Source organism: Ruminococcus turbiniformis, from assembly GCF_020687545.1.
GTDB classification, from domain to species: Bacteria; Bacillota; Clostridia; order Lachnospirales; family Lachnospiraceae; genus Mediterraneibacter; species Mediterraneibacter turbiniformis.
The window spans coordinates 57,672-115,342 of sequence record NZ_JAJEQX010000005.1 but is presented as its reverse complement, the minus strand read 5'-3'; the positions used below and the strand labels follow the sequence as shown (position 1 = coordinate 115,342).

At 51.1% G+C, this 57,671-nt stretch carries 52 protein-coding genes and 2 pseudogenes (2 of these 54 cut by a window edge); 11 read left to right on the top strand and 43 right to left on the bottom strand.

Translation table 11 applies throughout. The annotated features are described in order from the left end of the window. The 7 genes from ppk1 to vanG form a co-directional block, all read right to left on the bottom strand. On the bottom strand, positions 1-1,823 hold the 5' portion of the coding sequence (gene ppk1, locus LKD70_RS04435) for a polyphosphate kinase 1 (RefSeq protein ID WP_227706873.1). 346 nt of this gene lie to the left of the window's left edge; 1,823 of the gene's 2,169 nt are visible here — the first part of the coding sequence; it begins with the start codon at positions 1,821-1,823; its stop codon lies beyond the left edge, outside the window. 39 nt (positions 1,824-1,862) lie between these two features. After that, complete coding sequence (locus LKD70_RS04430) at positions 1,863-2,525, bottom strand: HD domain-containing protein (protein ID WP_227706828.1); 663 nt, start codon at positions 2,523-2,525, stop codon at positions 1,863-1,865. After that, on the bottom strand, positions 2,525-3,898 hold the full coding sequence (locus tag LKD70_RS04425; protein WP_227706827.1) for a PhoH family protein: 1,374 nt from the start codon (positions 3,896-3,898) through the stop codon (positions 2,525-2,527). Before LKD70_RS04425 ends, LKD70_RS04430 begins: the two co-directional genes overlap by 1 nt. Before the next feature lie 104 nt (positions 3,899-4,002). Then, positions 4,003-5,133, bottom strand: a complete 1,131-nt coding sequence (gene vanT, locus LKD70_RS04420) for a serine racemase VanT catalytic subunit (protein WP_227706826.1) — start codon at positions 5,131-5,133, stop codon at positions 4,003-4,005. Between the two features lie 19 nt (positions 5,134-5,152). Beyond that, the gene (locus LKD70_RS04415) at positions 5,153-6,256 is read right to left on the bottom strand and encodes an acyltransferase family protein (protein WP_227706825.1); all 1,104 of its coding nucleotides are present in this window, start codon (positions 6,254-6,256) and stop codon (positions 5,153-5,155) included. Continuing rightward, on the bottom strand, positions 6,253-6,909 hold the full coding sequence (locus tag LKD70_RS04410) for a M15 family metallopeptidase (protein WP_227706824.1): 657 nt from the start codon (positions 6,907-6,909) through the stop codon (positions 6,253-6,255). Before LKD70_RS04410 ends, LKD70_RS04415 begins: the two co-directional genes overlap by 4 nt. Continuing rightward, positions 6,906-7,973, bottom strand: coding sequence for a D-alanine--D-serine ligase VanG (vanG, locus tag LKD70_RS04405; protein ID WP_227706823.1), 1,068 nt, complete (start codon positions 7,971-7,973; stop codon positions 6,906-6,908). Before vanG ends, LKD70_RS04410 begins: the two co-directional genes overlap by 4 nt. Before the next feature lie 203 nt (positions 7,974-8,176). Here vanG and LKD70_RS04400 point away from each other — a divergent pair, with 203 nt between their 5' ends. Beyond that, positions 8,177-9,223 (top strand): AraC family transcriptional regulator, encoded by a 1,047-nt coding sequence (locus tag LKD70_RS04400; RefSeq protein WP_227706822.1) that lies wholly within the window; start codon positions 8,177-8,179, stop codon positions 9,221-9,223. Positions 9,224-9,267: 44 nt separating this feature from the next. On the opposite strand, the gene LKD70_RS04395 is transcribed toward LKD70_RS04400, so the two are convergent. The 5 genes and pseudogenes from LKD70_RS04395 to LKD70_RS04380 form a co-directional block, all read right to left on the bottom strand. Next, positions 9,268-11,646 carry a phosphoketolase family protein gene (locus tag LKD70_RS04395; protein ID WP_227706821.1) on the bottom strand — a complete coding sequence of 793 codons (2,379 nt, stop codon included), beginning with the start codon at positions 11,644-11,646 and terminating at the stop codon, positions 9,268-9,270. 279 nt (positions 11,647-11,925) lie between these two features. Further along, entirely contained in the window at positions 11,926-13,143 is a 1,218-nt protein-coding gene (locus tag LKD70_RS04390) for a dicarboxylate/amino acid:cation symporter (RefSeq protein WP_227706872.1), read from the bottom strand. 99 nt (positions 13,144-13,242) lie between these two features. Continuing rightward, the gene (locus LKD70_RS18600) at positions 13,243-13,536 is read right to left on the bottom strand and encodes a PD-(D/E)XK nuclease domain-containing protein (protein WP_320442584.1); all 294 of its coding nucleotides are present in this window, start codon (positions 13,534-13,536) and stop codon (positions 13,243-13,245) included. Next, positions 13,508-14,832: pseudogene (locus LKD70_RS04385) on the bottom strand (AAA family ATPase). Before LKD70_RS04385 ends, LKD70_RS18600 begins: the two are co-directional and overlap by 29 nt. Before the next feature lie 46 nt (positions 14,833-14,878). Further along, entirely contained in the window at positions 14,879-15,796 is a 918-nt protein-coding gene (locus LKD70_RS04380) for a LysR family transcriptional regulator (RefSeq protein WP_227706820.1), read from the bottom strand. A gap of 122 nt (positions 15,797-15,918) precedes the next feature. Here LKD70_RS04380 and proB point away from each other — a divergent pair, with 122 nt between their 5' ends. After that, positions 15,919-16,716, top strand: a complete 798-nt coding sequence (gene proB / locus LKD70_RS04375; RefSeq protein ID WP_227706819.1) for a glutamate 5-kinase — start codon at positions 15,919-15,921, stop codon at positions 16,714-16,716. Between the two features lie 113 nt (positions 16,717-16,829). Here proB and LKD70_RS04370 read toward each other — a convergent pair whose 3' ends face one another. Together LKD70_RS04370 and LKD70_RS04365 are read right to left on the bottom strand one after the other, a co-directional pair. Then, entirely contained in the window at positions 16,830-17,624 is a 795-nt protein-coding gene (locus LKD70_RS04370) for a hypothetical protein (protein ID WP_227706818.1), read from the bottom strand. Positions 17,625-17,774: 150 nt separating this feature from the next. After that, the gene (locus LKD70_RS04365; protein ID WP_227706817.1) at positions 17,775-20,270 is read right to left on the bottom strand and encodes a glycoside hydrolase family 2 TIM barrel-domain containing protein; all 2,496 of its coding nucleotides are present in this window, start codon (positions 20,268-20,270) and stop codon (positions 17,775-17,777) included. 161 nt (positions 20,271-20,431) lie between these two features. On the opposite strand from LKD70_RS04365, the gene LKD70_RS04360 reads away from it, so the two are divergent. Beyond that, on the top strand, positions 20,432-21,535 hold the full coding sequence (locus LKD70_RS04360) for a helix-turn-helix domain-containing protein (protein ID WP_320442583.1): 1,104 nt from the start codon (positions 20,432-20,434) through the stop codon (positions 21,533-21,535). Positions 21,536-21,589: 54 nt separating this feature from the next. On the opposite strand, the gene LKD70_RS04355 is transcribed toward LKD70_RS04360, so the two are convergent. Beyond that, on the bottom strand, positions 21,590-22,912 hold the full coding sequence (locus tag LKD70_RS04355; protein ID WP_227706816.1) for an MFS transporter: 1,323 nt from the start codon (positions 22,910-22,912) through the stop codon (positions 21,590-21,592). Positions 22,913-22,930: 18 nt separating this feature from the next. Continuing rightward, positions 22,931-24,898 (bottom strand): alpha-L-arabinofuranosidase C-terminal domain-containing protein, encoded by a 1,968-nt coding sequence (locus tag LKD70_RS04350; protein WP_227706815.1) that lies wholly within the window; start codon positions 24,896-24,898, stop codon positions 22,931-22,933. A 110-nt stretch (positions 24,899-25,008) separates the two neighbouring features. Between LKD70_RS04350 and LKD70_RS04345 the strand changes: the two genes are divergently transcribed. After that, positions 25,009-26,211, top strand: a complete 1,203-nt coding sequence (locus LKD70_RS04345) for an AraC family transcriptional regulator (protein WP_227706814.1) — start codon at positions 25,009-25,011, stop codon at positions 26,209-26,211. A 73-nt stretch (positions 26,212-26,284) separates the two neighbouring features. Here the strand turns inward: LKD70_RS04345 and LKD70_RS04340 are convergent, their stop codons facing one another. From LKD70_RS04340 to LKD70_RS04285, 12 genes are all read right to left on the bottom strand, one after another. Further along, on the bottom strand, positions 26,285-27,004 hold the full coding sequence (locus LKD70_RS04340) for an alpha/beta fold hydrolase (RefSeq protein ID WP_227706813.1): 720 nt from the start codon (positions 27,002-27,004) through the stop codon (positions 26,285-26,287). 216 nt (positions 27,005-27,220) lie between these two features. Continuing rightward, positions 27,221-30,421 (bottom strand): carbamoyl-phosphate synthase large subunit, encoded by a 3,201-nt coding sequence (gene carB / locus LKD70_RS04335; protein WP_227706812.1) that lies wholly within the window; start codon positions 30,419-30,421, stop codon positions 27,221-27,223. Continuing rightward, positions 30,421-31,491 carry a carbamoyl phosphate synthase small subunit gene (locus LKD70_RS04330; RefSeq protein WP_227706811.1) on the bottom strand — a complete coding sequence of 357 codons (1,071 nt, stop codon included), beginning with the start codon at positions 31,489-31,491 and terminating at the stop codon, positions 30,421-30,423. The genes carB and LKD70_RS04330 overlap by 1 nt, the downstream gene beginning before the upstream one ends. A 273-nt stretch (positions 31,492-31,764) precedes the next feature. Then, positions 31,765-33,012: a transglutaminase domain-containing protein gene (locus LKD70_RS04325; protein WP_227706810.1), complete on the bottom strand. Its 1,248-nt coding sequence runs from the start codon at positions 33,010-33,012 to the stop codon at positions 31,765-31,767. 49 nt (positions 33,013-33,061) lie between these two features. After that, complete coding sequence (locus LKD70_RS04320) at positions 33,062-34,327, bottom strand: peptidoglycan-binding protein (protein ID WP_227706809.1); 1,266 nt, start codon at positions 34,325-34,327, stop codon at positions 33,062-33,064. A gap of 53 nt (positions 34,328-34,380) precedes the next feature. Further along, the gene (rseP, locus tag LKD70_RS04315) at positions 34,381-35,412 is read right to left on the bottom strand and encodes an RIP metalloprotease RseP (RefSeq protein WP_227706808.1); all 1,032 of its coding nucleotides are present in this window, start codon (positions 35,410-35,412) and stop codon (positions 34,381-34,383) included. A gap of 3 nt (positions 35,413-35,415) precedes the next feature. Further along, on the bottom strand, positions 35,416-36,558 hold the full coding sequence (gene dxr / locus LKD70_RS04310) for a 1-deoxy-D-xylulose-5-phosphate reductoisomerase (RefSeq protein ID WP_227706807.1): 1,143 nt from the start codon (positions 36,556-36,558) through the stop codon (positions 35,416-35,418). A 44-nt stretch (positions 36,559-36,602) separates the two neighbouring features. Further along, complete coding sequence (locus LKD70_RS04305) at positions 36,603-37,415, bottom strand: phosphatidate cytidylyltransferase (RefSeq protein ID WP_227706806.1); 813 nt, start codon at positions 37,413-37,415, stop codon at positions 36,603-36,605. Between the two features lie 3 nt (positions 37,416-37,418). Beyond that, positions 37,419-38,153 (bottom strand): isoprenyl transferase, encoded by a 735-nt coding sequence (locus LKD70_RS04300; RefSeq protein WP_227706805.1) that lies wholly within the window; start codon positions 38,151-38,153, stop codon positions 37,419-37,421. A 115-nt stretch (positions 38,154-38,268) separates the two neighbouring features. Further along, the gene (frr, locus tag LKD70_RS04295; RefSeq protein ID WP_227706804.1) at positions 38,269-38,820 is read right to left on the bottom strand and encodes a ribosome recycling factor; all 552 of its coding nucleotides are present in this window, start codon (positions 38,818-38,820) and stop codon (positions 38,269-38,271) included. A gap of 13 nt (positions 38,821-38,833) precedes the next feature. Continuing rightward, complete coding sequence (pyrH, locus tag LKD70_RS04290) at positions 38,834-39,529, bottom strand: UMP kinase (RefSeq protein WP_227706803.1); 696 nt, start codon at positions 39,527-39,529, stop codon at positions 38,834-38,836. Positions 39,530-39,553: 24 nt separating this feature from the next. Further along, positions 39,554-41,122, bottom strand: a complete 1,569-nt coding sequence (locus tag LKD70_RS04285) for a ClC family H(+)/Cl(-) exchange transporter (RefSeq protein ID WP_227706802.1) — start codon at positions 41,120-41,122, stop codon at positions 39,554-39,556. Between the two features lie 199 nt (positions 41,123-41,321). On the opposite strand from LKD70_RS04285, the gene aroF reads away from it, so the two are divergent. Continuing rightward, complete coding sequence (aroF, locus tag LKD70_RS04280) at positions 41,322-42,335, top strand: 3-deoxy-7-phosphoheptulonate synthase (protein WP_227706801.1); 1,014 nt, start codon at positions 41,322-41,324, stop codon at positions 42,333-42,335. Between the two features lie 14 nt (positions 42,336-42,349). Then, complete coding sequence (gene aroB, locus LKD70_RS04275) at positions 42,350-43,405, top strand: 3-dehydroquinate synthase (RefSeq protein WP_227706800.1); 1,056 nt, start codon at positions 42,350-42,352, stop codon at positions 43,403-43,405. A 25-nt stretch (positions 43,406-43,430) separates the two neighbouring features. Here aroB and LKD70_RS04270 read toward each other — a convergent pair whose 3' ends face one another. The 10 genes from LKD70_RS04270 to acgA all read right to left on the bottom strand — a co-directional run bounded on the left by LKD70_RS04270 (position 43,431) and on the right by acgA (position 52,035). Next, positions 43,431-45,797, bottom strand: a complete 2,367-nt coding sequence (locus LKD70_RS04270) for a xanthine dehydrogenase family protein molybdopterin-binding subunit (protein ID WP_227706799.1) — start codon at positions 45,795-45,797, stop codon at positions 43,431-43,433. Beyond that, entirely contained in the window at positions 45,794-46,273 is a 480-nt protein-coding gene (locus LKD70_RS04265) for a (2Fe-2S)-binding protein (RefSeq protein WP_227706798.1), read from the bottom strand. Before LKD70_RS04265 ends, LKD70_RS04270 begins: the two co-directional genes overlap by 4 nt. Before the next feature lie 16 nt (positions 46,274-46,289). Then, the gene (locus LKD70_RS04260) at positions 46,290-47,114 is read right to left on the bottom strand and encodes an FAD binding domain-containing protein (RefSeq protein WP_227706797.1); all 825 of its coding nucleotides are present in this window, start codon (positions 47,112-47,114) and stop codon (positions 46,290-46,292) included. Between the two features lie 196 nt (positions 47,115-47,310). Beyond that, entirely contained in the window at positions 47,311-47,637 is a 327-nt protein-coding gene (locus LKD70_RS04255; RefSeq protein ID WP_227706796.1) for a branched-chain amino acid transporter permease, read from the bottom strand. Continuing rightward, complete coding sequence (locus tag LKD70_RS04250; protein ID WP_227706870.1) at positions 47,634-48,329, bottom strand: AzlC family ABC transporter permease; 696 nt, start codon at positions 48,327-48,329, stop codon at positions 47,634-47,636. The genes LKD70_RS04255 and LKD70_RS04250 overlap by 4 nt, the downstream gene beginning before the upstream one ends. Before the next feature lie 189 nt (positions 48,330-48,518). Further along, the gene (locus LKD70_RS04245) at positions 48,519-49,499 is read right to left on the bottom strand and encodes an SIR2 family NAD-dependent protein deacylase (RefSeq protein ID WP_227706795.1); all 981 of its coding nucleotides are present in this window, start codon (positions 49,497-49,499) and stop codon (positions 48,519-48,521) included. 5 nt (positions 49,500-49,504) lie between these two features. Continuing rightward, complete coding sequence (locus LKD70_RS04240; RefSeq protein ID WP_227706794.1) at positions 49,505-50,116, bottom strand: 4Fe-4S binding protein; 612 nt, start codon at positions 50,114-50,116, stop codon at positions 49,505-49,507. 75 nt (positions 50,117-50,191) lie between these two features. Beyond that, entirely contained in the window at positions 50,192-50,803 is a 612-nt protein-coding gene (locus LKD70_RS04235; RefSeq protein ID WP_227706793.1) for a nitroreductase family protein, read from the bottom strand. 52 nt (positions 50,804-50,855) lie between these two features. Continuing rightward, positions 50,856-51,677: an SPASM domain-containing protein gene (locus LKD70_RS04230; RefSeq protein ID WP_227706792.1), complete on the bottom strand. Its 822-nt coding sequence runs from the start codon at positions 51,675-51,677 to the stop codon at positions 50,856-50,858. 163 nt (positions 51,678-51,840) lie between these two features. After that, a complete protein-coding gene (gene acgA / locus LKD70_RS04225) occupies positions 51,841-52,035 on the bottom strand; it encodes an ACGX-repeat peptide (RefSeq protein WP_227706791.1) in 195 nt (64 codons plus the stop codon). Between the two features lie 247 nt (positions 52,036-52,282). On the opposite strand from acgA, the gene LKD70_RS04220 reads away from it, so the two are divergent. Further along, on the top strand, positions 52,283-53,482 hold the full coding sequence (locus LKD70_RS04220) for an ATP-binding protein (RefSeq protein WP_227706790.1): 1,200 nt from the start codon (positions 52,283-52,285) through the stop codon (positions 53,480-53,482). A 184-nt stretch (positions 53,483-53,666) separates the two neighbouring features. Further along, positions 53,667-54,365: a phage tail tape measure protein gene (locus tag LKD70_RS04215; protein WP_227706789.1), complete on the top strand. Its 699-nt coding sequence runs from the start codon at positions 53,667-53,669 to the stop codon at positions 54,363-54,365. Here the strand turns inward: LKD70_RS04215 and LKD70_RS04210 are convergent. Next, the gene (locus tag LKD70_RS04210) at positions 54,346-54,870 is read right to left on the bottom strand and encodes a terminase (protein WP_227706869.1); all 525 of its coding nucleotides are present in this window, start codon (positions 54,868-54,870) and stop codon (positions 54,346-54,348) included. The genes LKD70_RS04215 and LKD70_RS04210 overlap by 20 nt on opposite strands. A 103-nt stretch (positions 54,871-54,973) precedes the next feature. Between LKD70_RS04210 and LKD70_RS04205 the strand changes: the two genes are divergently transcribed. Together LKD70_RS04205 and LKD70_RS04200 are read left to right on the top strand one after the other, a co-directional pair. Next, entirely contained in the window at positions 54,974-55,216 is a 243-nt protein-coding gene (locus LKD70_RS04205; RefSeq protein ID WP_087166540.1) for a type II toxin-antitoxin system Phd/YefM family antitoxin, read from the top strand. Beyond that, positions 55,213-55,368 (top strand): annotated as a pseudogene (locus LKD70_RS04200) (Fic family protein); the annotation flags it as partial. The gene LKD70_RS04205 and the pseudogene LKD70_RS04200, both read left to right, overlap by 4 nt. 34 nt (positions 55,369-55,402) lie before the next feature. Here the strand turns inward: LKD70_RS04200 and LKD70_RS04195 are convergent. From LKD70_RS04195 to LKD70_RS04180, 4 genes are all read right to left on the bottom strand, one after another. After that, positions 55,403-55,786, bottom strand: coding sequence for an HNH endonuclease (locus tag LKD70_RS04195; protein ID WP_227706788.1), 384 nt, complete (start codon positions 55,784-55,786; stop codon positions 55,403-55,405). 119 nt (positions 55,787-55,905) lie between these two features. After that, a complete protein-coding gene (locus LKD70_RS04190; protein WP_227706787.1) occupies positions 55,906-56,169 on the bottom strand; it encodes a hypothetical protein in 264 nt (87 codons plus the stop codon). A 49-nt stretch (positions 56,170-56,218) separates the two neighbouring features. Next, positions 56,219-57,289: a DEAD/DEAH box helicase gene (locus LKD70_RS04185; RefSeq protein WP_227706786.1), complete on the bottom strand. Its 1,071-nt coding sequence runs from the start codon at positions 57,287-57,289 to the stop codon at positions 56,219-56,221. After that, positions 57,286-57,474: a hypothetical protein gene (locus tag LKD70_RS04180; protein ID WP_227706785.1), complete on the bottom strand. Its 189-nt coding sequence runs from the start codon at positions 57,472-57,474 to the stop codon at positions 57,286-57,288. Before LKD70_RS04180 ends, LKD70_RS04185 begins: the two co-directional genes overlap by 4 nt. Before the next feature lie 32 nt (positions 57,475-57,506). Between LKD70_RS04180 and LKD70_RS04175 the strand changes: the two genes are divergently transcribed. Next, a protein-coding gene (locus tag LKD70_RS04175) for a hypothetical protein (protein ID WP_227706784.1) crosses the window boundary here: on the top strand, positions 57,507-57,671 show its 5' portion. 84 nt of this gene lie beyond the right edge of the window; 165 of the gene's 249 nt are visible here — the first part of the coding sequence; it begins with the start codon at positions 57,507-57,509; its stop codon lies beyond the right edge, outside the window.

Genomic DNA, 57,671 nt, shown 5'->3' with positions numbered 1-57,671 from the left:
ACAATACTGATAACCCGGATATTCTCCGTCTGCCCCTTGACTCCCGGAATCAGACAGCAGATTCCCCGGACGATCATGTCGATGTGAACGCCTGCCTGAGACGCCTCCACAAGTTTGTCAATGATCTTCTTATCCGTAAGAGAATTCAGCTTCAGCCCGATATACGCGTCTTCTCCGTTCTTTTTATGCTGAATCTCTTCCTCGATCATACGGATCACCGGAGCCTGCAGGCACTTCGGAGCCACAAGAAGGTGCTCTGACTCCTCCACAATCTCTCCCTTTGCCAGTGCCTGGAACACAAGCGCCGCGTTGATGCCGATCTGCTCGTTGGACGTCATAAGAGACAGATCCGTGTAAAGGCGCGCTGTCTTTTCGTTGTAGTTTCCGGTTCCGATCTGTGTGATATACTCGATTCCGTGCTCTCCCTTTCTTGTGATGAGACAGAGCTTGGAGTGAACCTTGTATCCCTCCAGGCCGTAGATAATCTGGCAGCCTGCCTTCTCGAGCATTCTCGACCAGCGGATATTGTTCTCCTCGTCAAAACGCGCCCGAAGCTCCACAAGAACGACAACTTCCTTTCCGTTTTCCGCCGCCTCGCAGAGAGCCTCTATGATCTTGCTCTGCTTTGCAAGACGGTACAGCGTCATCTTGATGGAGATGACACTGTCATCCTCCGCCGCCTCGTTCAGCATGCGCAGGAATGGACGGATCGACTCATACGGATAGGACAGAAGCTTGTCCGCCTCCGCAATCTGCTTCATAATGCTCTCCCCGTCCCGGAAGGAAGCGGACTTCTGCGGAACACGCTTTCCGTAGAAAAGCTCCGGGTTCATGCGGAGAAGATCCTGGATCTTATACACAAAGGACAGATCAAGGGGCGCCTCGCTGCGGAACACCCGCTCCGGGGACACATCCAGATATCTGCAGAGCGCTTCCACCACAGATCCGTCGATCTCTCTTGAAAGGTCGAGACGAACCGGGGAGAGTTTCTTCCTCTCCTTCATCAGATCCGCCATGAACTCTCTGTAGTCCAGATCCTCATCGTAAAGCGCGTCCGCGTCGATATCCGCGTTTCTCACTACACGGATCAGTGATTTTCCCTTGACTTTATATCCCTTGAACACTTTTCCGATATAATGAAGCACAAGATCCTCGGAAAGCATGTATCTTCCCTTGTTTCCGGGAAGCTCGATCAGTCTTTCTACCATATTATTCGTACAGGGAATGATGCCGATTCTCTCTTTGCCGCTTCTTGTCTCCAGCACAACAACAGCGTAGATTTCCTCATTTTTAAGGAACGGGAACGGCTGCCTTTTCCCTACAATGGTCGGAGAACTCAAAGGAACAATCTCGTGGTTAAAATACTGCTCCAGGAATTTCTTCTCATCGGATTTTGCTGACGCAAAGTCGATCAGACGGATGCCGTACTCCGCAACTTTCTCCATAACCGATTTATACGCGGCGTCCTTTCTCCTGTTCAGGCGCTTTACTTCCTTTAAGATTGCCCCGATCTGCTCCTCCGAGGTCATCTTCGTCTTATTGTCCTTGATTTTCTGATTGACGAGCATCTGGTCCTGGAGAGATCCCACTCTCACCATGAAAAATTCATCCAGATTGCTCTGATAAATGGAGACAAAATTCATCCTCTCGCAGAGCGGCACCTCGTTATTTTCCGCCTCTTCCAGTACTCTCTCATTAAACTTCAGCCAGGACAGTTCCCTGTTCATATAAATATTATCCATTTTTTCCTCCTTTGTCTTAACGCGGACAACGCAGACGCCCTTTTTCGCGCGTCTGCGTTCCTCCGTTTTTCCTGCCGGCACGGCACATGCCGGCACATTTTCCTGCCGGTGCGGCACATGTCAGCACAGCTTGCTTCCGTTTGCCACCAGCTTGAATTTGCAGTTCAGATGCTCCGCCGCCCTGCGGCACATGATCATTCTGTTTAAAAATATCTCGAAATAGTCCATCACCGTGCAGATGGAATCGTCCAGTTCAAGCTCCATCTGTATAATACGCTTTTCTTTCTGAATAATCAACTTTGACGATAAAGCCGCGTAATTCACACGGTCATGAATGTCGAACGTCGCCTTGTTCCGGTTCTGCACCCGGTTGCGCCTGACATCTGTTTTGTCCGCAAGAATCAGAGCCGCCGACACTCCGTCCACCGCCGTACCTGTAGCCTCGTCGTGATGTCCGATTGCCGTCGTCACAACAAGAATATCCTTAAGGGGCATATCCGTATCTTTCAGGATCTGATATGCGAGTATTGCCCCGCTGTGGGCGTGATCGCAGCGGTTGATGCTGTTTCCGATGTCGTGCATGTACCCCGCGATTTTTGCCAGCTCAATCTTGTGCTTTCCGTATCCGAGTTCTTTTAAAATCTTTCCCGCGGTCTCCGCCGATTTCGACGCGTGTTTCTTCGAGTGTTCTGTATAGCCGAGCTCACACAGCGTGCGGTTTCCCTGTTCAATCAGGAGGTTGATCTCCTCATTGTTCCTGATCGACTTGTAATCCGTTCCCATCAGAGCCTCCTCACTGCTTCCATTGCAAGAGACGACCGCTCGCACTCTTCCGTTGTCATCGTGATCTGCCAGCAGAGTGTGCTTCCCTTCATGTGCTCGGAGGCATAGCTCAGACCGTTCGTCCGCTCGTCAAGAAACGGCCTGTCGATCTGATTCGGATCTCCGAGAAGGATGATCTTCGTATCCTTTCCCGCTCTTGTGATAATTCCCTTGATCTGGTCCGGCGTCGTGTTCTGGGCCTCATCGATGATGAGGTAGGTCTTGACAATAGAGCGTCCCCTTATGTAGTTGAGCGCCTCGGCCTGGATGATTCCTCTTGCGAAGATCTCATCAACCTTTCCCTTCAGTTCTTCCTCATCCTTATAGCGCTCTTCCTCGCTGGAATCGATGAGCTGTTCCAGATTGTCAATGACCGGGCGCATCAGCGGCGAGATTTTTTCCTGCTCGTCCCCGGGAAGAAAACCGATGTCATCGTCAAACTGGGCGTTGGGACGGCAGATCAGAATCCTTCTGTACTCTCCGGTCGGATGGTTCAAAAGTTTTTCCAGCCCGACCGCAAGGGAATAGAATGTTTTGCTCGTTCCCGCGATTCCCTTGACAATGACAAGGGGCGCTTTGTCCGCCGGCTGCATGAGCGCCTCCTGAAGAAAATACTGTCCCGCGTTTCTCGGAGAGATCCCGTAGGGCGAACTCTTCCGGTATTCCAGTTTGCGGATCGCGCCGTTCTCCACACGCCCGAGCTGCGTCTTCTTCGCCGACTGGTCCGCCTTTAAAATCACAAACTGATTCTCAGTAAGCTGCGGTACATAGCTTTCCCCGTTCTCATCCATCACATACACCTGATCCACGGGAACGCCTTTTTTCTTAAATCCCTTAAACACTTCTTCCGGAACAAAGACTTCGCATCTTCCGCTGTACTGATTCTCATGTTCAAGCACCTGGTCGGTTGTAAAGTCTTCCGCACAGATGCCGAGAATCTGTGCCTTGATTCTCAGCAGAAGATCCTTTGTGACGAGAATCACCTGCTCTTCATTTTTCCCGGCAAGACCGATACAGACTTTCAGGATCCGGTTATCCGCCAGATCTTCCGAGAGATCCTCCGGAAGGACTTCGTTTACAAAGTTTTTCTCCACCCGGAGCGTTCCGCCCTTTTCCAGCCCCACCCCTTCCAGAAGGCTTCCCCTCTGGCGGAGCTGTTCCAGGTAGCGGATGACCCTGCGGGCGTTGGCTCCGGTTTCCCCTTCTGTTTTCTTGAAATGGTCCAGCTCTTCAAGCACAACCATGGGAAGCACGACCTGATTGTCCTCAAAGCTTCCAAGTGCATACGGAGCCTGGAGAAGAACATTTGTATCGACAACATAAATTTTTATCATCTGGTTTCCTCTCAGTTTCACATATTTATACTTCCCCTGCCCGGGCGGGAAAGTATGTAATTTTATTGTACATGAAAGACAAAGGACGTTGGATGATAAAAATGTTAAATATGTGTAAAACAAATCCGCTCCGGTCTCTGCCCAAGCCGGCTTAACAGTTCGTTCGAGATCGTCCCCGCGCACTCTGCCATCTCCGCCGCGCCGATCTCTCTTCCGCCTGATTTTCCGATAAATACCGCCTCGTCCCCGGCTCGCACTCCCGGCACTTCCGTCACGTCAAGAGTCAGCTGGTCCATGCAGATTCTTCCCACAATCGGCGCGCGGTATCCCCGCACAAGGGCATACCCCCGGTTCGACAGACTCCTCGGAATCCCGTCCGCATAGCCGGCGCAGACAATGGCCAGCTTCCGCTCTCCGTCCGCCGTGTACGTCAGTCCGTATCCCGCCGACTCTCCTTCTTTCAGCATCCTCACGCAGCCCACGCGGGCTTTCAGCGACAGCACCGGGGACAGAGTCACATCTGCCCGGACCCGGTCTGACGGAAGACTCAGCACACCGTACAGGGCAATTCCCGGCCTGGCACAATCGAATTTTTCTTCCGGATAATTCAGGATTCCGTAGCTTCCCTGAATGTGACTCTCAAACCCGCGTATTCCCCTTCTGCGAAGCTCCCCGATCACCTTCCGGAAATCGGAGATCTGTTTTTCCGTATACCGCCGCTCCTCTTCCGTCGTCCCGTCGGACACGCACAGATGGGAAAACATGCCTGTGATCTTAAGATTCGGAAACCGCCATACCGACGCCACCGCATCTGCGTCAGAAGCCGGGATTCCGAGCCGGTGCATGCCTGTGTCCACTCCCACGTGTACACGCAGTTCCCGGCCGTATGCGGAGAGCTCCTGCGCGTAGGAGTCTTCCACCACGGTCTGGGTAAGGTCATACTCTCTCAGCGCATCGAACTGCGCCGGGAGCGTATACCCGAGGATGAGAATCTGTCCTGAAATCCCGGCGGCGCGCAGGCGGATCCCTTCGTCCGCAGACGCCACGCAGAAATCGGAAATTCCCGCTCCTGCGAGCAGGCGCGCAGTCTCCACATCCCCGTGCCCGTAGGCATTTGCCTTCACCGCGGGCATCAGCCGGCAGTCTCTTCCAACCACCCGCTGAAGCTCCCGCACATTGTGAAGCAGGCTGTCTTCATCCAGCTCAATCCACGCCCGCCTTTTCTCAACGCTCATCCTCTCACCTCCCGTACCTTCATCTCTGAATCCCTCCAAAACGCTGTTTCAAATGTTCCCGGATCAGCCGGATCGCTGCTGCCGCGGCAAAAGATGCGCCTGTCACGCTCAGAAACTGAACCAGCGTGTTCTCCACCAGGATCCCGTCGAGCCCCGCCGCGCCTGAAACTCCTCTCAGGCCGATCAGAACCGCCGGGTGGGTGACATAGACAAGCATGGAAATGTCTCTCGCCCATGCCGGCGCATTTCCCGGAACGATTAAAAGCAGCCGGAACAGGAAATACATCAGCGGGACAAGCGCAAGGTACATGCTGTTGTGCCGCTGCCAGCCGCAGGCATATGTCAGCGCTCCCTCCGCCAGCACCACTGCCGCGCTGACCGCGCTACCCGTCCAGATGCGGGTCTGCTCCTTCCGTTTCTCTTGCGCACTTCTTTTACCCGCGCTTCTTTCTCCCGCTCTTTTTCCTTCCGCCGCGGGATCATTTTCTCCGGGCAGCTCTCTTCGGCGGATCAGCACTCCCAGAAGAAGAAAAACCGGGGCATAGAATATCCCGTTGCGCGTGTAGCTGCTGAAAGCAAATACCGCGTCATACGCCCGCCCCATCCCGGGCAGTTCCGCCGCCAGACCGTACCAGCTGTCGCCGCCCGCTCCGAAGACATACGCAGCGGCAGCCAGAACAAACGCCAGCTCCGCCGTCATGCACCGCAGAAGCGCCATGACGATCAGGCAGCCGAGAATCACCGCCGGGAAATACCACAGATGGTAAAACGTCCCGTCAAAAAAGATCTGCTTTGCAAGGGCTGCCCCGTCCTCCGGCGCACCGCCGGAATAGACAACAGCCGGAACATAAAGGACGGTGGAAACCAGATAAAGAAGCGCCGTGCTTTTCAGGAAACGCCGCACTTTGCGCCGGTCTTTCTCTCCTCCCCGGATCCAGGGCGCAAGCACGAAATATCCGGTCGTCATGAAGAAAAAGGGCACGGCAGTGCGGAAAAGGCAGTAAGTAATGACAAAATCCAGATCTTCGCTGATCCCTGACAGCGGCGCGGTGTGGATGGCAATCACCATAACCGCTGCCGCGATCCTGAATCCGTCGATCCCTGCGCTTCTCCCCCTGCTCATGCGGACTGTTTCCCTCCGTCTTTCTGCCCCGCCGTTTTCGTATTTTCAGCAATCAGCCCCACATACTCTTCCAGCACAAGTCCGAGTCCTGTCATAATCAGGGAATGGGGCAGCCCCACATAGCGGAAATGCCACGGCTCAGCCCCGATGCCCGTCACACTTTCCTTTCCCTTTGGATAGCGCTCGATAAACCCGTAGTGAGGCGCCCGCTCCCGGAATTTCCCGCAGATTCCCGTTCTCGGAAACTCCGGACAGATAAAGTCGATCTCCGGCGCGTTTTCGGCGAGATCGATGGCAAGTCCCGTCTCATGCTCGCTGCACCCCGGAACCGCAACATATTTCCTCGTAAACAGTTCTCCTTTTTCTGCGATTGTGTCATCCCATATCTTCTGCTGCTCCCGGTGGGACCGCCATCCGCTCACAGGCACAATCCGGTCTCCGCTTCCGATCTCCTCGAGCAGAGCTTTCAGCGCCTCCGCTGCGGTCCGCTCCATCAGGACGTCGGGGAAACTGTCCATCACAGGCGCAAGATCCTCTTCCCCGGGATACCGCTCAATCGGGCTGGACGCGTTCACAAGCACCGGGATCTCCATTTCTGCTATCCTCTTTTTTGCCTCCCTCTTTTCTGTATCTCTCTTTTCTGTATCTCTCATTTTCCCACCTCCATCTCAATCAGTCTGCGGACGAGTTCTTCAAAGGAAATACCCGCCGCCTTCATCATGCCCGGATATCTGCTGTGCGCCGTGAATCCGGGAATCGTGTTGACCTCGTTAAAGAAGATCTCTCCCTCAGGCGTCAGGAACATGTCCACCCGGGCAAAATCCTCACACTTCAGCGCCCGGTAGATCACAGCCGCCATCCGGCGGATCTCCTGTGCCTTCTCCGGAGATATCCGGGCTGGTACATGGATATCCGAAGTCTTCAGAGTGTACTTTTCTTCATAGTCAAAAAATCCTTCCGACAGCTCGATCTCGTCAACCTCGCCTATGATCAGATTTTTCTTCCCAAGCACCGCACATCCTACTTCAAATCCGCTGATCTGCTCTTCCAGCATAATCTCCGAATCATGTTCAAACGCAGTCTCCACGGCCCGGAGCAGTTCATCCTCCCCGCACACTTTCGTGATTCCGAAGGAAGACCCGGCACGGACCGGTTTTACAAAAAGCGGATACCCCAGTTCTGCGGCATACTTCTTCAGTTCTTCTTCGTTTCTCCCTTTCTCCTCTCTTCCAACCGTCACCGCCCGGGCGCAGCGCACGCCCGCCGCTTCTGCAAGCCGGTGGGCAATGTCTTTGTCCATCCCCACGGCAGAGCTTAACGTCCCGCATCCGATCACCGGGATTCCCGCCAGTTCCAGCGCCCCCTGTACGGTTCCGTCCTCCCCGTATTTTCCGTGAAGCACCGGAAATGCGGCGTCCAGCGAAACGGTTTCCACTTCTTCGGGAGTATGAATGTACAGGCCGTGGATATTTCTGTCCATGGAAACGGAAACCGGCATGCACGTTTCCTCGGAAAACCACCTGTCATTTAAAATATCCTCCGGATTGCCCCGGAACAGATACCACTGGCCGCTGTCACGCCGGATCCCGATCATCACCGTCTCATATCTCTCCCTGTCCACGGCCGTAATGACCGCGTGCGCTGACTGAAGCGATACTTCATACTCGGTCGAATGCCCTCCGAAGAGCACTGCAATCTTCTTCAATTCTCTTTCCATAATTCCACTCTCTCCTTTTCTGCTCATGGCATCAGTGTTTTTTACTGATATCTTTTTTGATAATCAAAGGATAACAGGGAAAAATGAATGTTTTCTGATGATTTGAGACATAAATTTTTAAGATTTCAGTAAGACTGATTTAACATTTCTCTGTACAGCGGCCGCTTCCCGCTATAAAATAGTTTTATTAAGGAGGACCACACATGAATCTGCAGAACATATGCAAAAACCTCATATATAACGGAAGCCGCCAGAGACTTCCCGAAAACCTGGCGCGGTTCCGCATCATCTGCCCGGAATACTCGGCCAACGACGCAGAGCGGAAGCCCTGGCCCGTGTCGGAGGGCGAACCGCTCTTCGCCCTGCTCTGGGATCTGCGCGGAACACACTCTCTTTCCGCGACAATCATGCCGAGCATTCCTTCGTTCACATACAGCACCGTGTACACTCCGCCCATGCGGACACAGACGCATTCCCACGAGTACCTTGAACTTTTTTATATTATCGGAGGGGAATACCGTCAGAAAATTCTCGGAAGCGAATTTACATTCTCAAAAGGGGAACTCTGTCTGATCGACTGCGGCTGCGTCCATCAGGAGATACTGGACGGTTCGTCCGCAACCGTTCTCTTCCTCGGCATCATACCGGAAGCTCTCGCAAGCGCGGCTGAGCACCTCGAAGGTTCGAGAATCTCTTCTTTCCTGAGCATGATGCTCTCGGGACAGAAAAACATACAGCAGTACCTTCACTTCCGCCCCCGCACGGATACGGCGCATGACATCGAGTCCACTCTCGGCTCTCTTCTCATGGAGCTTACGCGCAATGACAAAGCGACACCCATCATCAGCCAGGGACTGCTTCTCCGCATTTTCCAGGTACTGAACTCACAGTACAGCTTTTATCTGTCCAAGATGCCGAAGAAGGAGACAAACTGGGTGCTGTTCGAGCAGATCTCCGCTTTTATCAAAGAGCATTTAAACGATATATCCATCCGCATGCTGGCGGAGGAATTTCATTTTCAGGATGACTATTTCAACAGGATGTTAAAGTCCCGGACGGGAATGACATATACAGAATACCTCCAGAGTCTCCGCATAAAAAAAGCGGAGGAGCTCCTCCGCGAAACCGATATGCAGATCGATGATATCGTAAGAAAAGTCGGATATCACAACAAAGGTTATTTTTATAAAATATTCACGGAACAGCACCGGATTACGCCGGCGCAGTTCCGGAAGAAACTCAAAAAATAGCAGAAAGAACTGCCGCGACGGCAGTTCTTTCTTTGCTGCAGGGATTATTTATTCTCCCATTTCCAGTCTCTGATTTCAGGCATATCAATACCGTACTCATGAATGTACTGCTTGTGCTCAACAAGCTTGTCATTCATCTTCTGGATGAGGTAAGCTCCTCTGTTGCCAAGCTGCGGCAGGAACTTGATCGCATTCTTCACAAGGTGGAATCTGTCGATCTCGTTCTGGACGCGCATGTCAAACGGAGTTGTAATTGTACCTTCCTCTTTGTATCCGTAAACATGGATATTGCGGTTTGTACGTCTGTATGTCAGCTCGTGGATCAGTGTGTGGTATCCGTGGAATGCAAAGATGATCGGTTTGTCCTTTGTGAACAGTGAGTCATACTCTGCGTCTGTCAGTCCGTGCGGATGTTTTGTATGCGGCTCAAGCTTCATAAGGTCAACCACATTGATCACTCTGATCTTCAGCTCCGGAAGGGCCTCTCTTAAGATTGTAACGGCTGCCAGAGTCTCCAGCGTCGGTGTATCACCGCAGCATGCCATAACGATATCCGGCTCTTCTCCCTGGTCGTTGCTTGCCCACTCCCAGATGCCGATACCCTGTGTGCAGTGCTTTACAGCCTGCTCCATTGTCAGCCACTGCTGTCTCGGATGCTTGGATGCAACGATTACGTTGACATAGTTTTTGCTCTTGATGCAGTGATCGAAGCAGGAAAGCAGACAGTTCGCATCCGGCGGAAGGTAGAGACGTACTACGTCTGCCTTCTTGTTGGAGATGTGATCAAGGAATCCCGGATCCTGATGTGTGAATCCGTTGTGATCCTGCTGCCATACGTTGGATGAAAGGATCAGGTTCAGTGAAGCAATGGACTGTCTCCACGGAAGCTGGTTGCAGACTTTCAGCCATTTTGCGTGCTGTGCGCACATGGAGTCAACGACACGGATAAACGCCTCGTAGCTTGCGAAGAATCCGTGACGTCCTGTCAGCAGGTATCCTTCCAGCCATCCCTCGCACATATGCTCACTTAACATAGAGTCCATAACGCGTCCGTCCGGAGCGAGGAACTCGTCTGTATCATATTTCTCGTTGTTCCAGTCACGGTTTGTAACCTCAAATACCTTTCCAAGACGGTTGGACATCGTCTCGTCCGGTCCGAAGATGCGGAAGTTATGAGCATCCTCGTTGAGTTTCACAACGTCTCTTACATATCCGCCAAGCTCAATCATATCCTGAGCCTCAACAGAACCCGGCGCCGGCACATCTACTGCGTAATCGCGGAAATCCGGAAGTCTTAAGTCGCGCAGAAGCTTTCCGCCGTTTGCGTGCGGATTGGATCCGATTCTTCTGTCTCCCTTCGGAGCCAGCTCTTTGAGTTCCGGAATCAGCTTGCCGTCCTCTGTGAACAGTTCTTCCGGATGATAGCTTAAAAGCCAGTCTTTGAGCATCTGAAGGTGCTCCGGCTTGTCCATCATGATCGGTACCTGGTGTGCGCGGAAAGAATCCTCGATCTGCTGTCCGTCCACTACCTTCGGGCCTGTCCATCCCTTCGGTGTGCGAAGAACGATCATCGGCCACTTCGGTCTTGTCACGTCATGATTCTCTCTTGCGTTCTTCTGGATCGCCTTGATCTCGTCCATGCAGGCGTCAAGTGCTTCCGCCATCTTGCGGTGCATATCCATCGGCTCACTTCCCTCTACGAAGTACGGCTTCCATCCGCATCCGTCGAAGAAGTTCACAAGCTCTTCGTGAGAGATACGCGCAAGGATTGTCGGGTTGCTGATCTTATATCCGTTCAGATGGAGGATCGGAAGAACCGCACCGTCTGTCTCCGGATTCAGGAATTTGTTGCACTGCCAGGATGTAGCCAGCGGTCCTGTCTCAGCCTCTCCGTCACCTACGATACATGCGGCAACGAGATCCGGGTTGTCAAATACAGCTCCGAATGAGTGAGCCAGAGAGTAGCCGAGCTCTCCACCCTCGTTGATGGAACCCGGTGTCTCCGGAGCAACGTGGCTTGAGATACCGCCCGGGAATGAGAACTGCTTGCACAGTTTCTTCAGTCCGTCCATATCCTCTCCAATGTTCGGATATACCTCGCTGTATGTTCCCTCAAGATAAGTATTTGCAACAAAGAAGTTTCCGCCGTGTCCCGGACCGGAGATAAGGATCATATCCTGATCGTATTTCTTGATCACTCTGTTAAGATGAACATAGACAAAGTTCTGTCCCGGCACTGTTCCCCAGTGTCCTACGATTTTCTTCTTAACATGATCCATCGTCAGCGGCTCGCGCAGAAGCGGATTATCCAGCAGATACAGCTGAGCAGCTCCGAGGTAGTTCGTAGCACGCCAGTATGCATCCATCTTCTTCAGGTAGTCTTCTGTAATCGGCTGTCTCTCGACAACATTGTGCTCTGACATTCTGAATGTCCTCCTTCATAAATTTTTCTTTAGATTAATTTGTGACTGTGGAAAAAAGTGTCCTTCCCTTTCCCATTGTTATATTTTAAACAAAGTCATATGCCCGTACAATTTCGTGAGTCTGCCTGTTTTTAAAAAAGTTACCTGCGGCGACTTCATTTTGCATACATCTTACTCTTATATTACCGGAAACTAACACAGGCCGGAGTTTCCGGTGCAGACTGCCCCGAAAGTTCCGGCCCGTATCAGCTATACGCCAGTACGTCAATGCAGATTTCTTTAAAGATCGATCTTCAGATTCTGCTTTTCAATATTGTGTCGGTTCGCATATCCCGAGAGAATCATCGTAAGCGCACCGTCCCCCGTGATATTGCAGGCTGTCCCGAAGCTGTCCTGCAGCGCGAAGATCGTAAGCATCAGCGCCGTTCCCGTCTCGTCAAATCCGAGCACGCCCGTGATCAGTCCAAGGGACGCCATCACTGTTCCTCCCGGCACTCCCGGCGCTCCGATAGCGAAGACGCCAAGCAGCAGGCAGAACAGGATCATCGTTCCCACAGACGGAATCGATCCGTAGAGGATCTGCGACACAGTCATCACAAAGAACACTTCCGTCAGCACCGATCCGCACAGATGGATGTTGGCAAACAGCGGAATACCGAAGTCCACCATATCATCCCGCAGCGGAGGCACGGACTTTTTCGCGCAGCGCAGCGCCACCGCAAGAGTCGCTGCGGATGACATCGTTCCGACCGCTGTAATATACGCCGGTCCGTAATTTTTCACCACATCCAGCGGATTGCTCTTTGAGTAGATTCCGGCCGCAATGTAAAGCACCGCCATCCAAAGGTAGTGTCCCACCATCACGATCAGGACAATCTGGATAAACACCGGAAGCTGCTTCGTGATCGTTCCCTCATAGGAAAGACCGCAGAATGTGAATCCGATGAACACCGGCAGAACCGGGATCACCACTCTTGTCACGATCTGCAGGACGATCTTCTGGAACTCCTCGAGAAGACGTGTCGTTGTCTCCGCGTTCGTCCACGTCGCGGCAAGCCCCAGAAGCACAGACAGCACAAGCGCGCTCATTACGCTCATGATCTGTGGAATCTCAAGCTGGAACACAACCTCCGGCAGTTCCTTTAAGCCGTCCACCTCTGACACGATCGACAGGTGGGGAATAATCGCATACCCTGCCGCTGTAGATAGAAACGCCGCAAGGATCGACGACGCATACGCGCAGATAAGGGCAACTCCGAGCATCCGGGACGCATTTCTTCCCAGTCTTGTAATCGACGGAGCGATAAATCCGATAATAATCAGCGGAACACAGAAATTGATCAGTTCGGACAGGACAAAGCGGACAGTGACGACCACATTCATGACAGCATTTCCCACAGTCTCCATGGATTTCACACCGGCAAGCTGTCCTGCGACGATTCCGATGATTACTCCGAGAAGGAGCTTAAACGGAAGGCTTCCAAACAGTTTCTTCATAATATACAGTTCCTCTCTTTCTCTCATAATGTTTCCCCATTATAATCGATCTGAGCGGGACTGGCAAGGGAAGATTCTGGCAATGTGAGAACCGGCGGATCACCTTACTTTTACCATGCATTCTTTCCGGTAAAATGCGATTCCAAATTTCAGAATATCCCGGTATCCTTCTGTGCGAAGCGAAGCCTCATACTTCCTGTCCTCAATCTGCCGAAGCGCCTCATCGCATTTTTCTTCCAGCCCTTCATAGGTTCTGGAAACTTTTATTTCCAGTATCACAGCTTTTCCCTTTACGCTTGGATATTTCAGGACAATATCAGGTCTCCCCTGCCCTGCCTCTCTGTTTGACAGGACGATATATTTATCAATGAATCTCCGCCGTCTTTTCCGCATCTCCCGACAAAATGCTCTCATAGAGCGGGGACAGTTCTTTTTTCTCCGTCCTTTCCTCAAACCAGCGCGTCACTGTCGTTTTGTAAATATAGCGTACTTCCCTGTTCGGAATGGCCAGCTCCATATAAATCGTTTCCTCATCCTGATACTCACTGATTTTTTTCAGATATCCGGTAAAAAAGAGGAAATTCCACAGATTATCCTGCGTTGATTCCATGTCTTCATACGTAATGTCCTCGTGAACCGGTTTTGTAATCGTCTTACCCTCTATGAGCGTTTCGATCTCCTGTTTCACTGAAGGATCCGCATTTTCCACCAGCCGCCGGATAATGCTGTTTGAACTGGTATTGGACCAGTACGGCTTCATCAGCGCGTCCGCATTTTTGCAACAGGACTGCACATAATTAATCACGCTCCACGGATTATAAACCTCCGTCTTTCCGAACTGATATCCGTCGTACCACTCCCTGACCCTGCCGATATTTGCTTCCAGTCCGTAAAAGCCGAGCATTTCTTCCACTTCCGCCGGCGTAAAGCCGAAATACTCCGCATAGAGCTCCGAAGTGATCGAATTGATCTTCAGGTTGTTCAGTCCGGTAAAAATGGATTCCCTGCTAATCCGCAGGCACCCTGTCACTACCGCAAACGCAAGGTGTTCATTTGTCTTCAGCGCGGACTCAAACAGCGATCGGATCACACTGACCATATCATCGTAAAACCCACCGAAATATGCATTTTCCAGCGGCACATCATACTCGTCAATCAGAATAATGACCGCTTCCCCATGGCAGATGCTCAGACATTCCGACAGGAATTTCAGTGCGTCCGCATAATCAGCATCGCTGCCCTTCTGGTCGCGAAGCTTCACAAAACGTTCCATCTGCGCGTCCGTCAGTCTCCCGCACTCTCTGACCTCTTCCCAGTGCCGCAGAAATTCTTCTCCAACTGCCTTTTTCAGCATTTCAAATGCCAGTGCATATGAAAGCTGTTTCAGTGATTTGAGAGAAAGGCTGATAACCGGATATTTTCCCATATGGGAAAGATATTTCTCTCCCGCATCCATAATCTTCAGTCCTTTAAAAAGTCCCGAACGGTCTTTTCCGTTTTTTTCAAAAAAGAGGCGAAGCATGCTCACGGTCAGCGTTTTCCGAATCGCCGCGGGCGTGTAAAGAGATTCACCTCGCCCTTCATATCAATCAGTTCTTTTATGAACAATGTTTTATCTGCAAAATAGTATTCGTTTTCAATCAGTTTCGCAAAATCATCCACACCGATCGGCAGTGGTTTCCATGTCATTAAACCTCCCCCTTTCTGATGAGTTTTCTGACATACTTTCTGACTTTTATCTTATCACAGCAATGCCTGTTTTACGAGGAAAAAATGCGGCAGTGCCGGCTCGGTAATCCAGATAATCAAGGAATTTCTTCACCGCCAGAGGCGCTGACCTTTTATTCCGAAGAGCGACCCCGATGCTTCGGTAGGCGGGGATCTCCAGCTCTTTGACCACGATCCGGTACGGAACTCTTTTTAAAATCAGCTCCGGCAGGATGCTGATCCCGAGACCGCTCTCCACCATTGCCATGATGGCGTAGTCATCCCACGTGGTAAAATGCACCTTCGGCGTCAGGCCGCATTTTTCAAAAATATCGGACACTTCCGCCCTGGCGCCTTTTTCCAGAAGCATAAACGGGTCTTCTGTAAGCGCATTGACCGGAAACTTCTCACATCCGGCAAGCCGGTGATTCTCCGGAAGGACGACGAGGAGGCGGTCCTGCTCGAGAAATTCCGTCTCCAGCTCCCCGTGAACCGGAAGCCGCAGGAAACCGCAGTCTACTCTTCCTTTCCATATCCACTCCTCGATCTCACTGTAGTCCCCCAGGAGCAGTTCATAATCGATATTCGGATAATCTTTCTGAAACTCCCTGATAATATTCGGGAGCCACTGGGAGGCCACACTGGAAAAGGTGCCGATGCGGATCAGGCCGGACTGCATTCCGTTGATTCCGTCCACCTGCGCCTGCAGCTTCTCATATTCCCTGCACACATTCTGGGCGTAGGGAAGGAGCTGCTGACCGTCACTCGTAAGGCGGACGCCTCCGCGCCCCCGCTCGAGCAGCGTCACTTTCCACTCCTTCTCCAGATCGTGGATCATGCGGCTGATCCCGGACTGGGAATAATTCAGAAGCTCCGCGGCCTTCGTAAAACTCCCCGACTCCACCGTCTTTACAAACGCCATATATTTCTGCAGGTTCATATCCATGTGGATTGCCTCCTTTTTCATCTGGTTTTATCATGTTTTGCATGATAAATATTCGCTTTTGTAATTTATAATTCTATGGTACGATATCCCGGTGAATGAATCAAGTACAAAAGGAGCAGATCATGGGACTTTATAATAACAGAATCGTAGTAAAAGTAGGTACATCCACTCTCACAAACGACGCGGGCAAAAGTGACCTGCGCGCCACGGACCGGCTTGTCTGCACGCTGGCAGACATCCAGAACATGGGGTACGAGGTCATCCTCGTCTCATCCGGGGCCATCGCCGTCGGCAGAAACAAGCTGAACATGCAGGGAAGGCCGGACAGCATGCGTATGAAACAGGCCGCGGCCGCTGTGGGACAGTGCAGCCTGATGTACCTTTATGATAAATTTTTCGGAGATTACGACAAGACAGTCGCTCAGATTCTTCTGAACGCGGAGGATATCGAAGAGGAGGAGAAGAAAGAAAACCTGACCAATACATTCAACGCCCTTCTCGAGATGGGCGTGATCCCGATCGTCAATGAAAACGACTCTGTAAGCTACAAGGAAATTGAGTCCGAGGACAGGCTGTTCGGCGACAATGACATGCTCTCCTCCGTTGTGGCAGTTCTCTGCCGGGCGAAGCGGCTCGTCATCCTCTCGGATATCGACGGGTTCTTTGACAGCGACCCCCGTCTCCATCCGAACGCGAAGCTGATCGAGCAGATTGACCGGATCGACGAGAGCGTCTACTCTCTCGCAGGGGGCGCCGGCTCCCGCAGAGGCACCGGCGGCATGCGCACAAAACTTCAGGCCGCGCAGCTCGCCACCTCCCAGGGCATTGACACAATCGTGACAAACGGAAAGCGCCCGGAGGCGCTCTATGATATCGTAAAGGGCGGAAAAGCGGGAACGCTCTTTACGGGGAGGATCTGAATTGCGTGGAATTTCTGAATTCACGTTTAAACTACGGTTCTGCTGCAGGACTCGGTAAAAGGCGGCAGCCATCCGAATGGAAGTCAGATTTTCCATTCGGATGGCTGTTTCATTTAACTTAATCCGCCCCACGGTTCGATCAGGTCTGAAAGAGAAAAAACATTTCCTGTCATTCCGTTATAGGAAACAGGATTTTCAAATTGTGCCGGGTCATATAAAGAATCAAAACCATAAACTTCAAGCTGCCCGTAAGAGGATGAATTTCCATCCTGTGCCCGTGAGATTCTGAAATAAATATGACTGTTTCCATCGTCAAATTCGTATATGCCATCGCCTGTGTAGTGAGCCATGCTTCTTAAAAAGATCGGTTCAACTGAAAATGTACCCTCTGCAATCTGCCCGTTTTCTACCGGGAGAGTATAACGCATTAAATAAAATACAAACTGTTCATTCCCCTGGGGTTCCACACCGAGCATCAGCATTTCGTTTCCTTCAGAGACACTCATATCCAGACACCTGTAGCCTCCCGCAGCCGGCGCTATATAAAAATTTTCACCTGTAAAATCTTCATGTGTTTCCGCCGTATCCACTTCCTGAGTTTTCGTTTCCTGCGTCTCTGATGCCGCAGTTACATCTTCTGTCTGCGCCGGACTTTCACCTGTTTCCTCCGTCTCTGCCTGAACTTCCTCCACATCCTCTCCTTTTGCTTCAATCTCTTCGCTCTTTACTTCTTCACTCTTTGCCGCCATCCGGCTCCCGCTGCCGTCTCTGCTGTCGGCGAATCTCATGCCTGCCAGAAAGGCAAGGATACCGACGGCAAGGACGGCAATGATAACTACCGCCGGGAGCATCCACTTTGCGGTTTTTCTCTCCGAATTTCCGGAATCATTCTGATGGAATTCTGACATAACTTTCACCCCCTGATCTGCTGTTGAAAAATGATTCCTCTCTGTAATTTCATCATAGCAGATGGATGTGCAAAAGAAAAGTAAAACAATTCTGAAAATTCAAAAGTTTTTTTGTTGTATTCAGACAATTTTATAAAGCCTGCGTTTCATTTATTCTGCTGTAATCGTCACACTGTAACTCTTTTCTTCTGCCCGGAACGTCACTTTGACAAGCCCTTCTCCCTTGGCTCTGACTGCCGCGCGGATACGGCCTTCATACGTCATGGCTTCCATATCGTAATAGTTTTCCCCGCTCTTCGGATCCGCGGAGCCGTACCCGATCACTTCTCCCGGCCCTTCAACGGATACGGACACTTTCATTTTTCTGTCCATATTCAGAACTCCGTTTTCATCGACGACAGACACATCCACATAGGCGATATCCGTACCGTCTGCCGGAAGTTTTGCATCGGCCTCTGTGCCCGCCAAAGTCCTGACATCGATTGCAAGTTTCACGTCATCCCCTGCTGTGGTCAGAACGTCGCGGCCTGTCTCCACACCGTTTTTGTATGCAACCGCCTCGACCCGGCCCGGCTCGTATATGGTGTCAAATACTGCCATATACTTATGCGGCTCTCCGGTCCTCTTTCTGTCGACGGACTTTCCGTTTACGAGAAGTTCTACCTCATCGGCTGCCGCATAAACTTCAACTGCAATCTCCTTCCCTGTATATTCCTTATGGTTCCAGCTTCTGTATGCATCGGAGAAGCACCACTGGGAACCGTGCTTTGTCTCGCCGTAATGCTCAGGCGGCTGAACCGCAATGTACGGCTCCGTGCGGAATCCCCAGATCATTTCTCTCCAGTAACTTACAGGGCGTCTGTCCCCGATCAGGTTCACATCCCCGCAGTAGGCTGCTTTCCACGGATACGGGGAGTACATCGCCCCCATCGGATTCGCGGCATCATCGCCGTATGTATATCCGCCGATGCCGTTCTCCCCGAGATAATCCCAGGCTGTCCAGTCGAAATCGCCGATCACATAGGGAAGCCTCTCCACTGCCTCCCAGTTCTTATCAAGATCCGGCGGGTTTGTCTCAGAGCCTACAATGATTCTGTTCGGATACTCGTTTCCCCCCGGTTCATATCTTCCCAGCGCGTAATTGTAACCTACGATATCCACCTGCGAAGCAGCCTCCTCTGTAGCCTTTGCCAGCATCGGGCTCTGCATCAGCTGCGCCATAACGTCTCCCATATTATTCATCATGGAATTGATCTCACCTGACGGCTGATCCGCTCCTGCTTCTGCTTCCTGCCCCCGGGCACCGGAAAACATCTGCGCCAGCATGTCCATCCCTGCAAGCAGCAGATTCATGCAGTTTGTCACATATCTCGTGGGATCCAGTTCGCGGATCCGGTCAGCAATCTTTTTCCCCCAGCCGGCATCGATTTTATTGCCCACTTCAGGAATTTCATTTCCGATAGAATACATAATTACACACGGATGATTTTTATCTTTTCTCACAAGGCTGGCAATGTCATGTTCCCACCACTCGGTCATATGCATACTGTAGTCATACGCAACCTTTGAGGATGTCCACACATCCGCGTACTCATCCATGACATACATACCGTATTTATCACAGGCTTCGAGCAGTTTTCTGCTCATGGGGTAGTGAGAGCTTCTGACAGCGTTGAATCCTGCCTCCTTCAGCGTCCGGATCCGTTCTTCTGCCGCGAAGGTAAATTCCCTTGTCCCGATGATTCCGTTGTCATGATGGATACATCCGCCTCTGAGTTTTACGGTCCTGCCATTTATGCGCAGGCCATTTACCGGGTCAAGCTGCATTTTTCTGATACCGAATGTTCCGCTCTCTGTATCGAGTACTGTATCTTCCCCGTCTTCCCCGCATACGGATACTTCATATGTATACAGATTCGGGTTTTCTGCATCCCAGAGCTTCGGACTTTTTACAAAGAGCCTCAGCTTATATGTATCAGCAGTGTTGCCTCTCAAAGTCGCCGGCATGTTTCCCTCAGCCGCGAGATTTCCGTCCTTATCAAAAATCTTTGCTTTCAGGACAATGCTTTTCATGGACGCCTCATCATTTGCCACCTCTGTACATACGGCAATCTCCGCTATATCGGTATCTGCGTTTTCCGTCCTGACGAAAACCCCGTCCGGCATGATGTGGACAGGATCGGCAATCATAAGATTTACATCGCGGTAAATTCCTCCGCCTGTGTACCACCTTCCGCTGGGAACACCGTTCTTCACAACCACTTTTACCGGATTGGGCTGTCCGATTTTCACATAGTCCGTAATGTCCAGATAGAAATTGCTGTAGCCATAGGCGCATTTGCCCGCAAATGCATTGTTCACATAAACAAACGCATTCTGGTATACGGCCTCAAATTCCATCCATATCCGTTTGCCTGCCGCACTTTCATCCAGATTTAATACTGTATTATATACCATATCTTCTTCGTGGAAGAACCCATTTCCCGGGCCGTTTGGTTCCTGCGGGTTGCGTGGAATTTCTACCAGATGATCATGTGGAAGAGTGATCTGCTTCGGCGGATCCGCCGCGCCGCCAATTAACGCTGCCAGCGAACTTCCATCGCCGGCACTCACTGTCCATCCCTGATTAAAAAGTCTTTTTTCCATTGTAGCCGCTCCTTTCCGGTTGCGACCTCTCTCCGGTCGCAATATTGAATACTTGTAATTTTTTTGCTATATTCATATTAGTACATTTAAATCCGATATAAAATGTCCATAACAATAGATTTATACCACAATTTATATCATTTTCAAGAAAGAGAGGTCCTATGTTTTTTCTTTCCTCAAACATTCCGGAAACACCTTTTGAAGCAGATGTCGCTCCAGTATCACAATTACCCGAACTCGCCCGGGCAAACGCCCATGACATGACCGGGCCTGTCGAGATATTGCAGTTAAGGAATTCAGCAGATCATACGGATAATGCATTCATCATCTATGAAAATAATATATCCGGTACCTCTTATGCATCCTTTTCCTCTGCAGAAGAAATCAAAGTACTGTCCACTTTCAACGCAAACAGCATGAGCCCTCTGCATTCCCATGAATACTATGAATTTCTGTTTGTAATAGATGGCGAAATCTATCAGAATATCGAACATGACAGACATTATTATCCAGCCGGCGGATGCTGCCTGGTCAGTCCTTATGTTCTGCATACGGAGGAATATGATACAGATTGCCGTGTTTTATTCTTTAAAATCAGCAGAGAGTTTATGCAGAGACTTGTAAGCTTCCCGAGATATTTCTCTGCGGAAAACAGTCCCGCCTGCAGCCGCCTCAGAGAATATCTCGGCTCAGAAAGGCACTATATTGATTTTATTCCCGCCAACGGTTATGAATGGATACAGAATCATATCCACGACCTTTTTGAAAAAATGATCATGGAATTATCTGCGCCTTCTGACAGTGCATCGCTTAAACTGGCGTTCTTTTCCAGTCATCTCATGATGGAATTGTTTGACGATACAAAATTCAGCAACACTCCCGCCGCCTCCGGCACAGCAAAAGAACAGGAGCTTTTTTACAGCATCCGTGACTATATGCTGTCCTCCGACCGGAAAGTGACCCGCTCCGATCTGGAAGCGCATTTCAACTATTCCGGGGACAATCTCTATAAAATTGTCAGACAGTACACCGGGCTGAGCATCCATGACTACGGTTCTTATATCTGTATAAAAAAGGCCGCTGAACTGCTGATGTCCAGCGACCGGAATATCAATGAGATTGCCGGGTCTGTCGGCTTTCATAATTCCACTCAATTTTATAAGGAATTTAAAAAATACTGTCAGATGACGCCCAGGCAGTACAGACTGCGCAAGTCTGACAGAAAGGAACTCCAAAAAGAACCCGTACCGACTCCTTTTACATGAAAAAGCCCTGACAGACTGATATAATACCAGACTGACAGAGCTTTCTCTTTCCGTTTATTTTTCTTTCAGTTCTTTTTCTATCTGAGGCAGTCTCTTTTCAAGGTTATAGAATGCAAGGCAGAGAAGCCCAATCGCCATAAGGGCTGCAGGAATCAACGTAAAGAGCATTTTGATGGTAAAAACAGCTGAAGCGCTCTGTACAGCCTGCATTCCGTCATAACCGCCCAGTTCAAGAATTGCCCCCAGCGCGAAGCTCCCCAAGCCAAGCCCAAGTTTGTCAGAAAGACTGTTGACTGTGGAATATGCCGCCTCGACGGAATTACCTGTTTTCCATTTGCCGTATGTCATACAGTCGATTGTCATAAGCGGTTTCATAAAGCTCAGCGCCATAATGCCGCATGTAGAGACAAACTGCATCAGTACAAGCCATACTATATTTGTAGGCATAAGCAGTTTTGCCGCCTGGCAGATCATCGCCATAAATAATCCGATTCTTAAAGTATTTACCTTGCCGCCCTTTTCTATAAATTTGGGTATTACAGCAATAAAAATCAGTGTGAACAGTGTCGGGAAGGACATGATACTCTGCGCTTTAATGTCTCCATAAACGAACTGGAAATAGTATGTCATATTTCCGGCACTCATCGTATTATACATTGCCCAGCATATCATTACACCGCCGTACAGGAGAGCGTATTTGTTCTGAAAAAGCGCTTTCAGGCTGTCGAACAGAGTAATTTTTTCTTTCTTTTCTTCTGAATTCTGTTCCTCCGGAAGCTCAGGCAGGAGGAAGAAACGGCACAGTCCGCAGATTGCGAAAGGAACTGCAAATATCATACTTATAATCGTCCACCCGTGCGGCCGGGACGCGAACCTGTCGATCAGTACAGGGAGCGTGAAGCTGACCAGAAATGAAAAAAGTGTTGAAGCCATGGAAGTTATTTTCATTACCTGCACGCGCGCGTCTTCACGAAAACTCCGCTGTAAACGAAGCGGCTCTGCTATATTCATAAAGGTAGCAATTCCGGACTGAAGCAGATTGTAGAACACAAAAACCCATATAATTTTTGCAGTAAGTCCTACGTCAGGGACACTGAATACAAGTACCAGACACACCCATAGCGGAACATGAAGCAGATCATAAACTCTGGCTTTGCCCATTTTAGGATTCAGGCGGTCTATGACAATACCCGCAATTACATCTGTAACTCCGTCAAACAGCCTGCTGAACAGGAAAATACTTCCTGAAATTATAGCGCTAAGTCCATAACTGTTCGTAAGTGCATAACTCAAATATGAAACAACAAGATATTCTGCATTGTAGGAAATCATTCCAAGCGCATACGCATATTTTCCCTTTATTTTCGAATTGTTCATATACTCTTTCACCTGCCTTTACAGTTTACTTATCTCATACACATTTATACTGTGAGACGAAAGAAGGACCTCAAGTACGTGGTCTTTGCACAGCAGCTCATATGTTTCCGGCGTAATACGATAGACCGGTGTCCCTGTAAAGGTCAGTTCATTGGCGCATTCCAGATCGTCACTGTGCATACTGGTACAGGAAACCTGCCCTTTAATCTTTTCATCGAAATCAATTCGGATATTTGCGTCACCATCTCCGGTATTGACAATCTTTACATAATATCTGTTTTTATCGGCCGTCACTGACAGATAAACACCTTCCGGAAGCATCCCCTTATAGTCAATCACGTTCTCTCCAATGTGCGCCGCAAACATCTGCTGAACAAAATAGTTTGGTGTTTTTAAGATGTATTCCGGGTTAAACCAGATCAGATTGTGAGACCACTGCATTCCCTCACTCATGGCAAACAGAGGAGCATAGCTTGTCATTGCAACGACATCACTGTTTTTCTCAACACCTGTAAGAAAGGCCGCCTCCGCCAGCGCGGAACCGAACGTATTCATTTTATGTTCCGTCGTCAGATCATTTGCAGCATACTCTCCGATAAAAACCTTTGCTCCTTCACGGCTGTAAGAGTCATATCTGTGAATCTGGCTGTAAAACCATTCGTTGCTCTTATAGAAATGTTCATCGATGCATACGTCCGGGAATTTTTCATTGGCTGTTTCCCACGTATCGTCCAAATCCTTTCCATCCGGGAAAGCACCGGATGACATGACACATCTCATTTCAGGGTATCTGGCCTGAATTTCTCTTTTCACGATCTCAAACTTTTTATGATAATCCGCCCCATAATTCTCATTTCCGATCCCGATCATCTTCATGTTAAAGGGAGCCGGATGACCCGCATCTGCCCTTAATTTTGCCCACTTGCTGACTGCGGGATCCCCGTTTGCATATTCAATCAGATCAAGCGCATTTTGTACTACCTTCTCATAAAAATCCGTACTTTCCGTATCAATCACTTCGTTTGAGCGGAACTGGCAGTTAAGTCCGGCCCATACGATCGGCAGCGGCTCAATTCCAAGATCCTCACAAAGCAGGAAAAATTCATAAAATCCGATCTGGTAGGACTGGCAGTATCCCTTGTCCTCTGTGAGCGCCGCCCAGAGATTAACCTGCGGCGACCGGTCGATAACCGGGCCGACTGTATCTTTCCACGCATATTCATTTCCCGGGTATGCCCCCTCTACAATACATCCGCCGGGGAAGCGCATAAACCTGGGTTTTAACTCTTTAAGCGCTTCTACCATATCTTTCCGGAAATGTCCTCCACTCCAGCGCTCATCATCCTTTCCCCATACATCTGTGTCTGAAAAGATAATACAGTCGATGTCAATAACTCCTTCCCCTGAAAAAGCAATCTCAAGAGCTCCCCGTCCGGCTGCGGTTCCCTGTAAGCGGATCGTGCACTTTTTCCATTCCGGGCCTGAAAGGAGCTCGCCGGAGTCTGTCAGGAGCCTTCCGGAACTGTCTTTTACCGCAGCAGTGATCGTCCCTTCATAGCTTACATTCCTTAAATATACCGACATCTCATAGCAATGTCCTTCCCGTATGGAAAATACATTTTCCTTTCTGCCATGTCCTCCATTGTATCCTCTGTTTTTTAAAACACCGCCGGATGAAATATCAAGTCTTGCGTACCAGGGATTCCACTCTGAAGCGGGCTCATCTGACATGCTTACAATCTTTCCTCCCTCAAACTCCCAGTAACGCAGCCGGTCCGGAAATACGTCCGGTGCTTTTTTCTCCTCCAGAGCAGCCAGCTGACTGTAGGATGAATCCATGTAAACACCGTCAAAACTGTGATTGATCACCATATTGGTGTTCAACCCTCCGTCGCACGAAAAGCTGATATCCTCCAGAAACAGCCCGTACAGAAGCGGTGACACCTCATGTGTACTTTCCTCAATTGTTACTGTTGTTTGTTTCATCTTCAAAACCTCCTGTATTTTTGATAAATTCATTTTACTCTGACAGGGGGTTATGTTATACTAAAATAGTATCGTTAATAACAATATTGTACCAAAAAGAAGGCTGAACAATGGATAACTCTGTTTATAAATTACTTTACGGCACCACAGGTGTTCCGCTGTGCACAGTTGAAGACGGCAGGATCTCTTTTCGCATTCTCGGAATGGATGCGGAATTTTTCACCGATCGTTTTGCAGAAATCTGTCTTTGGGATTTCCATATGCAGGAGCTTCCATCGGGGACTCCTGTCGTGCATTTTCTGAATCCCGGATTTTTTCTCGGGATCTATCAGCTTACCGAAACGAAGGGGCTTATATACGGACCATCTGTCCCATGCAGATACTCCTGGACAGAGATCGCTCCCTGGCTGGACAGCTCTCTTTACAGCGACAACCGGGATGCGGCGGGACGTCTTCTGATGAGCCTGAATCCGATTACTGAGATAGAATATATCAACGGTTTCTGTCTGGCAGTTTATCTGTATGCCGGAGTGACAATAAAACCTGAAGATATCTATATGAAACAGCCGGTATATTTTCGAAAAGAGCTTCGGCCGAGTCTGGCTTCCTATATTGTAGACAGCCGGGAAAGTTCCGGTTTCCATACCCCGCAAAGCTGGGAAAATCAGCTTTTAGATACGATCGAGCATGGTAATACTGTCATGCTTAAACATCTTCTTCATCAGACAATTGTAGGCCGTCTGGGCGTACTGTCATTTGATTCCGCCAGACAGAAACGCTATATGTTTGTAACCTCTGCGGCTGTTGCCGCCCGTGCGGCAATACGCGGTGGAATGAATTACGAAACCGCCTGTTCTCTGGCAGATATTTACTGTCAGCACATGGACAGTATGACTGATCTGAAACATTTGGATGAACTTATACATCAGATGTTTTTTGACTTCTGCGAACATGTATCCAGGATAAAAGCAAATGATTACTCATATCCTGTACAGATATGCTGTGATTATATCCAGAAGCATACACACGAGAAGATCCTGCTGAAGGATCTGGCTAAAGTAAGCGGATACAGCGAACGGCGGCTTTCGAAAAAATTCTTTGATGAAACGGGAATTCGGATAGTAGATTATATCCACAGAGTAAAAATGGAAGAAGCCAGATTCCTTCTTCAGAACAGCAGTTATACGGTGAATGAAATCGGAGAATACCTGGGATATGCAAACCAGAGCTATTTTATTGCGAAGTTTAAAGAAGTATACAGCAAAACCCCGTCTGAATTTCGAAAAAAAGCTGCTCTCGGAGCTGATATATAACCGGCTCCAAAAGCAGCTCTCTCCGGAAATTTCCAAAATCCCATCTTCATTCCGGGAATTCCCCGGACAGCCCTCACTCCAGAAATTCCGCCACCGCCCGGTTAAATTCCTCCGGGTTTTCCTTCGCGATAAAATGACTCCCTTCCAGCACCCGGATCTGCGCATTCGGCAGACTCGCGTAGATCAGCCGGGTGTGCTCGTCTTTGATCATGTCTTTATTTCCGGCAATCACGAGCTTCGGCATGTTTACAAAATCAGGATTCTTATTTTCCGAGAGCTCCTCAGGGCGGATATTAGGATCATTCACCATCAGCCCGAGAATCTCCGCCTTTCGCACCGCGGATCCGGCGGTATCATGGCTGCGTTCTCTTTTTGCCAGGAACCTGCAGATGCGGTATCCGACTTCAACGGGGATCTGTACGGACGGCTTCACGCCGGATGCATCCAGATTCGCCCCGTTTAAGATCAGATGATCCACCCTCTCCGGATATTTCAACGCAAACACGAGGGCGATATTTCCTCCGTCTGAAAATCCGAGAATATGCGCTCTGTCTATTCCTTTTTCGTCCATAAAGTCATGAAGATCCTCCGCGAACTGGCGGATTGTGAACGGAATCTTTTCACTTCCTCTGGGGGATCTGCCGTGTCCTCTCGTATCAAGGGCAATCACCCGGTATTTTTGAGAAAAGTATTCTGTCTGATGTCCAAAATAACTGCTGTCTTCCCCATTTCCGTGGAGCAGAATCAGCGGGGTTCCGTTTCCTTTCTCTGTATAGTAAAGCTGTATATCCATGTCGGTTTCTCCTGTATGATTTTTCCTCTTTGGTTTCCACTCATTCTTCTATTATAACATGCTTGCCGTACTTTTGCTCGTCGGATGCACGCTCGTGCAAGCACGGCCGCCCTCCGGGCGTATCGCACAAAAACCGCAGGAAATCCACGCATACATACGCACATTTCCTGCGGTCTTTTATAACTTTTTTCACGTTCAGACAGCTGAACTGTTGCTCTATATTCTCGCGATATCGATCAGCGTCAGCTTCCTGATATCTGTATTCTCAAGGCTGGTGATAAGTGCTTCGGCCGTATCAATGGCAGTGAGCACGTTCACGCCTGTCTCAATTGCATTTCTCCGGATGACGAAACCGTCCTTTGAATGTTCCGCACCCTGAGCCGGGATGTCGATGACAAGGTCGATCTTGTGTCCCAGAATCAGGTCAAGAAGGTTCGGTGACTCCTGCTCGATCTTTCTCACCGGCGTCGCTTTCACTCCCGCCGCGTTAAGAGCTCTCGCCGTTCCGCTTGTGGCAAAGATATGGTAGCCGATAGCCTCGAACCTGCGGCCGATCTCCACCGCTTCCGGCTGATCCTCGTCGCGCACGGTCATAATCATGTTTTTGAACTTCGGCAGTTTGATTCCCGCGCCGATGAATGCCTTGTAAAGCGCCTCATCGAACGTCTTCGCAATACCGAGGCACTCGCCTGTGGACTTCATCTCAGGCCCCAGGCTGATATCAGCGCCGCGGATCTTCTCAAAGGAGAATACCGGCATCTTGACTGCCACATAGTCAGCCTCCGGCTGAAGTCCCGGCGTATATCCGAGCTCTCTGATCTTCTTCCCGATGATCACCTGCGTCGCAAGCGGCACGATCGGGATGCCCGTCACCTTGCTGATATACGGCACAGTACGGCTGGAACGCGGGTTCACCTCGATGACATACACGTCCTCGTCTCCGCAGACAATAAACTGAATATTGATCATACCGATGACGTGAAGCGATTTTGCAAGTCTTCTCGTGTACTCCGCGATCTTCGCCTTCGCTCCGTCCGTCAGGCTCTGGGCCGGGTAGACGGAGATACTGTCTCCGGAGTGGATTCCGGCGCGCTCGATGTGCTCCATAATTCCCGGAATCAGAATATCCGTTCCGTCGCACACCGCATCCACCTCGATCTCCTTGCCCTGGAGATATTTATCCACAAGGATCGGGTGATCCTGTGCGATCCGGTTGATGATGCCGATGAACTGGTCGATGTCGTTGTCGTTGATGGCGATCTGCATTCCCTGTCCGCCGAGCACGTAGGACGGGCGCACGAGCACCGGATAGCCAAGGCGGTTTGCCACTTCTTTGGCCTCCTCCGCCGTAAATACAGTTCCGCCTGTGGGGCGCGGGATCTCACACTCTTCCAGAATCTCGTCGAAGAGTTCTCTGTCTTCTGCCTTGTCCACGTTCTCCGCGGATGTACCGAGGATCGGCACGCCCATCTTCATAAGCGCTTCGGTCAGCTTGATGGCCGTCTGTCCTCCGAACTGAACGACTGCTCCGTCCGGCTTCTCAATGTCTACGATACTCTCCACATCCTCCGGAGTGAGAGGCTCAAAGTACAGCTTGTCCGCGATATCGAAGTCAGTACTTACCGTCTCCGGGTTATTGTTCACGATGATCGTCTCGTACCCTTCTTTTGCAAATGCCCATGTACAGTGCACAGAGCAGAAATCGAACTCGATTCCCTGTCCGATACGGATCGGGCCGGAACCCAGGACAAGGACCTTCTTCCTGTCCTTCGTCTCTTCCACCTCGTTCTCACTGCCGTAAACGGAGTAGTAGTACGGGGTCTCCGCCGCGAACTCTGCGGCACAGGTATCAACGATCTTGTACGCTGCCACAATGCCGTTTTCATGGCGCATGTCGTGAATCTCTCGCTCGCTCTTTCCTGTCAGGCGTGCGATCACGTTGTCCGGGAACTCGATCCGTTTCGCCTCTTTTAAAAGCTCCGGCGTAAGTTCCTCGTTTTTAAGCGCATTTTCCATCTCCACGATGATAGCGAATTTATCAATAAACCAGCGGTCAATCTTTGTAATATTGTAGATTGTATCATAGTCAACGCCCCGGCGGATAGCCTCCGCGATCCTCCAGATGCGCATGTCGTCCACGATCTCAAGCTGCTCCATCAGGTCATCCATGGAGAGCCCTGTAAAATCATAGGACATCAGGCTGTCCACATGCTGCTCCAGAGAGCGGATCGCTTTCATGAGTGCTCCCTCGAAATTGTTGCAGATACTCATGACCTCTCCTGTGGCCTTCATCTGTGTTGTCAGCGTTCTCTTGGCGCTGATGAATTTATCAAAGGGCAGACGGGGAAGCTTTACAACCACATAGTCCAGCATGGGCTCAAAGCTTGCATACGTCTTCTGTGTGATAGCGTTTTTAATCTCATCGAGCGTGTATCCGAGCGCGATCTTCGCCGCCACTTTGGCGATCGGATAACCTGTCGCCTTGGACGCGAGCGCGGAGGAACGGCTCACACGGGGATTTACCTCGATGACACAGTATTCAAAGGAATCCGGGTTCAGCGCATACTGCACGTTGCACCCGCCTGTGATGTTAAGCTCACTGATAATGTTGAGCGCAGATGTACGCAGCATCTGATACTCCTTGTCGCCCAGCGTCTGGGACGGAGCCACAACGATACTGTCTCCGGTGTGCACGCCTACCGGGTCGATATTTTCCATGTTGCAGACCGTGATGCAGTTTCCCTTGCTGTCGCGCATCACCTCATACTCGATCTCCTTCCAGCCCGCGATGCAGCGCTCTACAAGCACCTGTCCCACGCGGGAGAGACGGAGTCCGTTCTCCAGGATCTCCACAAGCTGGTGGGAGTCATGGGCGATGCCGCCGCCGCTTCCGCCGAGCGTATAAGCCGGGCGGAGCACAACCGGATAACCGATCTTATTTGCAAAGGCAAGGCCGTCATCCACGTTTTCCACGACAAGGGAGGCTGCCACCGGCTCCCCGATCTTCTCCATCGTCGCCTTGAACTCCAGCCGGTCCTCCGCCTTTTTGATCGTCTCTGACGTCGTACCGATCAGGCGCACGCCGTTCTCCTTTAAGAAACCGGCCTCCTCAAGCTCCATGGCAAGGTTGAGTCCCGCCTGTCCTCCAAGCGTGGGGAGAACGCTGTCCGGTTTCTCCTTTTTGATAAGCTGCTCCACCACTTCCACAGTGAGGGGCTCAATATATACGCGGTCAGCGATATCTTTGTCCGTCATGATCGTCGCAGGATTGGAGTTTAAGAGAACAACCTCAATTCCTTCTTCCTTCAGGGAGCGGCATGCCTGTGTTCCCGCATAGTCAAATTCCGCGGCCTGGCCGATGACAATCGGGCCGGACCCGATAACAAGTACCTTTTTGATGCTTAAATCTCTGGGCATTATTTCGCTCCTTTCATCATGTCAATAAATCTGTCAAAGAGATAGCCGGAATCCTGCGGTCCCGGGCACGCTTCCGGATGGAACTGAACCGTGAAAATGTTCTTTCCAACATAGGCGAGTCCCTCGTTTGTCCCGTCGTTTACATTCTTAAACGCCGGCACCGCCACTTTCGGATCAACCGACTCCTCATCCACCACATAGCCGTGGTTCTGAGAGGAGATATACACTCTTCCGGTTTCCAGATCCTTTACCGGGTGGTTTCCGCCGCGGTGTCCGTATTTCAGCTTGTGGGTGGACGCCCCTGTGGCAAGCGCCATAAGCTGATGTCCGAGACAGATTGCAAAAATCGGAATATCCGTTTCATAGAGTTTTCTGATTTCTTCGATCACAGATGTGCAGTCCGCCGGGTCTCCGGGGCCGTTGGAGAGCATGATGCCGTCGGGCTTCGATGCAATGATCTCCTCTGCGGATGTGTAGGCCGGATAAACGGTCACTTCACAGCCGCGGCTGTTTAAAGACTTCGCAATATTATTCTTGGCTCCCAGGTCGAGAAGCGCCACCTTCAGGCCGTCTCCCTCAAGCACGTATTTCTCCGGGCACGTCACCTTTGTGACCACGTCCCCGACTGTATAACTCTTAAGCTTCGGAAGGATCTCGTCAAGATCATAATCCTCGTTCGTGGTAATCATGCCGTTCATGGTACCCTTCTCTCTTAATATCTTCGTGAGAGCGCGGGTATCAATTCCTGCGATCCCGGGAATGTCCTGTTCTTTTAAGAAGTCCTGAATCGTTCCCTCACAGCGGAAATTGCTCGGCATCCTTGAGAGTTCCCTCACAATATATCCGTCCGGCCACGCCTTCTTTGATTCCATATCCGGGGTAATTCCGTAATTCCCGATCAGGGGATATGTCATGACAACCGCCTGTCCCGCGTAGGACGGGTCTGTTAAGACCTCCAGATAGCCGGTCATTGAAGTGTTAAATACGATCTCGCTGATACAGTCGCGCGAAGAACCGATGCTTGTCCCTGTAAAAACAGTACCGTCTTCCAAGATTAGAAAAGCCTTCATCTGTTCACCCTTTCCCTTCATAATTCCGTGGTATCATCCTTTGATCACACACCGCGCAGTGCTGGCCCGCACATACATCCGCGGCTCTGCCTATGCCATTGCATAGCAAAGGCACTCTTGGAGTCTTTTGATCCAGAGCGCCCTCGTTCTCAAATTGTAAAAATTATACTACAAGTTTTTGCATATTTCAACAGTGAGTTTCCCTGCAAATACGCATTAAAACTTATTAATATTCATAACATCTGCTGATAAGCAGGCGCAAAACTTCGCCGTTCACTGCCCGTAATCCCAGAAAATCATAATTTTAAAATGCGTTTCATCCTCCACATAGGAGTATGTCACCCGCTCCAGCCCGTACGCGTACGCCAGATTCTGTGCCGCCTCCGGGAGGAGCTCTCCGATCACGCCCTCATATGCCTGTTCATAGACAGATGCATCAGAAAATTTACACACAAACATGGACTCCTGCGCGTATACACTGTCATTCATGGCGCTCAGAAGCATCTGCGGATCATAAGACTCATAGAACATCCCGTTCATCCGGTAGTAGTTCAGATCCTCCGAGACACAAGCCGGATACGCAATTTCCGTGCTCTGCTCGTGATCCGCCGCAATCTCCGCATCCGTACAGCAGAGATAGTCATAGTTGATCACATTCTGCGGCAGTGCTTCCCCGTTCTCCGCCGCCAGGAACACCGGGTCGCCGAAGGTCACATCCATCTGATAATATGCCCCGCCGCAGTTTACAATATTCCACGCGTGAGCATCCTGCCCCTGTGCCGTCCCGATCACATAGATACACTCGATCCCCTGGTTTTTCAGAAGATACTGGGCTGCCCTGGAGTAGCCCGCACACACGGATCTCTGCCCCACGAGCGCACTGTATATATTCTGATTGTCCGGCGCGCTTTCATCGTAATCCACCGTATTGACAAGATATTCAAAAACATAGCGGATCCGGTCATAATCTGAAGCTCCGTCCGAAATTCCCGAAAGGCAGGCTGAGACAGCGCTGTCAATCTCACTCTGCCGTACTGCCTTCTCCTCCGCCGTACATGTGTACTCCGGATAGAATTCCGTATAATCGTCATAAACCGTCATCTGGGAGCTGCCGCTGCACCAGAAGAGCTCCGGGCGGTCGTAAATCAGATACTCATACACCCGCGCCGGAGAATCCTCTCTCCCCGCATGGAGCAGGATCCGCTCTTCCATCGCGGTTACGCCCTGCAGAAGTTCCCGGTATACTGTCTGCTCCTCCGCGCTTAACTGCTGAAAATAGAAGTCGCCTGCGACCTCCTCTTCCGTCACGGTCAGCTCCGGAAAATCCGCCTGCTGTTCAAGCGCGCTGCTCACCGTGCTTCTCACCGCGGTACTGATCACTTCCTTTAAGCTGCCGCCGTATTCGGATACCGCCCAGGGCACCGCGTAAGCGCCGAAAGCTCCGATCAGTGCCAGGGCAATCAGTGCCCCGGCGCATCCTGTCCTGCGTCTTCTTCCTCTCCTTCGTTTTCTCCGCGCCATTGATTCTCCTCTCTGCACACCGCCGTGTCGGGCTGTTCCTGCTGCCGTGTCACGTCAGCTCCGCGATCCTCGATACGCCCACATAGATCTCCGATATTTTATACCAGGTCGGATAATCCACAATTCCCGTCGCCGGAAGTCCGAACACTGACTGAAATTCCCGCACCGCCTCTTCCGTCGCAGGGCCGTAAATGCCGTCTGCCGTAAGCTTCGGAAGCGCGGGGTATGCATCGGCGATCACATTGAGCTGTTCCTGCATCTGCCGGACCTTGCTGCCGCTTGATCCCGCTTCAAGATTGTAGCCCGGCCAGGAGGACGGTATGCCCGAGATCTCCTCTGCCGTGTTGATGTACATATCATCACCGTAGAAATACCGCAGGATCTCGATGGGCGACATTCCCTGATCGCCCAGCTCCTTTGACCCCCACTGAGTCATCCAGTTCGGGCAGCTCACCCTTCTCCCATCGCAGTACTGCGTCAGGATCGGCTGGCGCACGTTCGGCCGGGAGAGATAACTGGCGAAAAGCTCATCCACGATCACGGAGATCGTGTCATAGACGTTCCGCTCCGGAATCCATTTGTGGTCAAACGCGGTGGATGAAGTAATCGTGAAGTCATATCCACGGTTCCTGTACCACTCCGTATACACCCGGTTCAGCGTAAACGACATGATCGCCAGCACATTCGCCCGGATCGTGTTCGACGGCCAAGTGGCGTAGATCTCGCTGGACGCCACATTTTTGATATAATCCTTGTATTTCACATAATAGTTGTTCGCCGTCGAATCCCGGGGCGACCCGTTGTGAACGACGATATACTCCGGGACTACAACGCGGCTTAAAACAATCTCCCCGCTCTCATTCACGGGCTTGATCTCATCCTCCGCAATCTTCGGCGGATAATCCCCATATAAAGTATGGGCAGGGATGACGAACACTTCTTCCTCCTCCCTGCCCGTATTGCTCGGCCGCATCCTGACGTTCTGGATCGCCTTCACATTCGCCAGGATCTCCGCGCCGGCTATACTTACCGGCTCATATCCCGGAGCGCTGATATCCAGCGTATACTCCGAATACGGCTGCCGCTCATTCTCCGGATTCAGGCTCCACTCCTCGGGAGGCGCATCCAGCTCAAGTATCTCTGTCTGTCCCGACGAGTCTGTCGCCACTCTCTCCAGCGTCTGCTCCGGAACTCCTGTGTACGAAATCGAGATCTGAGCATCTGAAACAGGTCTCGAATCCTCCGCATTCGTCACATTGATCTGAAGCTTGCCTTTTTCAGCAGCTTCCTCCTGCATTGCCCGTATATACCTCATATCTGTCTCCTGCATAGAATAATCTTATTAATTATATATACAGGAATTTCTCTTTAGAACAGCTTCATAATATCATTATACATGACAACTACCATAAGAACCATCAGGACGGCAAACCCGGCAAAGTGTACCATTCCTTCCTTTTCCGGAGGAATCCGCTTTCTTCTGACCGCTTCGACGATCAGAAATACAAGCCTTCCGCCGTCAAGCGCCGGTATGGGAAGCAGGTTTACGACGCCCAGGTTCGCCGAGATCAGCGTACCGAAATTCATAAGGCTTAAAACAACTGCCATCGTTCCTGCCGGCGCAGCGGTCCGGTACACATCGTCCACAACATCCACGATTCCCACCGGCCCGGACATATCACGGATTCCGACCTGCCCGGTTATGAGCATCCGGAGGCTGTCAAGCGTGTACTGCATCCAGTACTGCAGCCTGTAGAAACCATACTGCAGAGTACCGAGTACACCTGGCTTTTCAAGATTCGAAGACAGGATTCCCAACTGCGGGGATGTATCCCCTTCAAGCTGTCTGGGCTTCAAAACGGCCGTATACTCTTCTCCTTCCCGCTCATAAACCACCTCATATTCAGTCTCATCTGGATGGCTTAAAATATACAGACTGATCTGATCCCAGATATGGACATTTCTCCCGTTAATTTCTACAATTTTATCTCCTGCCTGAAGCCCTTGTTCCTCAGCGGAATACCCTTCCTGCACACCGGCAATCTCTGTTGGCCTGTATCCCGTCATCCCGATTAAAACGACACAGAAAATCCACGCCAGAATCAGATTGAACAGCGGTCCCGCCGCAATAACGGAGATCCTGGCCCAGACAGATTTGCTGTTGAAACTCCCCTCTGACGTGTCGTTTTCATCGTCCTCCCCCATCATGCAGGCTCCGCCGAAGGGAAGAAGCTTGATGCAGAAAAACGTCCCGCCGATCTGTTTTCCGATCAGCGTGGGGCCAAGTCCGAGGGAGAACTCATCCACACGGATTCCATTGGCCTTCGCAAGAAGGAAATGTCCCAGCTCGTGAAAGATAATAATAAAACTGAAAAGTAGGATTGCTATGATTATGCCCATGTATTACCACCTGTTTTTAATAAATTCATATGTCTCCCGCTCTGTCTTTAGTATCTCATCCACTGTTGGATTTTCTATGTTTCTGTGTGCTTCCATGCAGCTCTCTATGATTTCCGGTATCTGAAGGAATCCGATCTTCCGGTCAAGGAACATGGCAACTGCTCTCTCGTTTGCTGCATTGAACACAGTCGGAAGCGATCCTCCTTCACGTCCCGCCTTTAATGCCAGCTTCAGTCCCCGGAACGTCTCCATATCCGGCTTCTCAAATGTAATCTGCCCGAGATCCGCGAAATTAAGCCTCTCCCCGGGAAGATATCTGCGCTCGGGATAATAGATCGCGTACTGGATCGGCAGCTTCATATCCGGTGTGCCGAGCTGGGCGATGACCGCGCCGTCTTTGTACTCCACCATGGAGTGAATGATACTCTGAGGCTGCACGACCACCTGAATCTGATCCACGTTCACTCCGAAAAGCCATTTGGCCTCGATCACCTCAAGCCCTTTGTTTATCATGGTCGAGGAATCGATCGTGATCTTCCGGCCCATTGCCCAGTTCGGATGCCTGAGTGCGTCCTCCACTCTGATCTCTGTAAGTTCCTCCCGCTTCTTTCCCCGGAACGGTCCGCCGGATGCGGTGAGAAGAATTTTGTGGAGTGCCTTTTCCTGGCCTCCCTGCAGCGACTGGAAGATCGCGCTGTGTTCGCTGTCTACCGGAAGAATCGACACATGGTTTTTCTCTGCGAAAGGCATAATGATATGCCCCGCAGTCACAAGCGTCTCTTTATTCGCAAGCGCGATGTCCTTCCCGTTTCGGATTGCCTCGATCGTCGGCAGAATACCGATCATTCCCACAATCGCCGTGACAAGAATCTGTGCTTCCGGCTCCGCAGCCACTGCGAGAAGTCCGTCCATGCCGGACATCACCTTCACGTCCAGGTCGCTGATCCGGGTTTTCAGCTCTTTGGCGCGGTCTTCGCTCCACACGGCGGCGATCTTCGGCTTGAACTCTCGGATCTGCCGTTCCAGCAAAGCAATGTTTGATCCCGCTGCCAGCGCCGTCACCCGGATATCGCCGTTTGTCCTCACAATCTCCAGCGTCTGTGTGCCGATGGACCCGGTGGATCCGAGTATTGCAATCTTCTTCATATGTTCACTCCTTTTGCTCCGCTAAGTTTACAGAATCACTGATTTTATAGAAGAACGGCAAGATAATATATGATGGGTGCAGTGAAAATGACACTGTCAAACCGGTCCAGTATGCCGCCGTGTCCCGGAATCAGCTTTCCGTAGTCTTTGATGTTGTGGTATCTCTTGATCGCAGATGCGGCCAGGTCGCCGATCTGAGAGATCGCGCCCCCTGCCGCGCCGATCACCGCATAGGAAAACACGCTCGTACCCGCGTCTCCCCAGTGGTTGATTGCCAGTGCATAGATCACGCCGATGAGCGCTGCTCCGACGATGCCGCCAATCCCGCCCTCCACGGATTTCTTCGGGCTTAAGACAGGCGCCATCTTATGTTTTCCGATAAGCATCCCCACACAGTATGCGCACGTATCGCATCCCCATGCGCAGATAAACACGAGCCATACCGTGAACATACCGTCCGGAAGACATCTTGTCTGGTAGATATAAGACAGCATCACCGCCACGTAAAACACACCGAAAAATGCGGCAAATATCTGCTGCGTATTATATTTCGGATATCCGAATACAAGCGCTGCCATCAGACAGATCAGGAGTCCCATAAACAGAAGCATAAACCAGACATGCTGCTCCCCTTCCATCTGCGGCTCGAAATAGACAAGCCCATAATAAAGCACCGCGAAAATATAACCGATGATTCCCGGCGGTTTCTTCTCGATCCCGAACACTTTATAGAGCTCTGTCATTCCGATAATGCTGATCAGAAGCAGAACCGCGAACAGGAGCTCCCGTCCGGTAATAACTGTCACCAGCGCAATGATCACTAACAGTATTCCACTCAACAAGCGTGTCTTAAACATTTTTTACGCCTCCTCTACCCCGCCGAATCTCCTGTGCCTGTGATTATACTCTTCAATCGCCTTCTCAAGATCCTCTTTTGTAAAGTCCGGCCAGGGAATATCTGTAAAATAAAACTCCGAGTAGGCAAGCTGCCAGAGAAGATAGTTGGACAGTCTCTGCTCGCCGCTTGTGCGGATCATCAGATCCGGATCCGGAATCCCGTGGGTATCCAGATACGACTCGAAGACAGATTCGTCGATATCCGCCGCGTTCAGCTTTCCGTCCGCGCAGTCCTGCGCCATCTTTCTGGCTGCCCGGGTCATCTCGTCACGGCTCCCGTAATTGAGAGCGATGGTAAAATTCAGCCCTCCGTTGTTCACAGTGGCAGTCTCCAGCTCCCGGATTCGTTTCTTAATGTCATCGTCCAGCGGCGTGATATCCCCGATCACACGGATCTTCATGTCATTTTTTGCCGCCGTCTTAAGACAGGTCTTCATATAATTCCGCAGCAGCGTCATCAGCGCCGCCACCTCCCCCTCGGGTCTGCTCCAGTTCTCCGTGGAAAAGGCGTAGACCGTCAGATATTTGATTCCCATCCTCCACGCTTCCTCACAGATCCGCTCCACATTTTTGCTTCCCTGGGCATGCCCGTAGTTTCTCGGCATTCCTTTCGCCTTCGCCCACCGGCCGTTTCCGTCCAGTATGATTGCGATATGCTGAGGTACTTTCATTTTCTTCTTCCTTTCCGATTTTTTCAAGGTTTGCCGGTCTGGTTCCGATACAGCCCCATGACCGGCATAAAAGGGGGCTTCTGTGAAAAAGCCCCCTTTTCTCCCGCGCTTTCCGGAAATGCCTTCCGCATCTCCTCCGCCGCTATACAGTCATAATCTCTTTGGATTTTGCTTCCACCATTTTGTCGATCTTGTCAATATACTTGTCCGTAATCTTCTGAAGATCGTCTTCCAGATCCTTGATTCCATCCTCGGAGATCTCCGTTCCCTTCAGCTTCTTGAAAGCCACGTTTCCGTCTCTTCTGATGTTGCGGACAGCCACCTTCGCAGCCTCACCCTTCTTCTTTACATCCTTTGCCAGTTCTTTTCTTCTCTCTCCTGTAAGCTCAGGAAATACAAGACGGATCGACGTGCCGTCGTTCGTCGGGTTGATTCCGATATCGGATGTGAGAATCGCTTTTTCAATCGCCTTTAACATACTCTTTTCCCAGGGCTGGATCTGGATCATCCGAGCTTCCGGAACAGATACGTTTGCCACCTGCTGAATCGGGGTGGGCGCTCCGTAGTAGTCGACGAACAGCTTGTCCAGCACATGCGGATTTGCGCGACCTGCGCGGATCGTCGCGAGTTCGCTGTCAAGGTTGTTGATTGTTTTTGTCATTTTCGCGTCATACGCTGCCACTTTTTCATTCATAGTGAAAGTCCTCCTACACTGTTACTTTTGTTCCTGTAAAATTGCCGCTCATCGTTTCCACGATGCTGTTTTCCTCATTCAGCCCGAATACGAGCATCGGCATCTTATTTTCCAGGCAGAGAATGGATGCGGTCAGATCCACTGCTGCCAGCTTTTTGTCGATCACTTCCTGAATGGAGATCTCGTCATATTTCACCGCCTGCGGATTTACCTTCGGGTCACTGTCATAGATACCGTCGATCGCTTTCGCCAGGAGCATGGCGTCTGCTTCAATCTCAATTGCTCTTAACACCGCACCTGTATCTGTTGAGAAATAGGGATGCCCCGTACCGCCCGCAAAGAAAATCACCTTTCCTGCATTCAGCGCTTCCAGCGCCGCGTCCTTTGAGAAAAGGCTCGTGAACGCCCCGCACACAAAGGGAGTAAATACTTCTGTCTTCATCCCCACATGCCGGAAAATATCTGACACGTAAATACAGTTCATCACTGTCGCAAGCATGCCGATCTGATCTGCCTTTGTCCGGTCGATCGTCTCACTCGTCCGGCCTCTCCAGAAGTTTCCTCCTCCGGTCACAATTGCAACCTGTATTCCGTCGTCGGTAAGCTTTTTTACCTGCTCAGCCACACCGATACATGTAGCCTCGTCAAAGCCGGTCTTTTTTTCTCCTGCAAGAGCTTCTCCGCTCAGCTTAAGTAGTACTCTTTTCATTATAAAACAGCTCCTTGTGTTTTTCTAAAATGAAGTATAACATAAGTTTTCCATTTTGTCATGTATATATCCGGCATCGCGCTCATCTGTCATAACCGTAAGCCGGTCTCCGGCTTTAAGCCGCGTTTTTCCGCGGGGTATCATCTCTTTTCCATCACGCTCGAGAGAGACGAGAAGACAGTTGTTCGGCCAGTTGATCTCCATCACGGTACGGTCCTCCAGTACAGAACCTCCCATAATAACAAACTCGCTTAACACCTTCTGTCCCCCTGCCCTGACTTCGCTTTTCTTCTTCCCGCCGCTGTCCAGTATACGCCCCAGAAGGCTCTCATAGATCGGCTCGGATTTGAGAAGCGTCGCCGTGATGTACGCCGTCACGGAGACGACCGCCAGGGAAAGCATCTGGCTGACGGAGCCCGACATCTCAAACAGCAGAATGATTCCCGTAATCGGCGCCCGGACAATGGCGGTAAAGTACCCTGCCATGGACAGCAGGACAAAGTTGTTGATGTACACCGGATCAAGGCCGAACAGCTCGACTCCGGTCATGGCAAAAGCCGCGCCGATAAACGCTCCCAGAATGAGCAGAGGGAAGAAGATTCCTCCCGGTGCCCCGGAGCCGAAGCTCACCGCAGAAAAGAGAAACTTCACCGCAAAAATCAGAATTACCGTTCCAAGGACAAACTCTCCCCCCGTCAGATCTGTGATCAGATCTCCGCCGCTTCCAAGCACACACGGAAACAGAACCGCCATCACCCCGGCCGCCATAAACGCAATGACAATCCGTCCGGTCACACCGAGAAATTCCGGCTTTTTGTACAGATCCTGTGCCAGAAGCATTACTTTATTATAAAGCGCGCCCATGACTCCGAGTACTGCTCCGAGAATCACCAGAATCCAGTAATAATCCTGCGGAAGCACGTGTTCCAGCTCAAACTGAAACACCGGGTCAATCCCCATGATATGCGACGCGATATAGTCCGCTGTCACAGACGCGGTCATCACGGACATGAGAAGGCTCACCGAAAATCCTTTGTGGATCTCTTCCAGCGAAAACATCATGCCCGCCAGGGGCGCATGAAACGCCGCCGCAAGTCCTGCGCTGGCCCCGCACGTCATAAGGTATCTCTCCTCTGTCTTTCCCCGGTCAAGAATCCTTGAGACGCCCTGACCGCTCATAGCCCCCAGCTGGATGGACGGGCCCTCCCGTCCGAGGGAGAGTCCTCCCAGAAGGCAGAGAAAGCCGCCCAGAAACTTGGCCGGAAGAACTCTCTTCCAGTTTTCTTTGAGTTTTCCGAGCACTTCTCCCTCTACCTGGGGAATTCCGCTCCCCGATATCATGGGCTCCCACTTTACGAGACGCCCCACAATCAGCGCCATGACAAGAAGAATCACAAACCACACGGCAGTCTTAAACAGATCTCCTTTTATGGCCGTCACAATTCTGTTCAGCCACTCCGCCGCAAAAGTAAGTGCGATCCGGTAGAACATGACCACAAGTCCTGCCGCCGCCCCGACGAGCAGGCCCTCGCCGATCAGAATAACAGGAAATCGCTGCGCCCTCTGAATTGTATGTGATACATCCTTTTTCATCTCTCAACCCCCGAAAACTGTTGACATTCTTCAGCGAATGTTTTATGATACTACTGAATTTCCCACTTTAAACAACTAAAATTTTACAGTGTGAAGTTACTGTTGATAGCGAATTATCAATATATTATCAGTTATTCTTCCTCTTCGCATACAAGGAGGAACCTATTTAACAATACATGCATTACCGGAGGAATTCAACATGATTATTGTATTAAAGCCAAACACAAGCGAAGAAAATATCAGCCGTGTGGAAAATCTTGTAAAAAACCGCGGACTTGACACTCATATTGTACGCGGTACGGAAATGACCATCATCGGCTGCATCGGCGACACGACACTGATTGACCCGAGGCTTTTTGAAGTGGACAGCTGCGTCGACAAAGTCATGCATGTCCAGGAACCGTATAAACTTGCCAACCGCGCATTCCATCCCGAGGACTCGGTCATCGACGTATCCGGCGTGAAAGTCGGCGGCGGGCACCTGGCTCTGATCGCCGGCCCGTGCTCGGTGGAGTCATATGATCAGGTACTGGAAGTGGCAGAAGCCGCGAAAGCTTCCGGCGCCAATGTGCTCCGCGGCGGCGCGTTCAAGCCGCGGACAAGCCCCTACTCTTTCCAGGGGCTCGGGCTTGAAGGCCTGAAAATTCTCTGTGAAGTCAAAGAAACGGTAGGGCTTCCCATCGTTACGGAGCTTATGTCTCCCCAGTATCTCGACCTCTTCAACGAAAAGGTCGACTTAATTCAGATCGGCGCCAGGAACATGCAGAACTTTGACCTGTTAAAACAGCTCGGACAGGTGGACCGCCCTATTCTCTTAAAAAGAGGATTAAACGCGACCTACGAAGAATGGATTATGTCCGCAGAGTACATCATGGCTTCCGGAAACGAGAACGTCATTCTCTGCGAACGCGGAATCCGCACCTTCGAGACATTTACAAGGAACACCCTGGATCTTCAGAGCATTCCTGTCCTTCGCAAGAAAACACACCTTCCTGTTGTTGTTGACCCGAGCCACGCAGGCGGAAAATGGTGGCTTGTCGAGCCGATGGCTAAGGCAGCTGTTGCCGCAGGCGCGGACGGACTGATGATAGAGGTTCACAACAATCCGGAGTGCGCGCTCTGCGACGGAGCACAGTCCTTAAAACCCGAGAAGTACGACTCTCTTCTCGCACAGGTAAAACAGATCGCACAGGTTGTCGGAAAGATCGTATAAGGGAGGTCGCACAGATGAAACTGACGGTCAGCCTCGGGGACAATTCCTATCCGATCTATATTGAAAACGGGATTCTCTCCGAATGCGGAAAATATATCTCTCAGGTGTTTAAGGGGACGAAGATTATGATCATCTCAGATGACAATGTCTTCCCCCTCTACGGGCAGAAAGTCATGGATACTCTTGCAGACTACGAGTGTGCAAGCCTTGTTCTGCCCCACGGGGAAACGACGAAAAGCTTCTCCTCTCTTCCCGGGATTTACAGCGCCCTTCTGGACGCGAAGCTTACAAGAAGCGATCTGATCATCGCCCTGGGCGGCGGCGTCATCGGCGACCTGGCCGGATTTGCCGCATCCACCTATCTCCGCGGCATCCGCCTTGTGCAGATTCCGACGACGATCCTCGCACAGGTAGATTCCTCCGTGGGAGGCAAAGTGGCGGTAGACCTTCCCCGGGGAAAAAATCTCGTGGGCGCCTTCTACCACCCGAAGCTTGTGCTCATCGACCCGGATGTGCTCGACACACTGCCGCAGCACTTTATCAGCGACGGCATGGGCGAGGTGATCAAGTACGGATGTATCTGGGACAGAGCGCTTTTTGACCGGCTCTGCTCCCGCTCTTCCTTTGAGGAATTAAAGCCGGATCTTACCGAAGTGATCACCCGGTGCGTGGATATCAAGCGGATCGTCGTGGAAAAAGACCAGTTCGACTTGGGCGAGAGAATCCTCTTAAACTTCGGCCACACGCTGGCCCACACCATCGAGCAGCACTTCCACTACGAGAGGGAGAGCCACGGCGAGGCGGTCGGCATCGGCATGTACCAGATCACAAAGATCGCGGAAGAAAAGGGCCTGACCGCTCCCGGATGTGCGGAACAGATCCGGAAGGCGCTTGAGATCTACGGTCTCCCCTCCGAATGCGGTCTGCCCATGACCGATCTGACAGGGGCCATGTCACTGGATAAGAAAAATTTAAACGGGCATCTCAATGTGGTGCTCTTAAAGGAGATCGGCGACAGTTATGTCTATCCGACAGATCTCTCCTTTTTCGACAGCAAAGGGACGGTTTAACCCGTCCCTTTTGTCATGATGCTTTTTACTGCTGTTCAGCCTTCTTCATTTCCATATATACTTTTTCCGCTGTCATCGGCAGGTCTCTTAAAATCACTCCCGTCGCGTTCTGAATCGCATTTGCGATAGCCGGAGACGGCGTGTTGATCACGATCTCACCGATGGACTTCGCACCGAACGGCCCTGTGGGCTCGTAGCTGCTCTCAAATTCCACCCGGATCGTCCCCACATCAAGGCGGGTCGGGATCTTATACTGCATGAACGAATTGCTGTAGTTCTTCCCTTTCTCACTGTAGACAACATCCTCGAAAAGGGACATTCCGATTCCCTGGGCGATGCCTCCCTCTGTCTGAATCCGCGCAAGCGCCGGGTTCACCACAGTTCCGCAGTCTACCACAGCGGCGTAGTCCACCATCTCCACTTCTCCGGTCTCTTTGTCGATCTCCACCTCCGCGATGGCAGCCATGAACGGCGGCGGCGACGTCGGGGAGGAAAATGCCCCGCTGGCCGAGAGCGGCTCATTGCTGCTGCACATTACACGGTTTCCTATCTCTTTTCTGCTGATGGATTCGCCGTTCGCAAGGCTGAGCACCTTCTCGCCGTCAAACTCCACATCCTCCGGGGAACATCCCAGATACTCCGCTCCCCTCTCACAGATCTTTTTCCGCAGACTCTCGCACGTCTTCACGACAGCCCTCCCTGTCACATAGGTGGTGCTGGACGCGTAGGACCCCGTGTCATAAGGAGAGTTGTCCGTATCCACTCCGTGTACGACGATGTCGCTCATCTCGCAGTCCAGGCACTCTGCGGCCATCTGCGTCAGAATCGTATCACACCCGGTTCCCATGTCAGTGGCGCCGACCATCAGACTGTAGAATCCGTCATCGTTGACCTTGATTGCCACGGAGCCGGTATCCACGCCCGCGATTCCCGAGCCCTGCATGGCCATGGCAACGCCCACGCCGCGCACTTTTCCATTTCCCATATCCCGGCAGGGGTACTTTTCTTCCCAGCCGATCATCTCTTTGGCCCGGGCAAGACACCGGTCAAGGGCGCAGCTGTTGGCCCGCTCGCCGTAGTACGCCGGCATGATCTGGCCTTCCCGCACCATGTTCATCTCTCTTAAAACAGTCGGGTCCATGCCAAGCTCCTGCGCCAGTTCATTTACTGCGGACTCCACGGCGAAAATCCCCTGGGTCGCGCCGTAACCGCGGTACGCTCCCGCGGACATTACGTTTGTGTACACAACATCGTAAGTAAACCGAAACGCCTCCGCCTGTCCGTAGAGCGGAATGGACTTGTGGCCGGAAAGACCCACGGTTGTCGGGCCGTGCTCTCCGTATGCCCCGGTGTTCGACAGAGTGTAGAGATCGATTCCACGGATATGCCCTTCTTTGTCTGCGCCGACTCTCACATGCATCTCCATCTCATGTCTCGGGGAAGAAGCAATCAGGGATTCCTCCCTTGTATAGATAATTTTCGCCGGCTTACCCGTCATCCACGTCACAAACGCGGGGTAGACTTCACACACTGCCGTCTGCTTTGCGCCGAATCCGCCGCCGATTCTCGGCTTGATCACGCGGACCTTCGACTTCGGAATATCGAGGGCGTTTGCCAGGATACGCCGCACATGGAAGGGCACCTGGGTAGAAGAGACTACATTGAGCCTTCCGTAAGTATCTGCATATGTGTACGCACGGAACGTCTCCATCATGGCCTGCTGATTCGCCTGAGTGTGGTAGACGCGGTCGATCACATAATCGCACGACGCGAGGACCGCCTCGATATCTCCGCTTCCGCTCTCCTGATGGGCGCACAGGTTTCTCTTATTGTCCGCACCCACAGGGGCCAGGCTTCTCCAGTTGTCCTCCGGATGGACAAGAACCGGGTTGTCAAGCGCCTTGCGGAAGTCAAGCACCGGTTCAAGCACCTCGTATTTCACCTTGATCAGCTTCAGCGCCTTTTTCACTGCCTCCTCAGAAGTCCCCGCCACGATCGCGACGGCGTCTCCGACGAAACGCACCCTCTGATCCAGAATCAGCCGGTCGTAGGGGCTCGGCTCCGGATAGGTCTGCCCTGCCAGTGTAAAACGCTTGTCCGGGCAGTCTTTATAGGTAAAAACACACTCGATTCCGGGCACTGCCTTCGCCTTTTCCGTGTCGATACCGCGGATCAGCGCATGGGCGTGAGGGCTTCGCAGCACCTTCACGATCAGGCAGTCTGACGGAGCCAGGTCGTTTGTGTACACTGCCTTTCCTGCCACAAGAGATCCGGAATCCACCTTCGGCACCGAGTGATTCACGACGCGGAGCTTCGTCAGGTCGCACCTGCCGCTTTCTGTGTTTGTTCCCGTTTTCCGGGTATTCACTGCTGTCTGTTCCTTTTCGCTCATGCCGGCACCTCCATGCACTGTTCTGTCTGTTTTGCTTCCATATATTTCTGAATCGCCCGAAGCTGCGACATATATCCCGTGCAGCGGCAGAGGTTGCCTGCCAGGTACTCTTTGATCTCATCCAGATCCGGGTTCTCAAGCTCCCTCATCATGGCGAGCACGTTCATGATAAATCCGGGGGAACAGAATCCGCACTGCTCCGCCCCTTCCGCAGCAAGGAACCGTCCGAGCTCTGCCGCTTCCTCTTCCACGCCTTCCAGCGTCGTAACCTCGTGGCCGTCCACTCTTGCCGCAAGAACAGAGCAGGACAGACTGGATTTCCCGTCGATCCACACGGTACACAGACCGCAGTTGGTTGTCTCGCATCCGCATTTCACACTCTTGCATCCGAGACCGCGCACCACATCGAGAAGCACGGCATCAGGCTGCACGTCCGCCGTGACTTTTTTCCCGTTTAAAACAAACTGTATCTCCATCTGTCTTCCCCTCCGATCAGTCCGAAACCTTTTGCGTTCCGCTTTTTTCTTCCAGAATCGAGCGGATCTCTCTTTTCAGCAGCACTTCTGCCAGATGCTGTCTGTATTCTGCGCTTCCGCGCATATTTGTTCCATATGTAAACTCCGACGCCGCCTTACCGGCATACTCTGTGATCTGCTCCTCTGAAGCGTCCAGCGGGATCTCCCACTGCTTCTCGAGCAGAGCCGCCTTCATGGGCCTTGCGCCGACAGAAAAATACCATGTCTCCTTGCCGTTCACGATACCGGTCACGACCGCGCAGGCGATCACGGGGAAATCCGTCTTTGTCCGGCGGACGGAATCATAGCGGAACATTCTTTTGCTCTTCCTTACAATCACCGAGAGAAGAAGGTCTTTGTCCGGTTTCCTCTTTACGAACTCGGAGAGCCGGATTGTGCCTCCATTGTACAGTTCCACAAACGTATCCAGCGAAAGCAGCGCGGTCAGCACATCGGAGAATCCGTATCTCCCGAAAACGCTTCCCCCTACGGTTGCCTGGTTTCTGAACTGCACTCCCACAATATGGCGGACGGATTCTCTGATTCCGTCCCCGTAAAGCTCTCTTAAGCACTCACACTGTTCCAGCTGCCTTAATGTACACATTGCTCCGATCCGGATCACGTTGTCCGTCTCCTCGATCTGATCGAGCCCGAGACCGGACAGATCGATGACCGTCTTCACGCGGGCGTTTCCGAGGCGCATCCACATCATTCCTCCCATAACTCTGCTGCTGCGGGCCTGGTTGAGCTCATACGCCTCCTCCAGTGTCTTTGGTTTCACATAGCTGCCGATTGTAATCACTGCGGCTCTCCTTTCTCTGCTCTCTGCCTGTCTTATCGCACAAAAAAAGTGCAAATGAGAATTCTGTCATTTACACTTTAAGCGTATGTATTCTAGCATATGAGAAATGGAAAGTAAACATAAGAAACACTTGAAACAACCGGTTTACTTCTTATTTATTCTTATTAATACTTATTAGCCGAGGCGTTTTAATACTTCAGAATACAAGCTGAACAAGCAGCATATAGCACACGGTCCCGCCTGCGATGGACAGAAGCATCTGCCCTCTCCAGAGGTGCAGAGCGACGACCACGGCGATTGCGATCATTTCCGGGATGCCTCTGCTCCCTGTAAAGATGCTCACATTTCTCAGGCAGTAGACAATGAGCAGGCCGAACACTGCGAAAGGAAGTACTCTGCCGAGATACTGCATATACTTCGGCGTCTCTTTCCCCGCAGGGAAGAGAAAAAACGGAAGAAAGCGGGTGATCATTGTCCCCAGCACAACCGCTCCTACTGTGATGATCTGCTGCGTAAGTGTCACTGTACCTCTCCTCCCTTCTCAAGCGGCCGCCGCAGCACTGTCAGAACAAGGGCAATGGCAATCATGGCCGGAATGATAAACCCGTCCGCCCCGAAGGCGATCAGACAGATCAGCGAAATGAAAAGTCCCAGAATGCCGCATAACGGACTCTTCTCTTTCTTCCACTGCTCGATAAAAATTACAACAAACATGGCGGTCATGACAAAATCCAGCCCCTCCGTGTTGAAGTGAATAAAGGAGCCGAAAATTCCGCCGAGCGTGGCGCCGGATACCCAGTAAAGATGATTTAAAAGTGTCACAAAGAACATGAACCATCCCCGGTCCACATCCTCGGGAATGTCTGCAGTATAGTTGATGGAAAAGCTCTCGTCGCACATGCCGAAGATCAGATAGATCTTCTTTGGGCCCAGTCCCCTGAACTTGTCCAGCATGGAGATGCCGTAAAAGAGATGCCGGGCATTGATCATCAGGGTCATGGCAAGCGCCTGCAGCGGATTAAACGCCCCAAGGAGCAGATTGACCGCTACAAACTCCATGGATCCCGCGAATATCGTCAGGCTCATCACCATCGGATACCAGAAACTGAAGCCTGATACATTCATATAAATTCCATATGTAAGACCGATAAACCAGAATCCGGCGAAAATCGGTATCGTGTACGGGAACGCTGTGACAAAAGCCTTCTTTAACATTTTTGACTTCGGCTCTGTCGGGCCTGATGCCGGCTGTCCTGTACTGTCTTCCGGCTGCATTGTTTCTGGTGTTGACTGCATGGTTCTTTCCTCCCCTGATACCGGAACAATGTGAAAAGATGCTCCGGTGTCATTCGTAATTGCACCAGTTCTGCCCTGTAGCTGAACCGTTGTCCGTATACAAGATTATCATTGTATTTCCATACATTCAACTGTATTTTTCAGTAACTCTCCAATATCCCCGTCAATACAGACAGCCCGCTCCGCGATCTCCTGCGGCGCTGCCGCGTCCCCATAGTTTACGCACACGTAAACCGCCTCCGGATTCTGATACGTCATCTGCCAGAAAGGATATTTGATAATCACCGGAGTATTGTACCCCACCCCGAGCTCCAGGAAAACGATCTTCCCGCCCTTCCTGCTCTCCATAAACTCTGCATACCGTTCCGACGCCCGATGCCATCCCGCATCCTCCACAAAAGTACTGTCCGCGCGCAGATTTGTCGTCAATGGTTTCCCGCAGTGGGGACAGTGCGGGACAAGTTCTGAAGGCACACACATCCGCGGCTTTCTGCCGGAGGGCAGGGTAAGCGTGCCGTCTTCCCCGATCAGAAATCCCTGAGACTCCACCATTTTCCGGATGATTTTCTCATTGTCATACGTCTCCTGCGTGCACGGTTCGCTGCACTGCAGAAGTCCGTAATCTCCCTGAGTGTAGAAGAGCCGCTCTCTGTCAAATCCCGCTTTCTGAAAACAGTGATCCACATTCGTTGTGAGAACGAAGTAATCCTTATCCTTCACCAGATCATAGAGCCTGTCATACACCGGTTTCGGCGCATTCTGGCAGCGGTTGATCCAGATATACCTGCTCCAGTACGCCCAGAATTCTTCCAGCGTCGCAAAGGGATAGAATCCGCCCGAATACATATCAGAAAATCCGTATTTCTCCGCAAAATCCGAGAAATACCTGTCAAAACGTTCTCCGGTGTACACAAACCCCGCCGACGTGGACAGTCCTGCCCCTGCTCCGATGACAACCGTCTCCGCTTTATCAAGCGCCTTTCTTAGGCGCTCTGCCGGACTTTTGTTCTCCTTTCCTTCTCTGTCCTTCCCTGTATAGCCCCCGTTTTTTCTCATGGAATGTATCCCTGCAAATTTTCCGGCAAACATGATTCCTACCTCCTCTGAACCGCCGACACCGGGCAGTGCTCAAAGCAGCTTCCGCAGTGAAGACAGTGCTCCTGCTGTATCGCAAAAGGCTGTCCCGGCTCGATGCAGCCCTGCGGGCAGTTCTGAACGCATGTGCCGCAGCCGATACAGTCCTCTGTGATCTGATACCCTTTTAATGTAACATTTCCCTCACCGATTGTATAGCTTTCCCGGAAGATGGGCCGGACCCCGAGATTGAAATACTCGATCTGCGCGTCCCGGATCACGAACACGATGCCGATCTTCCTCGTATCTCCCGGATACACATTGGCAAGATAAGGCTGTTCCCTGAAAATGTTATCAATCCATTTCTTCTGTCTCTCTTCCGGCACCGGAGCCGCCTTCCCGGAGAGGCGGATCATTTCCTTATATTTCGTATACCCGAGCACCTGCACCCGCCCGTCTGAGAGCAGTTCTCGGCAGAAGTCCTTCCCTCTGGCGGTAAAAAAATAAATCTCATCCTTCTCATAATGAATGGCGCTGATATTCCGCACCTGGGGAGCTCCCGTCTCATCCACCGTAGCAAAGGAGAGCACTCCCACATACTGAAGTTTTCTCAGACATGTCGCTGCGTCCATTTTCTTTCCTCCTGATTGATCTTCGTATCCGTTCAGACAACTGAACTGCTGCTGATTTTCTCTCATTTTCCGAATTCACACACGAATCACGCGGCCTGCCTTCCTCGGCTTTGCCTCCGGATGCCGGTCTCCTTCTCTCGGATACCCCAGAAGAAGCTGTGCTACCCCGTAATAATCTGTGCGAATCTCCCATTTTTTCAAGATTTCCTGCCCGTACGGATCAGCGAAGGCGGTCCAGCCCTGGCCAATATAGCAGGATCCCACGCCGATGGAGTCCGCCGCAAGCATCATGTTCTCTGCTGCCGCCGCACAGTCCTCGGCAGAAAAGAGAAAGTCCTTCGGCGCAAACAGATAGATTACTGTGGGCGCACTGTAGAAAGCATCCGTAATCTTCGGATCATCGGCGATGCTGGGCTGATCTTTTGAAATATAGTTTCCCGCAGTCGCCATATGCGGATTGGAAATAGCCCGCTTGATCTTTCCCAGACGTACGTTAACTTCCCGATCCTGACAGACGGCGAAGACTGCGCTCTGTCTTCCTCCTGCGCTGGGCGCGTAAACCCCCGCCTGCAGGATTTTGTGAAGGTCCGTCTCATCGATCTGTCTGGAGTCAAACCTCCGGATCGATCTGCGGTGAAGGATTGTATCCAGTACGATATCCGCTTTCTCGTGTTTTGTACTTCCCATCTTACCCTGTCCCCTTTCTTATGCTGTCTCCTTTTCTTACGTTACCCCTTTCTTACGCTGTCTCCTTCCAGCACTGCGGATCCGCCGCGTAGAACTCCCCGTCTTTTCCGCTTGCCACAGCCGGACATCCGCGGCACCACGCAAGCAGTTCGCATTTCGCGCATTTTTCAAATTTCGTATAATCCCGGTACTGCTCCATCTGGCAGATCCATATATCGGCCAGCCTGTCTTTAAACACATTTCCAACCCGGCTGTTCTGTACTCTGCGACAGGCGAAAACCTCTCCTGTGGGAAGGATCGTCATATGGCAGTTCCCGCAGTTGCAGCCGCCGTAGATCACGCCCTCTTCCGCATTCTCCGGAATCTGAAATTCTCCTGTCTCATACTCGTACAGTGTCCAGAGATGGTCTTTCTTATTGAAATAAGTCTCGCATCCCGCCGCCTCATATTCTTTAAACTTCCGGTCACAGTCCGCAAGAAGCTTCCGGTATCGTGCCGGCGTAATCCCCACGTCCTTTTCTTCGCTCGTCGGGCAGTACCGCGCAAAGGCAAACACATCCGCCCTGTGGGCCACAACCGTGTCGATGATGTCCGGGATCTCGTCAATGTTCGTGCCGGACACAGTCGTCATGATCACAGCACGGATTCCCGCATTTTTAATGCATTTTATTTTCTCGACCCCGGTAATATAAAAATACGGCAGGCGGTCATACGTCTGACAGAAGTCAAGGCAGTTGTAAAACGTATCCTTCATCTGCTCCCATGTCATGGAATCCAGCTTTTTGCAGTTGTCTTCCGAAAATATATAACAGTGCTTGCACCTCTGATCACATTCATCTGTAATATGCCATTGAAAAGAAAAATATTGTTTCATCGGTTGATTCCCTCTTTTCTGCTTCATTTCCTGTTTAATACGGATTCTGTCTGATACGGATGTTCCTGTGTCTCACGGTGCTGACAGAGGCAGCCCCGTGAAGTGAATCTGCGGCAGCTTAAGCTCCTGTTTTTCTGAAAGCCCCGCTGCCATGCTCCATCTCTTACTTGTCTGCTGCTCCACATGCAGAACCGCATGCCGCCGGTTTCTCCTCCGGTTTGTCTGCCGCTCCGCAGGCCGTTCCGCACGCTGCCAGCTTCTCCCCCGGCTTGTCTGCCGCTCCACAGGCTGTTCCGCACGCGGAAGCGGAACCTGTCTCCATCTTTTTCCTCCAGCCAAAGAGATTTGAAAGTGCCATAATTTTTACCTCCGTATCTGTAATGTCAAACGTCCTTTTTCGTTTGCAAGTTTATTGTAATACTCATTGTTACATTTTAAAAGTACGCACTTTTTTATAACCAGGTTACCGGAAAGTAACCAGGATTTTTATATATTACAAGAAAAAATTTTCTTTATTCCATAAGTTTTTTTCGTTTTATACGGAAAAACTTTTGATATTTTTGTAGTTTTTGGATATACTAATAACATAAGAGGAGGTGAGCAATGTGATTATTCGTCCACAATATATGAATGCACTAAAAACCTACCGAGACATTCCTCTTGTCAAGATACTGACGGGAATCCGGCGCTGCGGCAAGTCCACAATTTTAGAAATGCTGCGTGACGACCTGCAAAAAAGCGGGATCGCCAGAGATCACATCATCAGTATGCGGTATACGTCAGAAGAATTTGACCGCAATATGTCTGACAGGGATATGTATAACGATATAAAAAATCAGATGAACGCTGACGGCCGTTACTATCTTTTGTTGGATGAAGTCCAGGAGATTGAGGGATGGGAAAAGGCCGTAAACAGCCTGCTGGAGGACTTTAATACCGACATATATGTAACCGGCTCCAATTCAAAACTGATGTCAGGCGAAATTTCCACATATTTAACTGGACGGTACATTTCCATTCCGGTCTATACCCTTTCCTTTGCCGAATATCTGGATTTTAAAAAAGGAGACTCCCGCTCCCAAAAAGAACTGCTGACCGAGTATCTGCGGGTGGGCGGTTTCCCGATTATAGCTCTTGGTCGTTTTGACGAACGCTCGGCCTATCAGATCGTGGAGGGAATTTACAGTTCTGTTATTACAAGCGATATTACAAAACGTCACAACATTACAAACTTTGATTTATTCAACCGGGTTGTCAAATATATTCTTGAAAATGTCGGCAAAACATTTTCCGCCAATGCCATTGCCAAATTCCTGAAAAGTGAAGGACGCTCCCTGTCTGTTGAAACAGTTTACAACTACTTGAACTGGCTGGAAAAAGCCTTTGTTATATACCGCTGCCAGCGATATGATCTGCAGGGAAAATCTGTGCTGAAAACGCAGGAAAAATTTTATCTGGCTGACGCATCCCTGAAATACTGTATGATGGGATTTCATCCAAAGTCTGTCGCCGCCATGCTGGAAAACATTGTGTATTTTGAACTTCGCAGAAGAGGCTATGAAGTCTATATCGGCAAGAATGAAACAAAAGAGATTGATTTTGTCGCGGTGCGGCGCGACGAGCGGATTTATGTTCAGGTATGCCGCAGCCTGCCGGAGGAATCGGATCAGGAGGTCGCTAATCTTCTTGAACTCAAAGACCACTATCCTAAGTATGTGGTAACATTGGATGAACTGGCTGCTGGAAATATCAACGGTGTAAAAATTGTGTATCTGGCAGATTTTCTGCTTGATTTTAGTATATAACATTCTATTTTAAACTATTGGGATTTTATAACGAAAACCAGACTCACTGAAATGAGGTGAACCAATCATGATGACAAAAGAAGAAATGCCGGCATGCCCGGTGGCAACTACCGTCCAGCTTATCGGAAGCAAATGGAAACAAACCTGAAATTCATCACTTCCCTGACTTCCGTGGGCGAGACCTATGACAGCGTGGCAGGCTCTGGTTCCGTTGGGAGAAAAGATCGTGGAACTGGCCAATGTGGTGCTGCCGCCTCTGGTGGCGATCATCACCGCGGTGAGCGAGGTCTTTGGGATGCTTCCGGAGCCGGTGCAGAACTTTGTAATTATCCTGGGTGCATTGTTGGTGGCTTTTACGGCATTGGTGCCGATCATTGCAGCTCTTGCAGTGTCCTTTGGGGCACTGAATATTTCCCTGCTTCCCATCATCGGAATCATTGCTGCGGTGGCTGCGGCGATTGCGATGATCATCGCTGTGGTGAAAAACTGGGGAGCAATTACCGAGTGGTTCGGGCAGCTGTGGGAAACCGTATCCGCCAAGCTGATGGAGCTTTGGGACAAGGTGGTGGTCTTCTTTACGGAGACAATCTCTGCGGCAGCTCAGAAATTCGTGGATTTCTTCTCCGCTATCCCTCAGTGGTGGAGCAATCTGTGGTCGCAGATATCCGCATTTTTCGTCAATATCTGGAACAATATCAAAAATACAGCGCCGCAGGTCTGGAACGCCATCAAGCAGACGGCGGTCAATGCGGCGAACGGGCTGAAGCAGGGAGTTCAGAATATCTTCTCGGCACTGTCCCAGTTCATTTCCCAGATCCGCCATCTTGTCCGGATGGCTCGAATTTACCTTTTCAAACATATCGTTATCCTTTCCTCGCTCTGAGCAGACGCTCCATCAAATCATCCTGGGGAGAGACTTCCCCGTAATCCGTGCTGCAGTTTTCCTTGACAATCTGGAAAATCTCATTCCAGAGCCGCACCGCCTGGTTCATATAGTTGATGCCGATGTTGATAAACGGCGATGGGATCGGCTTCTGGGTGATAGGGTGCTTGGAGAGGAAGCCCATGCGGTTGGTCATTTCCTCGCACTGAATCCAGCGAGCGCTGCACATGGCGTACCGCTCTAAAAGCTGTGGGGACACCTTTGCGGCACAGCCGATCTTCTTCAGCCACTCCCAGGTTTCTTTGTAGATTTCCTCCGCCTGGAGCGTACTTCCGTCACGCTGCTCTGCAGAGAGAAACTCATGGGGCTTTGGCATATCAACACCCTCGACTTCGGGAATGTCCAGAACTTCCAGTCTTCGTCCGCCTGGATTGCCGTTCTCGGCCTTCTCCTTGACGGCAGACTTTTTCCTTCCCGCACCCGTTCCCGTGGGACAGAGCCGCAGAGATTTTGACCGCCCCTCCCGTCACAAAAATGCAAGAAATAGGTTGAATTTCTCCTATTTTCGGATATAATAAAAGTAACGAAAGCAACGAGGAGGTTTTCCTATGAACATTAATACAAACAATCTGGTTTCCATTACGGAAGCAAACCAGAACTTCTCCAAGGTCGCTCGCCTTGTTGATGAGAGCGGCGCAGTAGTCATCCTGAAAAACAACGTTCCACGCTATCTGGTTATGGAATTTTCATCAGCTGAACAGGAGCAGCTTGCTGCTGATGAAGATGTCATGTCTATTTCCCGCCGCTTGATTGAGAAGAACCGTCAGGCCTATGAGGTGCTTGCCAAATGATACGACTAACCAAATCACAGGTACTTCTTATCCATGACCAGCTGATTGCCGAAACTGGCGGCTCATCCGGTCTGCGTGATGAGGGAATGCTCGATTCTGCACTAAGCGCGCCGTTCCAGACATTTGGCGGAGAAGATGTATATCCATCACTGCAACAAAAAGCTGCGAGACTCTGCTTTGGTCTTGTTAAAAGCCACCCCTTTGTGGGCGGCTTTTGCCATGCCACCTGTCACCACGCTTCGCATGGATTTTTGCGTGGCACGAAGAACAAAGAGACATCAGGTTCCCATCGCTGTGGTCACCTCCTTCTGCTAACGGCTTAATATGATGCACCTGCTCCGCCTCGGTAAGTCTGCCTTCCTCCAGACACTTCTCACAAAGAGGGTGTGCATGCATGAACCTGTCTCTGATTCGTTTCCACGCTCTTCCGTACCTTTGTTTGGTTTCCGGATTCCTGTCGTACTTCTCGTAGCGTTTGGCCTCCAGCTTCTCATGTTCCTCGCAAAACCTCCCGTCCGTAAGCCGGGGACAGCCGGGGTGGGAACAGGGCCGCTTTGGTTTCCTTGGCATCGGCTCACCTCCCTTTGGGCATACAAAAAGCCCTGCAGGATTTCTCCCGCAAGGCTTTGCCCACATCTTCACGATATCAGTATAGCATGAGTAAGCAGGAACATCATCCGCGATATTACTCACGCCTTTCCAAACAGCAGGATCACCAGGTGGCTCAGCGCCCTGTTCTTTTTGTTATAAGCAGAGGAGCGCTCCTCACCGGCCTGCGGATTGTGGGCATGGGGCATGCCGTCCCATCTTGGGCTGCCTGTGCTGCTCATCCGATCCCGCTCTGCCTTGATCTCCTCAGCCGTGTGGCTGATGATAAACTGCATGCTGCTGTAGTCCTTGATGGCGGCGATGGTAGCCGACCTCTTATCCAGATACTTCCACATAATGCTCATGGCTCTTACCTCCGATATTTTTTATTTCTCGGATTGCCATTAGATTGACTCAGATTGTCAGATGCGCCTTGACTGCGGCGATCAGGTTTTGCTGCGTGGTGTCTTTATGCTCCAGTGCCTTCAAGACATCCTCATCCACAGTGTCACGGCAGACGATATGGTGCGCTGTCACCACCTCCTTCTGTCCCTGCCGCCAAAGCCTGGCATTGGTCTGCTGATACATTTCCAGCGACCAGATCATGGAAAACCAGATCAGGATATGGCCGCCTCTCTGGATGTTCAGCCCATGTCCGGCTCCGGCAGGGGAGATCAGCCCAACCTGGATATGTCCGGCATTCCACTCAGAAATATCTGCCTCCGTTTTGATATCCCTTGGCTGGTATCCCTTTTCTGTCAAAAACTCCAGAATCCGGCTGCGGTCATGCTGATACCAGTACGCCACCAGAACATTCTGGCCATTGGCCTGCTCAATCAGGTCTTCCAGCATCGGAAGCTTCTGCCTATGCACCGGGATGACCTCCCGGCTGTCACTGTAGATGGCTCCGTTTGCCATCTGCAGAAGCTTCCCGGAAAGCACCGCCGCATTTGCGGCATCAATGTTTTCCCCGTCCACTTCCACCAGAAGCTCCTTCTTTAATTCCTCATACAGCTTCCGCTCCTGGGGCTCCATATCCACCCGGTGCACCACCGGCACAAACTTTGGCATGTCCAGATAGTCCAGTGCCTTCATGGACACGGAAATGTCGGAGATTTTATGGTAGATGCGCTCCTCCGCACCCGGCAGCGGCACATAACTGTACACCACACCGGTATAGGGATTCATGCCGTCCGCCTTAAAATAAGCTTCCCGGTATCTGCCGATGAACCGTCCCAGCCGCTCCCCATTGTCAATGAGATAGGTCTCCGCCCACAGATACATCAGACCGCCTCCGGCAGGTGTGCCGGTCAGGCCCACCATGCGCCTGATCTTAGGCCTTACCTTCCGCAAAGCTTTCCACCTCTGGCTGCTGTGGTTCTTAAAGGACGAAAGCTCATCGATCACCACCATGTCAAAGGGCCAGGGGATGCGCCTCTTCTCCAGATAATCCACCAGCCACTTGATATTCTCCCGGTTGATCACGTACACATCCGCCGGAGATCCAGCATATGGAATGCGAACATATCGGATTTATCCACTTTGTTTCCGCTGACACATCCTGTGCGATCCGCTTTTTTCAGCATTGCCTCATCCACGATATTTACTGTCAGCGCCCGTGTTTCCCTGATTCCCTGATCGGTGTAATGGGGCTTCGCAAGGCTGACCATGATCCGGAGTCACATCCACAGTCTCCCGTATCATGATCTATGTAAACCAGCCCAAATATGCCAACAGCGCAATTCCTGCCGGATATTACGCAGAAGCCTGCGGAAACGGCGGGCTGGAAGATGCGGACACCATTTACCGCAGGCTGTTTCAGTTTATCGAAGAAAACAATTACCAAATCAGAGGAAATTCCTGTGAG

Bases quoted from the DNA above. Each gene is read 5' to 3' on its own strand.
- LKD70_RS04430 (WP_227706828.1), bottom strand. From the start codon at position 2,525: ATGGGAACGGATTACAAGTCGATCAGGAACAATGAGGAGATCAACCTC.
- LKD70_RS04425 (WP_227706827.1), bottom strand. From the start codon at position 3,898: ATGATAAAAATTTATGTTGTCGATACAAATGTTCTTCTCCAGGCTCCG.
- vanT (WP_227706826.1), bottom strand. From the start codon at position 5,133: ATGAGCGTTGAGAAAAGGCGGGCGTGGATTGAGCTGGATGAAGACAGC.
- LKD70_RS04415 (WP_227706825.1), bottom strand. From the start codon at position 6,256: ATGAGCAGGGGGAGAAGCGCAGGGATCGACGGATTCAGGATCGCGGCA.
- LKD70_RS04410 (WP_227706824.1), bottom strand. From the start codon at position 6,909: ATGAGAGATACAGAAAAGAGAGATACAGAAAAGAGGGAGGCAAAAAAG.
- vanG (WP_227706823.1), bottom strand. From the start codon at position 7,973: ATGGAAAGAGAATTGAAGAAGATTGCAGTGCTCTTCGGAGGGCATTCG.
- LKD70_RS04400 (WP_227706822.1), top strand. From the start codon at position 8,177: ATGAATCTGCAGAACATATGCAAAAACCTCATATATAACGGAAGCCGC.
- LKD70_RS04395 (WP_227706821.1), bottom strand. From the start codon at position 11,646: ATGTCAGAGCACAATGTTGTCGAGAGACAGCCGATTACAGAAGACTAC.
- LKD70_RS04390 (WP_227706872.1), bottom strand. From the start codon at position 13,143: ATGAAGAAACTGTTTGGAAGCCTTCCGTTTAAGCTCCTTCTCGGAGTA.
- LKD70_RS18600 (WP_320442584.1), bottom strand. From the start codon at position 13,536: ATGCGGAAAAGACGGCGGAGATTCATTGATAAATATATCGTCCTGTCA.
- LKD70_RS04380 (WP_227706820.1), bottom strand. From the start codon at position 15,796: ATGGATATGAACCTGCAGAAATATATGGCGTTTGTAAAGACGGTGGAG.
- proB (WP_227706819.1), top strand. From the start codon at position 15,919: ATGGGACTTTATAATAACAGAATCGTAGTAAAAGTAGGTACATCCACT.
- LKD70_RS04370 (WP_227706818.1), bottom strand. From the start codon at position 17,624: ATGTCAGAATTCCATCAGAATGATTCCGGAAATTCGGAGAGAAAAACC.
- LKD70_RS04365 (WP_227706817.1), bottom strand. From the start codon at position 20,270: ATGGAAAAAAGACTTTTTAATCAGGGATGGACAGTGAGTGCCGGCGAT.
- LKD70_RS04360 (WP_320442583.1), top strand. From the start codon at position 20,432: ATGTTTTTTCTTTCCTCAAACATTCCGGAAACACCTTTTGAAGCAGAT.
- LKD70_RS04355 (WP_227706816.1), bottom strand. From the start codon at position 22,912: ATGAACAATTCGAAAATAAAGGGAAAATATGCGTATGCGCTTGGAATG.
- LKD70_RS04350 (WP_227706815.1), bottom strand. From the start codon at position 24,898: ATGAAACAAACAACAGTAACAATTGAGGAAAGTACACATGAGGTGTCA.
- LKD70_RS04345 (WP_227706814.1), top strand. From the start codon at position 25,009: ATGGATAACTCTGTTTATAAATTACTTTACGGCACCACAGGTGTTCCG.
- LKD70_RS04340 (WP_227706813.1), bottom strand. From the start codon at position 27,004: ATGGATATACAGCTTTACTATACAGAGAAAGGAAACGGAACCCCGCTG.
- carB (WP_227706812.1), bottom strand. From the start codon at position 30,421: ATGCCCAGAGATTTAAGCATCAAAAAGGTACTTGTTATCGGGTCCGGC.
- LKD70_RS04330 (WP_227706811.1), bottom strand. From the start codon at position 31,491: ATGAAGGCTTTTCTAATCTTGGAAGACGGTACTGTTTTTACAGGGACA.
- LKD70_RS04325 (WP_227706810.1), bottom strand. From the start codon at position 33,012: ATGGCGCGGAGAAAACGAAGGAGAGGAAGAAGACGCAGGACAGGATGC.
- LKD70_RS04320 (WP_227706809.1), bottom strand. From the start codon at position 34,327: ATGAGGTATATACGGGCAATGCAGGAGGAAGCTGCTGAAAAAGGCAAG.
- rseP (WP_227706808.1), bottom strand. From the start codon at position 35,412: ATGGGCATAATCATAGCAATCCTACTTTTCAGTTTTATTATTATCTTT.
- dxr (WP_227706807.1), bottom strand. From the start codon at position 36,558: ATGAAGAAGATTGCAATACTCGGATCCACCGGGTCCATCGGCACACAG.
- LKD70_RS04305 (WP_227706806.1), bottom strand. From the start codon at position 37,415: ATGTTTAAGACACGCTTGTTGAGTGGAATACTGTTAGTGATCATTGCG.
- frr (WP_227706804.1), bottom strand. From the start codon at position 38,820: ATGAATGAAAAAGTGGCAGCGTATGACGCGAAAATGACAAAAACAATC.
- pyrH (WP_227706803.1), bottom strand. From the start codon at position 39,529: ATGAAAAGAGTACTACTTAAGCTGAGCGGAGAAGCTCTTGCAGGAGAA.
- LKD70_RS04285 (WP_227706802.1), bottom strand. From the start codon at position 41,122: ATGAAAAAGGATGTATCACATACAATTCAGAGGGCGCAGCGATTTCCT.
- aroF (WP_227706801.1), top strand. From the start codon at position 41,322: ATGATTATTGTATTAAAGCCAAACACAAGCGAAGAAAATATCAGCCGT.
- aroB (WP_227706800.1), top strand. From the start codon at position 42,350: ATGAAACTGACGGTCAGCCTCGGGGACAATTCCTATCCGATCTATATT.
- LKD70_RS04270 (WP_227706799.1), bottom strand. From the start codon at position 45,797: ATGAGCGAAAAGGAACAGACAGCAGTGAATACCCGGAAAACGGGAACA.
- LKD70_RS04265 (WP_227706798.1), bottom strand. From the start codon at position 46,273: ATGGAGATACAGTTTGTTTTAAACGGGAAAAAAGTCACGGCGGACGTG.
- LKD70_RS04250 (WP_227706870.1), bottom strand. From the start codon at position 48,329: ATGTTAAAGAAGGCTTTTGTCACAGCGTTCCCGTACACGATACCGATT.
- LKD70_RS04245 (WP_227706795.1), bottom strand. From the start codon at position 49,499: ATGTTTGCCGGAAAATTTGCAGGGATACATTCCATGAGAAAAAACGGG.
- LKD70_RS04240 (WP_227706794.1), bottom strand. From the start codon at position 50,116: ATGGACGCAGCGACATGTCTGAGAAAACTTCAGTATGTGGGAGTGCTC.
- LKD70_RS04235 (WP_227706793.1), bottom strand. From the start codon at position 50,803: ATGGGAAGTACAAAACACGAGAAAGCGGATATCGTACTGGATACAATC.
- LKD70_RS04230 (WP_227706792.1), bottom strand. From the start codon at position 51,677: ATGAAACAATATTTTTCTTTTCAATGGCATATTACAGATGAATGTGAT.
- acgA (WP_227706791.1), bottom strand. From the start codon at position 52,035: ATGGCACTTTCAAATCTCTTTGGCTGGAGGAAAAAGATGGAGACAGGT.
- LKD70_RS04215 (WP_227706789.1), top strand. From the start codon at position 53,667: ATGACAGCGTGGCAGGCTCTGGTTCCGTTGGGAGAAAAGATCGTGGAA.
- LKD70_RS04205 (WP_087166540.1), top strand. From the start codon at position 54,974: ATGAACATTAATACAAACAATCTGGTTTCCATTACGGAAGCAAACCAG.
- LKD70_RS04195 (WP_227706788.1), bottom strand. From the start codon at position 55,786: ATGCCAAGGAAACCAAAGCGGCCCTGTTCCCACCCCGGCTGTCCCCGG.
- LKD70_RS04190 (WP_227706787.1), bottom strand. From the start codon at position 56,169: ATGAGCATTATGTGGAAGTATCTGGATAAGAGGTCGGCTACCATCGCC.
- LKD70_RS04180 (WP_227706785.1), bottom strand. From the start codon at position 57,474: ATGGTCAGCCTTGCGAAGCCCCATTACACCGATCAGGGAATCAGGGAA.